The sequence below is a fragment of the Brevundimonas sp. DW-iso22 genome (assembly GCF_058725425.1).
In genome coordinates this window covers 169066-226736 of the sequence record NZ_JBZXEB010000002.1, presented here as the reverse complement: position 1 = coordinate 226736, position 57671 = coordinate 169066, and the positions used below count along the sequence as shown (strand labels likewise).

At 65.4% G+C, this 57671-nt stretch carries 46 protein-coding genes and 1 tRNA gene (2 of these 47 only partly in view); 24 read left to right on the top strand and 23 right to left on the bottom strand.

What is annotated here, in order from left to right; genetic code table 11:
• The 9 genes in view from gspE to AC4PRM_RS01005 are tightly spaced (at most 12 nt apart) and all read left to right on the top strand, a layout consistent with a single transcriptional unit that may run on beyond the window.
• On the top strand, positions 1 to 206 hold the 3' portion of the coding sequence (gene gspE, locus AC4PRM_RS01045) for a type II secretion system ATPase GspE (RefSeq protein ID WP_492038476.1). It extends 1312 nt beyond the left edge of the window; 206 of the gene's 1518 nt are visible here — the last part of the coding sequence; its start codon lies off the left edge, out of view; its stop codon occupies positions 204 to 206.
• Positions 206 to 1420: a type II secretion system inner membrane protein GspF gene (gene gspF, locus AC4PRM_RS01040; RefSeq protein ID WP_492038475.1), complete on the top strand. Its 1215-nt coding sequence runs from the start codon at positions 206 to 208 to the stop codon at positions 1418 to 1420. The genes gspE and gspF overlap by 1 nt, the downstream gene beginning before the upstream one ends.
• Positions 1421 to 1432: 12 nt before the next feature.
• Positions 1433 to 1876 (top strand): type II secretion system major pseudopilin GspG, encoded by a 444-nt coding sequence (gene gspG, locus AC4PRM_RS01035; RefSeq protein ID WP_487923162.1) that lies wholly within the window; start codon positions 1433 to 1435, stop codon positions 1874 to 1876.
• Positions 1848 to 2330 (top strand): GspH/FimT family pseudopilin, encoded by a 483-nt coding sequence (locus tag AC4PRM_RS01030; protein ID WP_492038816.1) that lies wholly within the window; start codon positions 1848 to 1850, stop codon positions 2328 to 2330. The genes gspG and AC4PRM_RS01030 overlap by 29 nt, the downstream gene beginning before the upstream one ends.
• On the top strand, positions 2323 to 2685 hold the full coding sequence (gene gspI, locus AC4PRM_RS01025; protein WP_487923160.1) for a type II secretion system minor pseudopilin GspI: 363 nt from the start codon (positions 2323 to 2325) through the stop codon (positions 2683 to 2685). Before AC4PRM_RS01030 ends, gspI begins: the two co-directional genes overlap by 8 nt.
• Positions 2682 to 3269, top strand: coding sequence for a type II secretion system minor pseudopilin GspJ (gene gspJ, locus AC4PRM_RS01020; protein ID WP_487923159.1), 588 nt, complete (start codon positions 2682 to 2684; stop codon positions 3267 to 3269). Before gspI ends, gspJ begins: the two co-directional genes overlap by 4 nt.
• The gene (gene gspK, locus AC4PRM_RS01015; RefSeq protein WP_492038474.1) at positions 3266 to 4255 is read left to right on the top strand and encodes a type II secretion system minor pseudopilin GspK; all 990 of its coding nucleotides are present in this window, start codon (positions 3266 to 3268) and stop codon (positions 4253 to 4255) included. The genes gspJ and gspK overlap by 4 nt, the downstream gene beginning before the upstream one ends.
• Positions 4252 to 5358, top strand: a complete 1107-nt coding sequence (gspL, locus tag AC4PRM_RS01010; RefSeq protein ID WP_373255669.1) for a type II secretion system protein GspL — start codon at positions 4252 to 4254, stop codon at positions 5356 to 5358. The genes gspK and gspL overlap by 4 nt, the downstream gene beginning before the upstream one ends.
• Entirely contained in the window at positions 5355 to 5834 is a 480-nt protein-coding gene (locus tag AC4PRM_RS01005; protein WP_492038473.1) for a type II secretion system protein M, read from the top strand. Before gspL ends, AC4PRM_RS01005 begins: the two co-directional genes overlap by 4 nt.
• Here AC4PRM_RS01005 and AC4PRM_RS01000 read toward each other — a convergent pair.
• Genes AC4PRM_RS01000 through AC4PRM_RS00990 form a run of 3 tightly spaced genes read right to left on the bottom strand, consistent with a single transcriptional unit; the run spans position 5828 to position 8497 of the window.
• Complete coding sequence (locus tag AC4PRM_RS01000; protein ID WP_492038472.1) at positions 5828 to 6349, bottom strand: lipocalin family protein; 522 nt, start codon at positions 6347 to 6349, stop codon at positions 5828 to 5830. The two genes, AC4PRM_RS01005 and AC4PRM_RS01000, sit on opposite strands and share 7 nt — an antisense overlap.
• Positions 6342 to 7145, bottom strand: a complete 804-nt coding sequence (locus tag AC4PRM_RS00995; protein ID WP_492038471.1) for a DUF1365 domain-containing protein — start codon at positions 7143 to 7145, stop codon at positions 6342 to 6344. The genes AC4PRM_RS01000 and AC4PRM_RS00995 overlap by 8 nt, the downstream gene beginning before the upstream one ends.
• The gene (locus AC4PRM_RS00990; RefSeq protein ID WP_492038470.1) at positions 7142 to 8497 is read right to left on the bottom strand and encodes an NAD(P)/FAD-dependent oxidoreductase; all 1356 of its coding nucleotides are present in this window, start codon (positions 8495 to 8497) and stop codon (positions 7142 to 7144) included. The genes AC4PRM_RS00995 and AC4PRM_RS00990 overlap by 4 nt, the downstream gene beginning before the upstream one ends.
• Before the next feature lie 140 nt (positions 8498 to 8637).
• On the opposite strand from AC4PRM_RS00990, the gene AC4PRM_RS00985 reads away from it, so the two are divergent.
• The 6 genes from AC4PRM_RS00985 (at position 8638) to AC4PRM_RS00960 (ending at position 13571) form a co-directional block, all read left to right on the top strand.
• Complete coding sequence (locus tag AC4PRM_RS00985; protein ID WP_492038469.1) at positions 8638 to 9444, top strand: DUF1295 domain-containing protein; 807 nt, start codon at positions 8638 to 8640, stop codon at positions 9442 to 9444.
• Between the two features lies 1 nt (position 9445).
• On the top strand, positions 9446 to 10468 hold the full coding sequence (locus tag AC4PRM_RS00980; protein ID WP_492038468.1) for an SAM-dependent methyltransferase: 1023 nt from the start codon (positions 9446 to 9448) through the stop codon (positions 10466 to 10468).
• A gap of 2 nt (positions 10469 to 10470) precedes the next feature.
• Positions 10471 to 10875 (top strand): DUF2177 family protein, encoded by a 405-nt coding sequence (locus AC4PRM_RS00975; RefSeq protein WP_373255662.1) that lies wholly within the window; start codon positions 10471 to 10473, stop codon positions 10873 to 10875.
• 59 nt (positions 10876 to 10934) lie between these two features.
• Positions 10935 to 11489: a sigma-70 family RNA polymerase sigma factor gene (locus tag AC4PRM_RS00970; protein WP_373255661.1), complete on the top strand. Its 555-nt coding sequence runs from the start codon at positions 10935 to 10937 to the stop codon at positions 11487 to 11489.
• On the top strand, positions 11486 to 12205 hold the full coding sequence (locus tag AC4PRM_RS00965) for an anti-sigma factor (protein ID WP_487923150.1): 720 nt from the start codon (positions 11486 to 11488) through the stop codon (positions 12203 to 12205). Before AC4PRM_RS00970 ends, AC4PRM_RS00965 begins: the two co-directional genes overlap by 4 nt.
• 145 nt (positions 12206 to 12350) lie before the next feature.
• Positions 12351 to 13571, top strand: a complete 1221-nt coding sequence (locus tag AC4PRM_RS00960) for a class I SAM-dependent methyltransferase (protein ID WP_487923149.1) — start codon at positions 12351 to 12353, stop codon at positions 13569 to 13571.
• Between the two features lie 119 nt (positions 13572 to 13690).
• Here AC4PRM_RS00960 and AC4PRM_RS00955 read toward each other — a convergent pair whose 3' ends face one another.
• Positions 13691 to 14800 (bottom strand): glycoside hydrolase family 5 protein, encoded by a 1110-nt coding sequence (locus AC4PRM_RS00955; protein WP_373255658.1) that lies wholly within the window; start codon positions 14798 to 14800, stop codon positions 13691 to 13693.
• A 93-nt stretch (positions 14801 to 14893) separates the two neighbouring features.
• On the bottom strand, positions 14894 to 16147 hold the full coding sequence (locus AC4PRM_RS00950) for an MFS transporter (protein WP_492038467.1): 1254 nt from the start codon (positions 16145 to 16147) through the stop codon (positions 14894 to 14896).
• A gap of 103 nt (positions 16148 to 16250) precedes the next feature.
• Here AC4PRM_RS00950 and AC4PRM_RS00945 point away from each other — a divergent pair, with 103 nt between their 5' ends.
• From AC4PRM_RS00945 to AC4PRM_RS00935, 3 genes are all read left to right on the top strand, one after another.
• Entirely contained in the window at positions 16251 to 17285 is a 1035-nt protein-coding gene (locus AC4PRM_RS00945) for a LacI family DNA-binding transcriptional regulator (protein ID WP_373255656.1), read from the top strand.
• A 118-nt stretch (positions 17286 to 17403) separates the two neighbouring features.
• Complete coding sequence (locus tag AC4PRM_RS00940) at positions 17404 to 20118, top strand: TonB-dependent receptor (protein WP_492038466.1); 2715 nt, start codon at positions 17404 to 17406, stop codon at positions 20116 to 20118.
• Positions 20119 to 20187: 69 nt separating this feature from the next.
• A complete protein-coding gene (locus AC4PRM_RS00935) occupies positions 20188 to 22695 on the top strand; it encodes a glycoside hydrolase family 3 protein (RefSeq protein ID WP_492038465.1) in 2508 nt (835 codons plus the stop codon).
• A gap of 192 nt (positions 22696 to 22887) precedes the next feature.
• Here the strand turns inward: AC4PRM_RS00935 and AC4PRM_RS00930 are convergent.
• Positions 22888 to 22963: transfer RNA gene (locus tag AC4PRM_RS00930), tRNA-Thr, on the bottom strand.
• A 61-nt stretch (positions 22964 to 23024) separates the two neighbouring features.
• Here AC4PRM_RS00930 and AC4PRM_RS00925 point away from each other — a divergent pair.
• Together AC4PRM_RS00925 and AC4PRM_RS00920 are read left to right on the top strand one after the other, a co-directional pair.
• On the top strand, positions 23025 to 23378 hold the full coding sequence (locus AC4PRM_RS00925) for a DMT family protein (protein ID WP_373255653.1): 354 nt from the start codon (positions 23025 to 23027) through the stop codon (positions 23376 to 23378).
• A 97-nt stretch (positions 23379 to 23475) separates the two neighbouring features.
• On the top strand, positions 23476 to 25296 hold the full coding sequence (locus AC4PRM_RS00920) for an AMP-binding protein (RefSeq protein ID WP_492038464.1): 1821 nt from the start codon (positions 23476 to 23478) through the stop codon (positions 25294 to 25296).
• 1 nt (position 25297) lies between these two features.
• On the opposite strand, the gene AC4PRM_RS00915 is transcribed toward AC4PRM_RS00920, so the two are convergent.
• From AC4PRM_RS00915 to AC4PRM_RS00880, 8 genes are all read right to left on the bottom strand, one after another.
• Positions 25298 to 25774, bottom strand: coding sequence for a PaaI family thioesterase (locus tag AC4PRM_RS00915; protein ID WP_492038463.1), 477 nt, complete (start codon positions 25772 to 25774; stop codon positions 25298 to 25300).
• The gene (locus AC4PRM_RS00910) at positions 25771 to 27486 is read right to left on the bottom strand and encodes a class I adenylate-forming enzyme family protein (RefSeq protein ID WP_492038462.1); all 1716 of its coding nucleotides are present in this window, start codon (positions 27484 to 27486) and stop codon (positions 25771 to 25773) included. Before AC4PRM_RS00910 ends, AC4PRM_RS00915 begins: the two co-directional genes overlap by 4 nt.
• On the bottom strand, positions 27483 to 29000 hold the full coding sequence (locus tag AC4PRM_RS00905; protein ID WP_492038461.1) for a class I adenylate-forming enzyme family protein: 1518 nt from the start codon (positions 28998 to 29000) through the stop codon (positions 27483 to 27485). The genes AC4PRM_RS00910 and AC4PRM_RS00905 overlap by 4 nt, the downstream gene beginning before the upstream one ends.
• Positions 28997 to 30223 carry a thiolase family protein gene (locus AC4PRM_RS00900; RefSeq protein ID WP_492038460.1) on the bottom strand — a complete coding sequence of 409 codons (1227 nt, stop codon included), beginning with the start codon at positions 30221 to 30223 and terminating at the stop codon, positions 28997 to 28999. The genes AC4PRM_RS00905 and AC4PRM_RS00900 overlap by 4 nt, the downstream gene beginning before the upstream one ends.
• Positions 30220 to 31845, bottom strand: coding sequence for an aldehyde dehydrogenase family protein (locus AC4PRM_RS00895; RefSeq protein ID WP_492038459.1), 1626 nt, complete (start codon positions 31843 to 31845; stop codon positions 30220 to 30222). Before AC4PRM_RS00895 ends, AC4PRM_RS00900 begins: the two co-directional genes overlap by 4 nt.
• A 62-nt stretch (positions 31846 to 31907) precedes the next feature.
• Positions 31908 to 33053 (bottom strand): acetyl-CoA C-acyltransferase, encoded by a 1146-nt coding sequence (locus AC4PRM_RS00890; protein ID WP_492038458.1) that lies wholly within the window; start codon positions 33051 to 33053, stop codon positions 31908 to 31910.
• A 15-nt stretch (positions 33054 to 33068) separates the two neighbouring features.
• Positions 33069 to 34535, bottom strand: a complete 1467-nt coding sequence (locus AC4PRM_RS00885) for a carotenoid oxygenase family protein (protein WP_492038457.1) — start codon at positions 34533 to 34535, stop codon at positions 33069 to 33071.
• Positions 34536 to 34596: 61 nt separating this feature from the next.
• On the bottom strand, positions 34597 to 35496 hold the full coding sequence (locus AC4PRM_RS00880; protein ID WP_492038456.1) for an SDR family NAD(P)-dependent oxidoreductase: 900 nt from the start codon (positions 35494 to 35496) through the stop codon (positions 34597 to 34599).
• Positions 35497 to 35638: 142 nt separating this feature from the next.
• Between AC4PRM_RS00880 and AC4PRM_RS00875 the strand changes: the two genes are divergently transcribed.
• Positions 35639 to 37840, top strand: coding sequence for a TonB-dependent receptor (locus AC4PRM_RS00875; RefSeq protein ID WP_492038455.1), 2202 nt, complete (start codon positions 35639 to 35641; stop codon positions 37838 to 37840).
• A gap of 42 nt (positions 37841 to 37882) precedes the next feature.
• Here AC4PRM_RS00875 and AC4PRM_RS00870 read toward each other — a convergent pair whose 3' ends face one another.
• The 4 genes from AC4PRM_RS00870 to AC4PRM_RS00855 form a co-directional block, all read right to left on the bottom strand.
• On the bottom strand, positions 37883 to 38827 hold the full coding sequence (locus AC4PRM_RS00870; RefSeq protein WP_492038454.1) for a winged helix-turn-helix transcriptional regulator: 945 nt from the start codon (positions 38825 to 38827) through the stop codon (positions 37883 to 37885).
• A 79-nt stretch (positions 38828 to 38906) separates the two neighbouring features.
• A complete protein-coding gene (locus AC4PRM_RS00865; protein ID WP_492038453.1) occupies positions 38907 to 39158 on the bottom strand; it encodes a hypothetical protein in 252 nt (83 codons plus the stop codon).
• 96 nt (positions 39159 to 39254) lie between these two features.
• A complete protein-coding gene (locus AC4PRM_RS00860) occupies positions 39255 to 41093 on the bottom strand; it encodes an LVIVD repeat-containing protein (RefSeq protein WP_492038452.1) in 1839 nt (612 codons plus the stop codon).
• A 26-nt stretch (positions 41094 to 41119) separates the two neighbouring features.
• Positions 41120 to 41785, bottom strand: coding sequence for a DUF305 domain-containing protein (locus AC4PRM_RS00855; RefSeq protein WP_492038451.1), 666 nt, complete (start codon positions 41783 to 41785; stop codon positions 41120 to 41122).
• 150 nt (positions 41786 to 41935) lie between these two features.
• On the opposite strand from AC4PRM_RS00855, the gene AC4PRM_RS00850 reads away from it, so the two are divergent.
• Positions 41936 to 45289: an amidohydrolase family protein gene (locus AC4PRM_RS00850; RefSeq protein WP_492038450.1), complete on the top strand. Its 3354-nt coding sequence runs from the start codon at positions 41936 to 41938 to the stop codon at positions 45287 to 45289.
• Positions 45290 to 45333: 44 nt separating this feature from the next.
• Here the strand turns inward: AC4PRM_RS00850 and AC4PRM_RS00845 are convergent, their stop codons facing one another.
• The 3 genes from AC4PRM_RS00845 to AC4PRM_RS00835 all read right to left on the bottom strand — a co-directional run bounded on the left by AC4PRM_RS00845 (position 45334) and on the right by AC4PRM_RS00835 (position 51515).
• Positions 45334 to 47760: a glucan 1,4-alpha-glucosidase gene (locus AC4PRM_RS00845; protein ID WP_492038449.1), complete on the bottom strand. Its 2427-nt coding sequence runs from the start codon at positions 47758 to 47760 to the stop codon at positions 45334 to 45336.
• Positions 47761 to 47800: 40 nt separating this feature from the next.
• Positions 47801 to 49354 carry an MFS transporter gene (locus AC4PRM_RS00840; protein ID WP_492038448.1) on the bottom strand — a complete coding sequence of 518 codons (1554 nt, stop codon included), beginning with the start codon at positions 49352 to 49354 and terminating at the stop codon, positions 47801 to 47803.
• A gap of 103 nt (positions 49355 to 49457) precedes the next feature.
• The gene (locus AC4PRM_RS00835; protein ID WP_492038447.1) at positions 49458 to 51515 is read right to left on the bottom strand and encodes a glycoside hydrolase family 97 protein; all 2058 of its coding nucleotides are present in this window, start codon (positions 51513 to 51515) and stop codon (positions 49458 to 49460) included.
• Between the two features lie 76 nt (positions 51516 to 51591).
• Between AC4PRM_RS00835 and AC4PRM_RS00830 the strand changes: the two genes are divergently transcribed.
• On the top strand, positions 51592 to 52638 hold the full coding sequence (locus tag AC4PRM_RS00830) for a LacI family DNA-binding transcriptional regulator (protein WP_492038446.1): 1047 nt from the start codon (positions 51592 to 51594) through the stop codon (positions 52636 to 52638).
• A 2-nt stretch (positions 52639 to 52640) separates the two neighbouring features.
• On the opposite strand, the gene AC4PRM_RS00825 is transcribed toward AC4PRM_RS00830, so the two are convergent.
• Positions 52641 to 54275 (bottom strand): alpha-amylase family glycosyl hydrolase, encoded by a 1635-nt coding sequence (locus AC4PRM_RS00825; RefSeq protein ID WP_492038445.1) that lies wholly within the window; start codon positions 54273 to 54275, stop codon positions 52641 to 52643.
• Positions 54276 to 54286: 11 nt separating this feature from the next.
• Positions 54287 to 56119, bottom strand: coding sequence for an alpha-amylase family glycosyl hydrolase (locus AC4PRM_RS00820; protein ID WP_492038444.1), 1833 nt, complete (start codon positions 56117 to 56119; stop codon positions 54287 to 54289).
• Between the two features lie 288 nt (positions 56120 to 56407).
• Between AC4PRM_RS00820 and AC4PRM_RS00815 the strand changes: the two genes are divergently transcribed.
• Positions 56408 to 57671, top strand: the 5' portion of a protein-coding gene (locus AC4PRM_RS00815) for a TonB-dependent receptor (protein ID WP_492038443.1). Its footprint extends 1637 nt past the window's final position; only the first 1264 of its 2901 coding nucleotides appear in the window; it begins with the start codon at positions 56408 to 56410; the stop codon falls past the right edge of the window.

The following is a 57671-nucleotide window of genomic DNA, read 5'->3' as shown; positions in this document are numbered from 1 at the left end:
ACCGCGTGCGGCGTCTGATCGCCGCCGAGGCCGAGGAAGAGGCGATCAATGCCGTGGCCTTCGACGCCTCTGGCACGCTGACCCGGCGGGCGCGAGCCTTGGTGCTGGACGGCACAACCTCGGTCGAGGAGGCGGTGCGGGTCACGCGTCAGGAGACGGCCGAGGCGCACGACGTCGTCGCACCGGTACGTGAGGCGGTCGGCTGATGGCGGCGTTCGACTATGTGGCCGTGGACGCGGCGGGCCGCACGGTCAGCGGAGCGCTTACCGCAGCGGACGAAGGGGCGGCGCGTCAGGCGCTGGACCGGCGTCGGCTGATGCCGCTGGAGATCACCCCGACCCGCCGCACGGTGCACAAGGCGGACGGCAAGGCGAAAGCCGGGGGGCGTCTGAACGCCAAGACCCTGGCCCTGACCACACGGCAACTGGCGACGCTCGTCTCCGTCGCGCCGATCGAGGAGGCGGTGCGGACCATCGCGCTCCAGGCCGATCGACCCGCCGTGCGGGCGGTGCTGGAAGGGGTGCATGCAGGGGTGCTGGAGGGGCATCGGTTGTCCGAGGCCATGGGCCGGCAGGGCAAGGCGTTTCCACCGCTGTATCGCGCCATGGTGTCGGCGGGCGAGAGTTCGGGGGCGCTGGAACCCATTCTGGAGCGGCTGGCCGACGGGCTGGAGCGGGACCAGGCGGTGCGCGGCAAGGTGATCACCGCCTTGGTCTATCCGGCTGTTCTGGCGGTCGTGGCGCTGGGCGTCATCGGGGCGCTGATGACCTTCGTGGTGCCCAAGGTGGTCGATCAGTTCGACAGTATGAACCAGACGCTTCCGCTGCTGACGCGGCTGGTGATCGGCCTGTCCGAGGCGATGCAGACCTGGGGCTGGCTGGCCATCCTGCTGATGGTCCTGGCGGGGGGCGGGGCAGCTGTGGCCTTGCGCAATCCGGCGACGCGGCTGAAGGCGGACACCCTGATGCTCAAGCTGCCGATTGTCGGACGGCTGAGCCGCGACCTGCACGGGGCGACCATGGCGCGGACGCTGTCGACCATGATCGCCTCGGGCCTGCCGGTGCTGGATGGGCTGACGATCACGGCGCGGACGGTGTCGAACCGCCGTTTGCGTCTGGCCACCGAGACCATGGCCGACGCCGTGCGCGAGGGTGGGGGGCTGAGTGCCGCCATGCGCCGCGCAGACGTCTTTCCGCCGATCCTCGTCTACATGACCGCCTCGGGCGAGAGCAGCGGGCGGCTGGAGCCGATGCTGGACCGTGCTGCCGACTATCTGGACCGCGAGTTCGCCACCTTCACCGCCGTGATGCTGAGCCTGCTGGAGCCGGCGATCATCGTGGTCATGGGCGGTGTGGTGGCGCTGATCGTGCTGTCGATTTTGCTGCCGATCCTACAGATCAATACCCTGGCGATGGGGTGAGGAGTGAGTGAGATGAGTAAGTTGAACAATGCCCGGAAGCGTCAGAAACGCCAGGGATTCACACTGGTTGAACTGATGGTGGTGATCGTGATCATCGGCCTGCTGGCGACTGTGGTGGCGATCAATGTCCTGCCCAGCCAGGACCGTGCCATGGTCGGCAAGGCCAGGGCGGACATCTCGGTGCTGGAACAGGCGATCGAGACCTATCGTCTGGACAATCTGACCTTCCCAGACGACCTGAATGCTCTCACGACTGCGCCCGCCAGTCTGGCCCAGCCGGAGCGCTATCGCCAGGGCGGCTATATCCGGCGCCTGCCCGAGGATCCGTGGGGTAACCCCTACCAGTACCGCCGCCAAAGCGCGCACGGCGGCCAGTTCGACGTCTACTCCCTGGGCGCGGACGGCAAAGAGGGGGGCGAGGGCAATGATGCAGACCTCGGCAACTGGCAGGGGTAGAGGCGCAGCCGCTGACCAGCAGTGTCGTTCCGGTTTCACTCTGGTCGAACTGCTGATGGTCGTTGCCATCCTGGGGCTGGCGGCGGGGGCCGTCGTGATGTCCGTGCCTGACCCGAGACCGCCTGTGGGGGCGGAGGCCGAACGGTTCGCCGCACGGCTGGTGCGGGCGCGCGAGGAGGCGGTGCTGACCAATCGATCCATCGCGGTGGAGGCGACGGCGCGCGGCTATGGCTTCAGCCAGTTCGACGGGGTCGAATGGACGGCCCTGGCAGACGGCCCGTTCGGCGAGGAGGTCTGGCAGGCGGAAACGTCGGCAGGCCTGCCCAGTGCCACTCTGCGTGTCGTATTCGATCCCACGGGGGCGAGCGAGGCTGCGACTGTCACCCTGTCGCGTGACGGCCAGTCCAGCACCGTGTCCGTCGATGGCGCAGGCGAGGTGTCGGTCGATGACTAGGACGTCGCGCCAGGGCTTCACCCTCATCGAACTGCTGGTCGCCCTGGCGGTGTTCAGCCTGGCGGCCATGGCCCTGCTCAATCTGGCAGGCGAAAACACACGGTCACAGGCTCGGGTCGAGGATCGCACCCTGGGCGGCATCGTGGCCGAGAACCTGGCGGTCCAGGCGGCCATCGCACCCGGCCTGGGGGAAGGCGAGACTTCTGGCCAAACCACCTTGGCTGGCCGTTCATGGCGATGGTCCCAAACCGTCTTTGCGACGGATGATCCGGAGATTCAGCGCATTCTGATCCGCGTCTCGACCGAGGAAGGCCAGGCCGCCGACCGCACTCTTTTCCGGGCAAGGGCGGCATGAGGCGAGCAGGATTTACACTCGTCGAGGTCCTCATCTCGCTGCTGATCTTCGCCTTGATCGCGGCGGCAGGAGCGGCGGTGCTGAGCCTGTCGATCGACAACAAGTTCGCCATCAAGGCGGCTTCCGATCGGACGGCGGACTTGCAGCGTACCCGCGCCCTGCTCAGGGCCGACATTGGACAGGCCACGGCGCGGCGTACACGCGGGCCGACGGGACGCCCGCAGCCACAGCCAATCACTGGGGCCATCCAGGCGGGCGATGCCTCCCTGACGCTGACCCGAGCGGGATGGGGCAATCCCGGCGAGCAGGCACGGCCGTCCCTGCAACGCGTGGAATACCGACTGGTCGAAGATCGGCTGGAACGGCGCGTGTCGGCCTATCTGGATGGAGCAAGGCCCGGTCCGCCGCAGGTCCTGTACGAAGGGGTTAGTGGCCTGACCGTGACCTTTCTGAAGGATGGCACCGAGGCACCGGCCTTTGGCAGTCGTCTCGACAGCCCGATGCCGGACGCCGTGCGGGTCGTGATGACGCTCGAGGGCTATGGGCCTGTCGATCAGCTCTTTCTCGTCGGTGGTGGCAGATGAGGCGAGGGGCCAAGACACGCCGCGAGGGTATGGCGCTGCTGACCGTCCTGCTGCTGGTGGCCGTCATGTCGGTGATCGCGGTGGCGGTGTTGGATGATGTGCGGTTCTCGGTACGCCGCGCGACCAATGCGGAAACCCAGACCCAGGCCCAGTGGTATGCCGACGGGGCTGAGGCGCTGGCCCGGCGCCAGGTGGCACGTCTGCTGACGCTCAGCCCGACGCGGACGCCGCTTGAGCCGGAGTGGAACGGGCGGGTGCTGTCGTTTCCTATTGAGGAAGGCACGATCACGGCCGTCGTCCGTGACGGCCAGGCCTGTTTCAACCTGAACAGCGTGGTCGAGGGTTATGGCGAGGATCTGATCGCGCGAACTCAAGGCATGGCGCAGTTCGTAGCCTTGGGTCGGGCGCTGGGCCTGGGTGAGAGCCGTATGCGCCCTGTAGCCGAGGCCTTGGCCGACTGGCTGGACGCGGATACGACCGCCCTGCCGCTGGGAGCCGAGGACGGAGCCTATGCGGGACGGGCCGAACCTTATCGGACCGGCGGGGTGTTTTTGGCCGAGGTCAGCGAGCTGAGGGCCATCAAGGGGGTGGATGCGGACCTGTATCGTCGCCTGCGCCCGCATGTCTGTGCCCTGCCGGTCAGCCGCCTGTCGCCGATCAATGTGAACACCCTGGGGCCGGAAGATGCCCCGCTGCTGGTTATGCTGACCGACGGCAAGCTGGGGATGGAGGCGGCGCGGGGCGTGATCGCCCGGCGACCCGCCGAGGGTTGGGCCGACACCACCGCCTTCTGGAGCCAACCCGCCCTGACCGGACTGGTCGTACCGCAGGAGGCGCGCGAGCAGGTGACCGTCCTGACCCGCTTTTTCGACCTGCGGGTCGATGTCGATTACGGCGGCACCCGCGCCGTCCGTACCGCCCTGATGCATGCGCCGCCCGAGGGCGGAGCCCGAACCGTGATCCAGCGCTGGACCCTTGAAGAATGAGCCGAACCCGACTGATCCTTATCCCGGCTCTGGCCACGGAGCCGGCTCCCTATCTGATCCTCGATGCGGGCGGGGCGGTTTTGCAGCGCGGGCGATTGGCGCTGGATGCGGGCGAGACGCCGCCGCCGATGCGCACCGTGGCCATTGCGCCGGGCGGGGACGTTTCGGTGCGCTGGCTGGACTTGCCGGTGGGTGGGGCGGCCCAGGTCAGGGCGGCGGCTTTGTGGACCTTGCGCGACGATCTGGCGGCGACGCCGGATCGGATCACGGTGTCGCTCGGGCGGGCGGTGCCAACAGGCGAACCGCGCATGGTGGTAGTGGCCAGCCGGGCGTTGGTCGAGGCGTGGGGCGACTATCTGGACGCGCTGGGGATCAAGGCCGATGTGATCCTGCCCGACATGCTGACTCTGGAGGCACCGGAGGCGGAGGAGGGCCTGTCCGCTGTCACCTTCGGCACCGGCCTGGCATTACGCGGGCACCGGTTTGCGGCCACGATCCAGCCCGACCTGCTGGATCTTATTGCGGGCGATCGCCCCATTCGTCCTGTCACGGATGAGAGTGAAGTCGAGCGGTTGATGGTTGCGGCAGCGCTGTCGCCCGAGGTCAATCTGCTGGAATCCGGTGCTCGCGAGAAGGCTGCCGACCGGCGCGGCTGGCGATTGGCGGCGGGTCTGGCGGTGGCGGTGCTGCTGTCGCCGTTGGTTCTGGCTGCGGCGCAGGCTGCGCGGGACACGGGTGCCGCGCGTCAGGCCGAGGCACGGACACTGGAACTGATCTCCCAGGCGTCGCCGGATGCGGCAGGTGCGCCCGACCCCGTGGCGGCCTTTCGCCAGAGCGCCTCCACGGCTCCTCCGCCCGGCGGCATCGTGTCAGCAGCGGCGATCCTATTTGCAGCCGTGGAACAGGTCGAGGGGGCGGAATTGGACATCTTCGTCTCGGACCCCGAAGGCGGTGTGAGGGCCACTGTCAGCTATCCGGCCTATCAGGACCTGGACGCTCTAAAGCAAGCTGTGGCGGCGGCCGGGCTGCGGCTGAGCGATACCAGCACACTTGATGACGCAGGGCGTGTCGTCAGCGATGTGACCATCGGAGCAGCGACATGAACGCGATCGTCAGTGAAGCACGGGCCTGGTTCGATGGCCGCACGGTACGCGAGCAGCGCATGCTGGGGGTGATGGTTCTGGTCATGGCGCTGTGTCTCGTCTGGCTGCTGATCATCCAGCCGCTGTGGGCGTACAAGGCCGATGCAGCGGAGCGGCGCGTGCAGGCCGAAACCGATCTGGCGTATGTGCAGCGGCAAGTGGGGGCGCTGCCCAAGCCGGCTGGGGCTGCTTCGCAGGGCCCGGCAATCGAACCGCTAGCCACGCAGGCCGCGCAGACGGCCGGGCTGACGATCGTGACAGGCATGGATGAGACGGGCACCTTCGGCTTCACCGCCGCCAATGTGTCGAGCGCGGCGCTGTTCGGCTGGCTGGCCGAGATGAAGACGCGTCACGGGATCGACGCGGTGCGGCTGGACGTGGTCGAGAATGCGGATGCGACCCTGACGGCCGAGGGGGCGCTGGCCCGCGTTCAGTGATCGACCACCTGCATGGTGTTCGTGCGCAGGCCGAGCTGGCGGGCGCGGCTCCGCAGGGTTTCCAGGCGTGAGGCGCTGACGTTGGGGTCACGGGTCAGGATCGAGACGAACTGGCCGTCGGCGGTGCTGGCGATCATCCAGTCGTAATTGTCGGCCCGGTCGATGACCCAGTACTGGCGCTTGATGATGCCGCCGAAGAAGCTGGCCTCGAATTTGGCGTTGGTGCGGGGGTCTGTGATGCGGGCGCGCGAGCGCGTGGTGCTCAGCCGTCCGCCAGGCCGGTCGCGGTGGCAGTACAGGGCGATGTCGAAGGTACCATCGGCTCGCCGGGCCCAGGTCTGATTGGCCCCGTGACAGTTGCGCTGGGCATCGTTTGGGGTGCGTACGATCTCGTACCAACGGCCCATGAAGCGGTCGATGTCGATGGACTGGCGCGGCTGAGGGGCCTGGGCGCTGGCGGTCGAGGCGACGGCGGTCAGGAACAGGGCGGCGAAGACGGACAGGGCTTTACGCATGGGAGGCTCCTTCGCGGGAGGACTTCAGTACAGTGCCGATGGTGACAGGCTCTGCGGGCAGGGGTGGCTTGCCATGGAAGCGGAAGCCCTTGGCGACGATCATTACTGCCTCCCAATGAATGCCCGCCATGACCTTGAGCGTCAGCAGGGGATGGGTGATCCAGGCATGGAACAGAATGCTGTCGCTCAGCTCGCGCCGCTGGCCCGCGAAGGCGGCGGTCAGAACCGGGCCTGTGTCGTCGCGGACCTGGATGGTAATCCTGACGTCCTCGCCCGGCGGCGCGACGTCGAAGACGTAGGTCAGGTCCATGTCCATGAAGGGCGAAACGTAGAACCGCTTGGGCGCAGTCTGCTGGACAGAGTCTGGGCCAGCCTCGGGTGTCGCGATCAGATAGCTGTGGCGTTGGCCGAAGGTGTTGCGAACCTCGTACAGGATAGCCGTCAGTCGCTCGTCGGCGTCGTGACAGAAGTAGACGCTGAGCGGGTTGAAGCCATAGCCCAGCATGCGCGGCATGCAGAGCAGGCGGATTGGCCCGCCACTCGCCACGCCGGCCTCCGACAGGCGAGCGGCGACATAGGTTTTCAGATCGTCATGCGCCTTGTCGCCATGGTCGCGGGCACGGAAGGACATCAGGCCGAAGCGACCGGGACGCAGTAGCTTCAGCCTGCTGAACAGGCCGGGAAGCTCGTCCAGGTCGAGCAGCAGCATGAAGACGCGATAGCGGAGCGCATGCGCCTTCGGCCTGAACCGGCGGTGCGTCACCGGGCCGACGTAGAGGGCGGACGCGCCGGTCATGCCACCTGTCGGACGTGATCGGCTGCGTGTGAAATCTGGATGCGCCCGCTTTCATCCTCGACGGTCCAAGGGCGGCGCACGCCACCCAGTTGCTCGGCCACCGCCAGCCCCGATTGCAAACCGTCCTCGTGGAAACCCGCACCGAAATAGGCCCCGCAGAACCAGACCCCGCCCTGGCCCTGCAGCGACCACAGCTCCGACTGAGCTTTCAAAGCCCCTGCATCGAAGTGGGGGTGCTCGTAGTGGTCGGTGGCGTAGGTGAGCTCAGCCGCGGGCGGCGTATGCGGGTTCAGGGTCACGAAGAGGTCGGGTGCGTTCTTCAGGCTCTGCAGATGGTTCATCCAATAGCTGACCCCGCCCGAGCCGGGCTCGGCGCGATGGCCCATGTGGTTCCAGCTGGCCCAGGCGCGCTTACGCTTCGGCATCAGGCGGCGGTCGCCGTGCAGCACGGCGGTGTTGGGCGTATAACGGAAGGCACCCAGGACGCGCTGTTCCTGGGCTGTCGTGTCGCCCAGCAGGGCCAGCGTCGTCGGGGCGTGGGTGGCGAAGACGACCTGATCGAATGTCTGGTGCGAGCCGTCGCGGTGGTCGACGCGGACCTGACCGTCGGTCCGGGTCACGGCGGCAATGTCGGCGTTCAGATGCACAGTGCCGGCGAAGTCGGCGGAGATGGCCTCGACATAGGACCGGCTTCCGCCATCGACGGTGCGCCAGGTCCGGCGCCCGATGAATTTCATCAGGTCGTGGTTCTGGAAAAAGCGGATGAAGGCGGCGGCGGGGTGGTCGCCGATCCCCTCGACCGAGGCCGACCAGATGGCGGCGGCCATGGGCAGCAGATGATCTTCGCTGAGCGCCACCCCATACCGATGGGTGCGCAGATACTCCGACAGCGACACCACCGGATCCAACGTCGCCAAGTGACCAGGGGCTGTCCTGTAGAAGCGGTTCAGGTCGGCCAGCATGGACCAGAAGCGCGGCCTGAGCAGGGCCTCGGGCTGGGCGAAGATGGAGGCCAGGCTACGGCTGCCATACTCCAGATCGCCGTCGTCCAGCGAGACCGCCAGTGACATGTCGGCGTGTTTGGTTGGCACGTTCAGATGCGCGAACAGGGCAGTCAGATTGGGGTAGTTGACCTCGTTATAGACGATGAAGCCGGTGTCCACCGCCACGCCGTTACAGTCCACCGTATTGGCATGGCCACCCAGGCGACCCGCCGCCTCAAACAACGTGACATCGTGCGTTTTGCCCATCAGCCAGGCGCAGGACAGGCCTGAAATCCCCGCACCGATCACGGCCACGCGCAGTCGTTTTGTCGTGGGTTGAGGCGGTGAGGGCGGCAGGCTTTCGAACATCAAGCAGGCTCCGGCGAGTGGTATGCGCGAATGCGCGAGGGTGTTCGATATACGGCGCTGCAATCCTGCGGGATGCGATGCATCCTTGCCCGACTTTGCGCGTAACTGTGACGCTCAAACTTCTCAAGGACCAGACTGTCTTGCTGATCGCCCTCGCACTGGCCTTTGCCTTCATGGCCCTCACGATGACGGTGGCGTGGTGGACGGTGCTGAAGACCCGGAACGGCGGATGGACCGATGTCTTCTGGACCTTTGGCACGGGCATGGCAGGCGTTCTGGTCAGTCTGACGCCGTGGATGGGCATGCCGGGGCCGCGCCAGTGGCTGGTCGCGGCGCTGGTGGCTGTGTGGTCGATCCGGCTGGGCATTTATATCGCCGGACGTGTGGCTGGCGGTCACGCCGACCCGCGCTACGTCGCCCTGACCGAAGAGTGGGGCTCCAACTTCTCTCGCAATCTCTATGGACTGGCCATCGTCCAGGCTCCGGCGACGACTTTGCTGTGTGTCTCGATCGCGGCCGCCGCCCTCAGACCCGGCGACACCCTGATGCTGACCGACTATCTGGGTGCGCTCATTCTGCTGATCGGTATCGGGGGAGAGGCCGTCGCCGATGAACAGATGCGTCGGTTCCGGGCCAATCCGTCGAACAAGGGCAAGGTCATGGACCGCGGTCTTTGGGGCCTGTCGCGCCATCCCAACTATTTCTTCGAATGGGTCGTCTGGCTGGCCTATCCGGTCATCGCGATCGATCTGAGCGGCGGTTGGGTCGCAGGCTGGGCCGCGCTGGTCGCGCCGGTCGTGATGTATGTAATCCTTCGCTACATGACCGGCGTGCCACCGCTGGAGAAGGTCATGCTGAAGTCGCGCGGTGATGCCTATCGCGACTATCAATCCCGCGTCGGGGCCCTGCTGCCCCGTCTAAATGTGTTTTCCAAGGACCGCGCCTGACATGAGTCTGCTTGATCGGCTGAACAGCTTGCAGGACGCGCCTGCGCCCGACTTCGTAACTCGCCCGGCCATTGCGGCCTTCGTCGCCAATGCCCGCAAGCAGATGGCGGTGGTCCGACCTGGTGCCGAGAAGGCCTTCGCCGAGGAGATGGCGGCGCGTCCGGTGGCGGAATACACCGAAGCGGCCAATGCCCAGCACTACGAACTGCCTGCCCGTTTCTTCGAACTGGCCTTGGGGCCCAACCGCAAATATTCCAGCGCCTTCTACGACCATCCATCCTCGACCTTGGCCGAGGCCGAGGTCAGCGCCCTGCGACAGACCTGCCAGCATGCGGACTTGCAGGATGGCCAGAACGTACTGGAACTGGGCTGCGGCTGGGGGTCGCTTTCGCTGTGGATGGCGCGGCACTATCCGGCCTCGACGATCACGGCGGTGTCGAACTCGCGCAGTCAGAAGGCGGCCATCGATGCAGAGGCCGCGCGGCTGGGCCTGACCAATCTGACGGTCGTCACCGCAGACATGAATGTGTTCCAGACGGAGCAGCGCTTCGACCGCATCGTCTCGGTGGAGATGTTCGAGCATATGGCCAACTGGCGCGAACTTCTGGGCCGTGTGCGGGCCTGGCTAAAGCCTGACGGTCGGGTCTTCATCCATGTGTTCAGCCATGTCACGACACCCTACCGCTTCGAGGTGTCCGACAAGGCCGACTTCATCGCCCAGCATTTCTTCACCGGCGGCATCATGCCCAGCCACGGCCTGATGCGTCAGTACCCTGACTTGTTCGAGGTCGAGCAGGACTGGCGCTGGAGCGGCACCCACTACCAGCGCACAGCGAATCACTGGCTCGAGAATTTTGATCGGCACGAGACGGAAATTCGCGGCTTGATGAAGGAGGTCTATGGTGCGGACTACGCGCTGTGGATGCGGCGCTGGCGGCGATTCTTCATGGCCACGGCCGGTCTGTTCGGCGACAGTGACGGCCAGGCCTGGGGCGTGAGCCATTATCGACTGAAGGGGGTCTGAGCATGTTGAAGTATCTGGCAGCCTATGGCGGCTCGGCTGTCGCCTTTCTGGTGCTGGACATCATCTGGCTGACCCTGATGGGGAACCGGCTGTACAAGCCCGTACTGGGGCCGATCATGGCCCCCAAGGTCAATATGGTCGCGGCGGTGGCCTTCTATCTGATCTACATCTTCGGCATCACGGCCCTGGCGACGGCCCCGGCGCTGAAGGAGGCGTCGATCCAGAAGGCGCTGATCAACGGCGCGCTGCTCGGCTTCGTGGCCTATGCGACCTATGACCTGACCAATCAGGCGACGCTGAAGACCTGGAGTACGACGATCACCCTGGCCGATCTGGCCTGGGGCACCTTCGTGACCACGGCGGCGGCATTGGCCGGCTATTATGCCTCGCGGGCCGTCTCAAGCTGACTTGCCCGTCGCGCCGGGCCGTGTAAGCCATAGGGTCAAGCCACGGACGAACGCCACGCATGGACGCTGACCAGAACCGACAGGCGCTCGTCGCCAATCTTCAGCGCGTGGCGTCCGGGGATCGCGCCGCCCTGAAGGATGTCTATGACGCCACCTCGGCGAAACTATTCGGGGTGTGCCTGCGTATCTTGGGCAACCGAAGCGAGGCCGAGGACGTGCTGCAGGAAGTCTATATCACCGTCTGGAGCAAGGCAGACCGGTTCGACGCGGACCGCGCCAGCCCGATCACATGGCTGGCCGCCCTGGCTCGAAATCGCGCCATCGATCGCCAGCGCCAGATCGGTCGACGCAGCTTCAAGCCGATCGACGATGCGCATGATGTGGCGGACGGTGCCGAATCCAGCCTGGCCTCCCTGGTTCGGAGCGAGGACGTGCGCCAGCTTCAGGGCTGCATGTCGGAACTGGACGCTACCCATCAGGCCGCCCTGCGCAGCGCCTTCTTCGAGGGGCTGACCTATCAGGACGTGGCTGAGCGCCACAATGTCCCGACCGGAACGATGAAGAGCTGGATCCGTCGCTCCCTGCTCAAGCTGAAGGCTTGCCTCGCCCGATGACCGATCACGAACTGAGCCCCGACGAGCAACTGGCGGCAGAATATGTCGTCGGTGTCCTGACGTCGGAAGAGCGGGCGCAGGCCGAGCGCCGTATCGCCGCCGAGCCCGGTTTCGCAGCCGAGGTCGCCGACTGGCAGGAACGGCTGATGCCGCTGCTGGCCGAGATCGAGCCGGAGACACCGCCGCGTGTCGTGTGGATGCGCGTTGCCGCTCAACTGGGCGTGTCGGCGACCAGACCTGCGGGGGTCTGGAACAGTGTCGCCGTCTGGCGCGGCGTTGCGGCGGTCGCCAGCGTTGCTGCCGCCGTCGCCGTCGCTGCCCTGGTCCTGACGCCGCCGCGGGTGGTTATCGAGCCGGGCGCGGCACCCGCCGCTGCGCCGGTTCTGACCTCTATCGCGTTGTTGAAGGAGGAGGCGGGGCCGACGTCGTTCGTGGTCACCCTGGACAAGGCCCATGACCGGCTGATCGTCGCGACCGTGGCGGGCCAGGCTCAGGCTGACCGCTCGTTCGAGCTGTGGGTCCTGCCTGAGGGACAGGCCCCGGTCTCACTGGGTGTGCTCAACGGGCGCGAGGCGCTGGTGCTGGATACGGCGAAGCTGCTGGGCCCGGACGGCGAGACGGCCAGTCTGGCGATCACTCTGGAGCCCCTGGGCGGATCGCCTTCGGGTGACCCAACCGGACCGATAGTGGCCAGTGGAGCGCTGTCGCCGGTTTAGCATACGGCCCGCATCTGATCGGCGGTTGCGACCGTAGCTTTCCCGACACTAGACAGGCAGGTTGCGTCGGGACCATTTCTCCCCCACGTCGCTGTTTCGACGGGATTTTCGCATCATGGACGGCTCAGCTTCACACCTTGGCAGGATGACGGGCGCGTCGCGCAGCGACGTATCCGATGCACCCGCGTTCGCGCGGCCTTTCCTGCGTCGCCTGAGTAGCCTGTGGCGCTACGGTACCATGGCCGTCACCCTGCCGGACGGCACGCAGATGACGATCGGCGGCGATGACGGCGCGATAGGCGAGGGGCCCCAAGCCGTGTGGACCCTGACCCGCTGGAGGGCCTTCCTCAGACTGCTGACGCGCGGCGACATCGGCTTCGCAGAGGGCTACATGGCGGGCGAGTGGGATACGCCGGACCTGACGGCCCTGCTGACGGCCTTTGCCCTGAACTATGACGCCCTCGATCAGATCATGTCGGGCGTGCCGATGTTGAGAGGCGTCAACGCCATTGTGCATGCCTTGCAACGCAACAGCCGGACCGGCTCGCGCCGCAACATCATGTCCCACTACGACCTGGGCAATGATTTCTATGCCCAGTGGCTGGATCCGAGCATGACCTATTCGGCAGCGCTGTTCGATCCACCGACGTTGTCGCTGCCAGAGGCGCAGACCCGCAAGTATGAGGCACTGGCTCGTTCGATCAGTATCGAGCGCGATCATGAGGTGCTGGAGATCGGCTGCGGCTGGGGCGGTTTCTCGGCCTATGCGGCGGGCACGCTGGGAGCCAGGGTGACAGCCATCACCTTGTCGCCGTCCCAGGCGGAGGTCGCGCGAAAACGCATCTTTGAACAGGGATTGTCCGAGCGGGTGGATGTCCAGTTGATCGACTATCGCGACGTCCAGGGTTGCTACGATCGCATTGCCTCCATCGAGATGTTCGAGGCTGTGGGCGAGGCCTACTGGCCGACCTATTTCGACCGTGTGCATGACCTTCTGAAACCCGACGGCCGGGCGGGGCTACAGATCATCACCATCGACGACGCCCTGTTCGACAGCTACCGCAAGCGCCCGGATTTCATCCAGCTGCACGTCTTTCCCGGCGGCATGTTGCCCAGCGAACCAGCCCTGTGGGCCACGATCGGCAAGGCTGGACTGACCGGAGAAGTCACCCAGCGTTTCGGTCAGGACTACGGCCGGACGTTGGGGCTATGGCTTCGAGCCTTTGACGATGCATGGCCACGCATTGAGCCGCTAGGCTATGATGCACGTTTCCGGCGCCTGTGGCGCTACTATCTGGCCTATTGCGAGGCCGGATTCGGGACGGGACGCACGGACGTGGTTCAGTTGGCCCTTTCGAAAGTCTGATGGCTGGTCAATCTGAGGCTAGATGATGCGACTTATCCGGCCAAAAGCGGTCGGCGGCACGACGTTGTGAAAGACCTTCCGCAAGGGGCGTCTTAATGATTGGGCTGAATCCATCGAGACTAGGTACAATCCGTCCCGAAGCGCCCACCGGTCCAGAGGCAAGTGCCGTCGATACAGTCGATGAGGTTGTTGGGAAAACTGCCGGTTTCGTGAGCATACACCTGGAACCAGCCACCATCGTCCCATACGGCAGTCGGCATGCCAAATCGCCTGGCGTGGACCGCGTCAAAGCGCGCGTACCATTGGCGAATGTTGTTGCAATCCATCGTCTGGTAGCGGCTCTTCCAGCCGACGCCCCATTCGCCGATGAAGACGGGCATGCCGCCGCCCGTCGTCGATGCCCAGTCGGCCATGACCTGCATGGGTGAGGCGATGTCCTCGTCCGTCCAGGGATCGGCATAGTCGCCCTGATTGTCGCCGCTGAATTCCCAGGGGCTGTAATGGTGAAAGGTCGCCATGACATGGGGGTCGTGGCCGCCACCGACGGCATCCAGGTTGGGCCAGGTCAGGGCCATCTCATGAGCACCGAACCACTGGTTGCCGCCGATGATGACGATGCGGCCGGGATCGTCCTTCCGGATGGCGGCATAGGCACGCCCTGTCATCTCCCGCACTGTTGCTGGCAGCATAGCCTCCTTGCTGGTGAGGTGCGGCTCGTTCAGTATTTCGAACATCAGACGACCGTCCCGGTCGCCCAGCAGGTCGCTGATGTCGGCCCACAGTCTGGCCAGCACTTCGGCGTCGCCTGAATCCTTCAGCCGACTCTCGTGATGGGTATTGATGACGACGTAGAGCCCGGGCTGGTCCAATGCATAATCGACCACGGCCACCAGTTCCGCCAGGCGTGCAGACCTTCGATCAACCTGGCCTGTTTCTGGGTTGGCAAGCGTGGTGCCGCCGACATTTTCTGTCCATGTCACTGGAATGCGAACCGTTCGAAACCCGCGGGAATAGTAGGCGTCGATCTTGGGCCGGGCGACGTCCAGCGTCGCTGGATGCTGGGTGTTGTCGAACATCTGGCCCAGGTTGAAGCCCTTGCCCATGGCCTCGGCAGCCTGCCTTGCCGTGGGTCGTTCGAAGGCTGATGCGGTGGTACCGGGCGCAATCCAAAGCGCCGTGATCCAGAACAGAACGCCCAAGCCGCGCCACCGCTTCATTTTACTAGACATGAGCGCCTCTCCAGACCCGACAGCGCAGCAGAGCAACAGGATGACAGCGCTGTCGTCAATCGCTCGCGGCCTGCCGGGAGAACACGTCTGGTATCAGCGGACGCGCCGCACCCCTAGAACCGCAAGGCCGCCCAGCACGGCCAGGACTGCGGACGTCGCCATCAACTGAGGCCAGGATTGACGCTCGGGGCCCAGGGCGATCAACGCCATGACCGGGGCCAGAACCGCCGGAAGGGTGTTGGTCAAGTTCATGATCCCGAGATCGCGGGCCGTGTCCTGCCTGGACGGAAGCACCTGCGCGACGAGGGCAGCGTCGACGGTCGTATAGAGGCCGAAGCCGATACCATAAAACGCATAGCCGATCAGAGGGCCGGGCCAGGCTGGCCAGACAGCGAAGATCAACAGACCGCAGGCCATCAGCCCGGCAGCCAGAAGGATGAAGGCCTTGCGCCGGTTCAGTCGGTCCGATGCCAAGCCTCCCAGAAAGCCGGACACCAGGATCAGGACCGTGGACAGGGTGATCAACCGGGCCAGTCCGCTTTCGACCGTGGTCCCTGGAAACTGCTCGGCATAGCGCGCGTGGTCGGCCAGATAGAACAGCATATAGGCGTTCACGACGCTGGCCGCGATTTGCAGGCAGAAACGCGATAGCCAGGCGAACCCGAAGTCGGGCGAAAGTCGCAGTCGTCTAGCCGCCCGACGGTTTTCCGCGCGCAGATGCGGCAGATCCCGATAGCTCAAAAGGAAAGGCAGCAGGCAGACGCACACCAGCAGACCCATCACAGCCATCCGGCTTCCCGTATCGCCAAATGGCGGGCTGGTGATCAGAACGCCACTGGCCGCGCCAAGCGGCGCACCCAGGCCCAGGAAGGCGGCGACACGCCCTTTCTGTCTATCTGGGACGCGGTCTGCGAGGACAGCCGTCAGCGGGGCGAACAACATGTTGAAGGCCATCTGGAACACGATGATGCCCGCTACCAGTGCTGCAGGCCCTGTGGCTGTGGCGATCAACCCATAGGCCACCATCACGCCGATCAGTCCTCCCGCGATCCACGGACGGCGGCGCCCCAGTCGATGCCGCGTTCGGTCGCTGGCCCAGCCGACAGCCAGATTGGTCACGCTGGCCACCACTGCCCCCAGCAAGGTGACGAGGCTCAGCAGTCCGATCTTGTTCATTGGGGCCAGGGCCTGGGCCTGCAAGGGCACCAGCAGGCTGAGCAGGGGCACGAAGGCGATGAAGGCCCCGACATAGGCCAGTGTCAGGGTGGCGATGAAGCCCGCGCCGACAGGCGGCAAGGGTTCGGCTGCAAGGTCGGGAACAGCCTTCATGACGATGACTTTGGCCAAACTCGATTTCAGGTGCGAGCGAAATCTTGCGCGACCTGCGCCAATCGCCGCATACAAAGATGAACGGCGGTCCGGTGGCCCGTCAGGGGAGGCGACCGCCACGATGACCGCGACGATCTATGATGTCGCCGCCCTTGCCGGCGTGTCGATCAAGTCCGTATCCCGCGTCCTGAACGGCGGGCCCAACGTCAGCCCTGCGCTGGAAGCCAAGGTTCGAGCGGCGGTCGAAACCCTGGACTATCGACCCAGCCTGTCGGCGCGAACCTTGGCCGGTGCGTCATCCTATCTGATAGCGGCCTTCGTGGACGCGGAACTGACGCTGGAGCACTGGCGCAGTGGGCGGGGCAACGACTACCTCAGCCGACTGGAATATGGCGCCTTGGTCGAATGCCGCCGGGCTGGGTACCACCTGCTGGTCGAGCTGGTGGACTATGGCTCGCTGAGCCTTGAGGCCAATCTGCTGTCTCTACTGCGGTCGCTGCGGCCGGACGGCGTGCTGCTGACACCGCCCAACTCGGACGATCCCAGGGTGCTGGATGTGCTGGAGCGCAACGGGACGCCATTTGTGCGTCTGGGGGCTGAGGCCCATCTGGATCGCGGCATGCGGGTCTTTATGGACGACCGTCAGGCGGCCTTCGACATGACGGCACATCTGATCGCGGGGGGGCATCGCAGGATCGGCTTCATCTCCGGCCCCGGCAGCTATGCCGCCAGCCGCGCCCGGCGCGACGGCTTTCAGGCGGCGATGATCGAACACGGGCTTCCCGTCGATAAGGCCCTGGTGGCCGAGGGCGACTTCACCTTCGAGGCGGGGCGACAGGCGGGAGCCACTCTGCTGAGTGCGAAGGATCGACCCACTGCCATCTTTGCGTCCAACGACGACATGGCTCTGGGCGTGCTGAACTCGGCGGCGGCGTCTGGCTTGATCGTTCCGGACGATGTGGCGGTGTGCGGTTTCGACGACACCCCCAGCACCATGCTGAGTACGCCCCCGCTGACCACCATCCGCCAGCCCGTCACTGAGATGGCGGCGGCGGCGACGCGCCTGCTTCTTCCCGCGACCCGGGGTCAGCCCGGCCAAGCTGAAAAGGTGGACTACACCCTGATCGAGCGACTTTCGACGCAGTCTTCGGGCTGAACAGACGTCGGTTGACAGCGCTGTCAAATGAAGACAGTTTGATGTCGGGAAACAGGCGCACGCCATGTGCGTCGTCACGACGGCACTCTGGGAAACAGGGGCCACGGGGAGGAAGACCATGATCCAGTTCAAACGTTCGCTTCTGCTCGGCTGCGCCGCACTGGCGATGACGGCCGGCATGACGCATGCCCAGACGGCACCGGCCGCCCCCGTACCTGCAGAGCAGGATCCCACCGAGCTGGACGAAATCGTCGTCACGACCGAGCGCCGCGAGCAGAGCCTGCAGGACTATGCCGGCGTGGTTCAGTCCATTACGGGTGAGGACCTGCGTGCGGTGGGTATCGACCAGATCGAGGATCTCCAGTCCGCCATTCCTGGCCTGTCGATCTCCAATCAGGAAGGCAACGTCCAGATCTATATCCGTGGCGTAGGCACTGCAAACAACACCGAATTGGGGGATCCGTCGGCTGCAACGCATCTGAACGGTGTCTACCTGCCACGTCCGCGCGGTTTGGGCGGCCTGTTCTTCGACCTGGCACGGGTGGAAGTCGCCAAGGGACCGCAAGGTACATTGCGCGGACGGAATGCCGTTGCCGGCACGCTGAACATCATCCCCAACATGCCACGCCTCGGTGTGAGCGAAGGCTTCATCCAGGGTGAAGTCGGTACGCTCGAAACCTTCGGCTATGAGGGTGCCGTCAACATCCCGATGGGCGACGATCAGGCATTGCGTCTGGCCGTCTATGGCGTTGATCGCGGCACGGCCTACAAGAACGTCGGCAACGATGAGAGCCTGGACCCCACTGGCGAGCAGCAGTTGTTCTCGGCGCGGGCCACCTATCTTTATCAGCCGAACGACCGCTTTCGCCTGAGCCTGATGGGCGATTTCGAGTCCGAGCGGGGCACCGGTTATCCGGCCACCAATGTGCGCAATGGCCTGGTCGGTGGCGGGACGCCCGATGGCCTGGAACTGCGTGACGTCCTGTTCCGGGGTCCGCAGGGACTGGTCGAGAACGACAACTGGGGCCTGGCGCTGAATGCGTCGTATGACTTCGGTGGTGCGGTGCTGGAGTATACGGCCAGCCGTCGCAGCGTGGATTATTACCAGGTCAATGCGGCCAACGAGGGTGTCGTGCGCCCCGGCTATGGTGCTGCTGACGTCGACTACGACAACTTTGGCACCCAATACTGGCTGACGCTTTCGGAATCCGACATCCATGAACTGCGGCTGACCTCGGCGCCCGGCGCAGAGTTCGTCTGGTCCACGGGCCTGTTCTATTTCAAGGAAAGCCAGCAGGTCGGCTTCCTGTCCGTGGTCGACAAGGGCCAGTTCTATTCCGGCACCGAGTTCACCTTCCCGGACGTGCAGTCCGACTCATTCGCGGCCTATGCCGACGTCACCTATCCGCTCACCGATCAGCTGCGGCTGAAGGGCGGCTTGCGATACACCGAGGAGAACAAGTCTCGCCGGGGCATCGGTGGCAACTGGTCGCTGGGGCTGGGGTCTGAAGGGTTCAACTGCTGCTTCGTCACTCGTCTGGGGACCGAAGGTTTCCGGCCCAACTTCACGGGCCGCGACAGCTATGCGCCGCCGACACCAGGCGACAATGCGGCGGCTGCCCGGTACTTTGCCAGTGCGTTCACACCCGGTGCCCGCGACACATTCCTGGACCAGATCGCAGGTGTTGCAGACGGCTCGCGGCCAAACGGCACCTGCGTCAATCGTCCGGACACCCAGCCAGGCGGCAACCCCCAGACCTGCCCTGCCAACGGTCAGCACAGCTTCTTTCAGATTTCCGCACCGGGGGAGCAGGTCGGCTCTTATGAGGACTCGTTCAGCGACTATCGCGTCGGCTTTGAATACGACCTGAGCGCGGACAACCTGTTCTACGGAGCCGTTTCGACGGGGCACAAGTCGGGCGGTTTCAATGACACCGTGATCGTGAACGGCGTTTCCACGGCTCCGACGTTCGCGCCGGAATCGGTGACCCTGTTCGAACTGGGTACCAAGAATACCTTCCGTCCCGCCATCGGCCGGATCGACGTCAATGCCAACGTCTTTTACTATGACTACTCCGATCAGGTATTCCAGACCCTGGTGTCGCTGGGCACTGGCCCGGGTGGAGCCAGCGCGGGCTTCTCTCAGCAGAACATCAATGTAGCGCAGTCGACCATCCAGGGCTTCGAGGTCGAGACCCGGTTCAGCCTGCCCTATGGCATGCGGCTGGACATCATCGGCTCCTACATCGACGCTCAGGCGGACGAAGGGGTGCTGACCGATACGCGTGGTACCGACTACGGCGACGGCACGCCCAACTTCAACGTTGACATCGGCGGCAACGACCTGCCCAACGTGTCCAAGATCAACCTGAATGCCCATCTGCAGCAGACGGTCGATCTCTTCGGCGGTCGGGCTGACTTCCACCTGCTGGCCAACTACAGGTCGTCCTACTACCTCAACATCTACAACGAACTGCCGGTCATCCAGTTTACGGCACGTCCGACCGATCCCGCACAGCAGGCCGCCTATGATGCGTTCAAGGCTTCGCTGGCAGGCACCACGATCAATCCTACCGCCCCACTGACCAGTCCATTCCTGCGCAGCACGGATGCCCGCGAAGGCGGCTTCTGGGCCCGTCAGGAAGGTTATGTGACCGTCAACCTGGGTGCCGGCTGGGAGCCGTCGAGTGGCCGCTATCGCATCGAAGGCTATGTCAACAACGTCTTCGACGAGACGGTCGTCGAGAAGCAGCTGGTGTCCGACCAGGTCGTCAATGTCCTGTTCCTGAATCAGCCCCGCACCATGGGTGTGCGCCTGCGCGCCAACTTCTAGTCTCCCTGACCCTTGGCGGCGCGGCCCTCCAGCTGTGCCGCCACTTCTTTTTCAGTATCGAGGCCGATCATGACCGCGTCCCGCCCAGCGCTTCTCTGTGCCGCAGCCCTGGCCGTGCTCATGATGGGGAGTGTGTCGACGGCGCAGACCGCCGAAGCCAGCGATCCGCAGACGGCCGTGGCCGACCCGTCCGCTTGGCCTGTCGCTGCCAGCCCGACAGCGATCACCGATGCCCGTACCGAGGCCGCTATCACTGAACTGATGGAGCGCATGACGCTGGAGGAGAAGGTTGGCCAACTGATCCAGGCCGACATCGGCGCCATCACCCCCGCCGATCTGGCCCGCTACCCCATCGGCTCCATCCTGGCGGGCGGCAACTCGGCCCCGGCGGCGAACGAGCGGGCACCGCTGGCCGACTGGGTCGCCTTGTCTGTGGCCTTCCGCGAAGCTGCCGCCAGCCGTCCCGGCGCTGCGGTGCCTCTGATGTTCGGCATCGACGCCGTGCACGGCCACAACAACATCGTCGGTGCGACGCTGTTTCCGCATAACATCGGCCTGGGGGCCGCCCGCGATCCGGACCTGATCGAGCGGATCGGTGCCGCCACGGCCCGGGAGGTTGCGGCCTCGGGCGCGGACTGGACCTTCGGACCGACATTGGCCGTGCCCCGCAATGACCGCTGGGGCCGGGCGTATGAAGGCTATGGCGAACATCCCGAGATCGTCACCAGCTATGCCGGACCGATGACCCTCGGCCTACAAGGAGCCCTGGTGGAGGGCAGACCTCTCGCCGCCGATCGCATCGCCGGCTCAGCCAAGCATTTCCTGGCTGACGGCGGCACGGCCAACGGTGTGGATCAGGGCGATGCTGTGATCTCCGAAGCCGAGCTGATCGCCATCCACGCCCAGGGCTATGTGCCCGCCATCGATGAGGGCGTGCTGACGGTCATGGCGTCGTTCTCCAGCTGGAACGGGGTCAAGATCACCGGCAACCGGTCGCTGCTGACCGATGTGCTGAAGGAGCGGATGGGGTTCGAGGGCTTCGTCGTCGGTGACTGGAACGCCCACGGTCAGATCCCCGGTTGCAGCAACGAAAGCTGTGCCGAGGCCATCAATGCCGGGCTGGATATGTTCATGGCCCCCGACAGTTGGCGCGGGCTCTACACCAACACCCTGGCCCAAGCGCAGTCTGGGGAAATCCCTGCCGCCAGGATCGACGACGCCGTGCGCCGCATCCTTCGGGTCAAGTTCAAGCTGGGCGTCTTCGACCGCGACCGCTCGCTGGAAGGCCGGACCGATATTCTGGGTTCCGCCGATCATCGCGCCCTGGCCCGCGAGGCGGTACGCAAGTCGCTGGTACTGCTGAAGAACGAAGGCGTGCTGCCCATCCGTCCGGGCGCACGCGTTCTGGTAGCCGGAGAGGCGGCGGACTCGATCGGGCAAGCGTCCGGCGGCTGGACCGTCAGCTGGCAGGGCACCGACACCACCAATGCCGACTTCCCCGGCGGCACCTCTATCTGGGCCGGTCTGGAAACAGCGGTGACCCAGGCGGGCGGGACGGCTGAACTCAGCGCCGATGGATCGTTCCAGACCCGCCCGGACGTCGCGATCGTGGTCTTCGGCGAGACGCCCTATGCCGAGTTCCAGGGCGATGTCGAAACCCTGGATTTTTCGCCGGAAGAGCCGCTGGAGCTGCTGCGTCGATACAAGGCCGCGGGCATTCCGACCGTCTCGGTGTTCCTCAGCGGACGCCCCCTCTGGACCAATCCCGAGATCAACGCCTCCGACGCCTTCGTCGCCGCCTGGCTGCCGGGAACCGAGGGCGCTGGCGTGGCCGATGTGCTCGTGGCTGGTCGCGACGGGCGTGCCTCGTATGACTTTACGGGCCGCCTTTCATTCTCTTGGCCTCGAAATGCCGGCCAGGACATGCTGAACGTGGGTGGGCCGGGCTATGCTCCCCAGTTCGCCTATGGCGATGGGCTGAGCTATGTGGCCCCAGCCAGAGTGGAGACGCTGCCTGAAGATCCGGGGGTGACCCTGGCGCGCGCCAACCTGGACGGCTATTTTGCTGACGGTCGTATCCAGGCACCGTGGTCGTTGATGCTGCGTGACGAGGGGGGAGACAGCCGTGTCGGCACGGTGCTCACCGGCGCCAGTCCGCGCGGAGCTGTGACGGTTCGTCCAACTGACGGGACAGCGCAGGAAAGCGCGATGGCGCTGAAATTCACAGGTCCAGCCGAAGCGCTCGTGACGGGGCCGCCCGTCGATCTGTCGCGTCAGCGCAATGGTGACATGGTGCTGGCATTCTCGATACGTGTGGATGCCGCACCCTCCGGGCCCATTGAGGTCGGCTTCGGGCGACAGCGGGTTGATATAGGATCGGTTCTGGACGGAGCGGTACCGGGGACATGGCAAGCCGTCCGCTTGCGGCTGGCCTGTTTCGATGGTGAACGCTCGAATGTGGCGGCCGTCGATACGCCCTTCGCCCTTACATCGACCAGTCCTGCACAAGTCTCTCTGGCTGACATCAGGCTGACCAGCAACGACAGCAGCAGCAGTTGCCTGGTTCCGGCTGATTGAAGCCGCCTCGAGCCTGCTCCTCCCGCATCAGCGGGACCTTGCCTGCCGACAGGCCCGTTCGTGATGCAACCCGGAGTCCGAAAGTGCGGGAAAGCGAGCGCGCCGCAAGGCGAAGACGGATGACGGCGGCTGGATTCCATCACAGCAGAATGTCTGGCACTGAAAACGTTTGCAGACTCAGGCACTGAAAAATGGTGCCGGCTGCAGGAATCGAACCCGCGACATCCAGTTTACAAAACTGGCGCTCTACCAACTGAGCTAAGCCGGCGTCCGCTTGACGCGGCGGCCCTTATGATGGCGCAACGGCTTTGACGCAAGCCGGGGATTTCATGCCGATCTCATTTGCCCACATCGCCCCTGTCCTGATGCTGATCGCGTCGAACGTCTTCATGACGCTCGCCTGGTACGGCCATCTGAAGTTCGGCTCAAAGCCGCTCTGGCTGGTGGTGATCGTCAGCTGGGGCATTGCCCTGTTCGAATACTGTCTGGCGGTACCGGCCAATCGGATCGGTCATGCGGTCTATTCGACGGCAGAGCTGAAGACGATGCAGGAGGTGATTACCCTGATCGTGTTCGCCGTCTTCTCGGTCAGCTTTCTGGGCGAGAAGCTGACGATGAACCATGCGGTGGGGTTTGTCCTGATCATCGCCGGGGCCTGGTTCATCTTTCGCGGGCCGCTGTGAGCCATCGGTGCGATTTGGTCCGTCAACGCAATTGACCTGAGGGGCCGATGCCGTGAAGCTGTCGCCAGACATCGCAGAGTGTCACGGGAGAGAGTTCATGGACGGATCGACGGCACCTTGGCGTGAGGCGGAACTGCTGCCTGTCGATCTGGATGTGCAGGTTCAGGATGGCATCTATCGCATCGCCTCGCGCACTGCGCTGAAGGACCATGATTTCAACATGCCGCGTGCCTTTGCAGAGGTGGCGGCACGTCAGCCGCAAGCCCCGGCCCTGCATCGGCGCGAAGGCGGCACGGGCGACTGGCAGACGGTCTCCTATGGCGCTCTGAAGCGTCAGTGCGATGGCGTAACCCAGTGGATGATCGATCGGGGCGTGACAGGGCCGGTGCTGATGATGGGATCCAATTCCCCGGCCATGGCGGCGTTTCTGTTCGGGACGCTGGCGTCGCCCGCCATCAGCGCGCCGGTCAGCCCCTTGCTGGCGCTGGTGGGTGGTGATCTGGGGCGGTTGCGACATGTGCTGTCTCTGGTCCGGCCCGCGGTGGTCTTCATCGAGGATGCGCGGGCGGTAGCGGCGGCGATCGACGGGCTGGACCTGGGCGACGCCATCGTGATCACCGGCACGCCGGAGGTGCTGAGCCGCGAGACGGTGACCCTGAAAAGTGTGCTTGAGACCGAGCCGACCGAGGCTGTCGGAGCCAGTATCGAGGCGCTGAAGCCGGAGAAGATCGTCCAATATATGCTGACGTCCGGTTCCACAGGCCTGCCCAAGGCCGTGGCGGCCAGCCTGTCGAACCTCGCGGCCAATACGGCGTCGGGCGGACAGCTGACGCGGCTGAACTGGACGGACAAGGTGCTGAACTGGATGCCGTGGCACCATGTGGCGGGAGCGGCGGTCTTGCGGGCGACGCTGCTGTCGGGCGGCGAGTTCTACATCGATGACGGCAAGCCGATGCCGGGTCTGTTCGACCTGTCGATCCGCAATCTGAAGGAACAGCCGGTCCGCTACTACGTCAATGTACCGCTGGGCTATGCCTTGCTGGCCGATGCGCTGGAGGCGGATGCGGACCTGCGCCGGATGTTCTTTTCCGAACTCAGGATCATGCTGTTCGGCGGTGCCGCCCTGGCCCAGCCGGTGATGGATCGCATCCAGGCCATGGCCGTGGCCGAGACGGGACACCGCATTCTGATGCCCTCGGCTTACGGCGCGACCGAGACCACGTCCGGCATTATGGCGGGCTATGAGTATACCGACCGGGTCAGCTTGGGGCTGCCACTGCCGGGGACCACAATCAAGCTGGTGCCGCACGATCATCGGTATGAACTACGCATCGCGGGGCCCAGCGTCACAGCAGGCTATCTGGACGACCCGGTGCGCAATGCACAGGTCTTTGATGAGGAGGGCTTCTACCGCACCGGCGATCTGGTCACTTTCGTCGATTCCGCAGACCCGACACGTGGTGTGGCCTTCGCCGGGCGGGCGGCCGAGGAGTTCAAACTGGACTCCGGCGTATGGGTCTCTGGTGGAGCCGTTCGGGATGCGGCGCTGAAGGCGCTGTCGCCGTTGATCGCCGAGGTGGCGGTGTGCGACGACAACCGGCCGTATCTGGGCCTGCTGGCCTGGCCGTCGTCGGACGGGGTGGCACGGGAGCTGGGCGTGCCAGTGGCCGAAGCCTTGCAGTCCGGGGCGCTGCCCCAGGCTTTGAAGAGCCGTCTGACCCGCCACAATGCGGGCCAGAAAGGCAGCAGCAGCCGGATTGCCCGGCTTGGTCTGCTGCTGACGCCGCCGAATCCCAATGCGCATGAGCTGTCGGACAAGGGCACGGTCAATCGCCGGGCGGTGCTGGACAATCGGCCGGGTGATCTGGAAGCGCTGTACGCCGATTCGCCCGGTCCGCTGGTGGTGGTCGCGGACTAGATCAGGCGCGCGGCCGGCGGATCGAGACGCCGACCGTGCCGTGGGCGATCAGCAGGTCCTCGGGTGTGGTGACCGTGACATCAACGACGACCTTGCGCGCGTCCTGATGCACGGCCCGGCCTTCCGCGATCAGGGCATTGCCGCTGATCGGGGCGGCGTTGATGAAGCGCAGGGTCAGGTCGGTGGACAGGAGAGTCTCGCCCGGTTTCAGCAGGGTCATGGCCGCCCCGCCGCCTGCCATGTCGACCAGAGACGCCGTCACCCCGCCGTGGACCAGGCCTACGAAGTTGGCGTGGCCCGGATCGAGGCTGCATTCCAGCCGGATGTACCCCCGCTCCAGTGCGATCGGGCGAGAACGCAGCCGTTCGGGAAAGCCGCCGGCATAGCCAGCCGCCATCCAGCGCCGCGCAAGCGTCAGCCCGTCCTCTGACGGGTCTAGATGGAAGGTGGCCTCGGCCTGATCGGTCCCCTGGTTCACGCAGACACGCCGCTGCCGAGCTGGTCCCGCAGCTCTCGCTTCAGAACCTTGCCGACGGGATTGCGGGGCAGGGCGGCGATGGTTTCCAGTCGCTCGATCTGCTTGTAGACGGCAATCTGCTTGTCCTGGGTCAGGAAGCGGTTGATCTCCTCCAGGCTCGCCGTCCGGTCCGGCTTGAAGACGACGAAGGCGGCCAGTCGCTCGCCCAGATTGGGGTCTGGCGCACCGACGACGGCGGCTTCGGCCACGGCCGGGTGACCGGCCAGGTGGCCCTCGATTTCCTCGGACGAGATGTTCATGCCGCCGCGGATGATCACGTCCTTCAGTCGGCCGACGAAGCGAATGAACTGCAGTTCGTCACCCGCCAGCTCGAACAGGTCACCGGTGCGGAACCAGCCGTCGGCATCGAAGGCACGGGCGTTGATGTCGGGTGCCTGCCAGTAGCCCGAGAACACGGTCGCACCCTTGACGCGCAGCTCGCCGGGTTTGCCGCCCTCGGTGATCTCCTGCTCGGTTTCGGGATCGACCAGGCGGGTGAAGATGCGGTCGTGCAGTTTCGCCTTCCATTTTCGGCCTTCACCCAGTCGAGGGAAGAAGACGGCGCGGTCGGAGGGGGAGGGGACGTCTTGCCAGGCGCTGGGGAAGGAGGCCCCCTCGTTGGAGCCGAAATAGTTGACGATCTGGACGCCGTACTTCTCGTGGAACGTCCGAACCATCCATTCCGACAGAGGGGCGGAGCCGGAGCCGATGGATTTCAACCGCCCGAAGTCGATGCCTTCCAGCAACGCCTCATTCTGAAGCAGCAGGTTCAGAATAGCGGGCGGGGCGACGGTGTAGTCGATCTTCTCGTCACGGATCTGCTGCAGGAAGACGGGCAGGTCGAACGGCTGGTGCTGGACCAGGGTCGCGCCCAGCAACAGCCAGCTGACGAAGCTGGTCGAGATACCGGCCATGTTGACCATGGGAAACGGGTTCAACAGCCGCATGCCCGGCGTCAGGTCGGCGGCATCGACCACGCCCTCGCCCATGATGATCCACTCATTGTGGCTGCGCGGGACACCCTTGGGCTGGGCCTCGGTGCCCGAGGTCCAGCAGATGGTGACGATGTCGTCGGCGGTGATGCGGGCAGTCTTGGAGGCCCTCTGGGCCGCGCGATGCTGTTTGCCATCAACCGCGTCCAGCAGGGGTTCCAGATCGATGGCCCCGGCCGGGCAGGTCTCGCCCAGGACGAAGACGTGGCGCAGGGTCGGGGCCCTGGTCTTGACCGCCATCAGCATGTCGCCGTGCTGATGCTTGCCGATGCGGTCGGCGGTGATGGCCGCGACGGCCTCCGTCTTTTCGATGATATAGCCCAGCTCGTGCTCGCGATATTGAACCGGGGCCGGGCTGATGATCGCACCCAGGCGGATCAGGGCCAGATAGGCGATCCCCAGCTCGATGATGTTGGGCAGCTGAATGACCACCACATCGTCCTTGCCGATGCCATGGGCGTGCAGGACCGCCGCCATCCGGTCCACGGCGATGCCCGTCTCGCGCCAGGTCAGCCGGTCGCCGACCCCGCCGACGATGGCGGCGGCATTGACCGGATCGACGCAGGCCTCGTCGTCAGGTCGCTCGCGGACATGCTTCAGGAACAGATCGTCCAGGGTGGTGTCGCCCCACCAGCCCCTGGCCTTGAAGTCTTGAATGCGTTCCTGAGGGACCACGATCATGGTGCTGTCTCCAGTATTTCCGTCCTGAGGCCTGCCGGTCTTGTCGCCGGGTGAACCAGTTGTATCACGTCCGCACGCACGACCTTGCCCACCGGATTTCGTGGCAGCGCGTCCAGGCAATGCAGGGTCTTGGGGGTACGGACCGGCCCGATGCGGTCGCGCACGAAGGCCGTCAGGTCTGCGAGGTCGCCGGACGGATCGTGCAGGGCCACCGCCGCCTCCAGCCGCTCGCCCCAGGTCGCGTCCTCGACGCCGAAGGCGCAGGCCTCGCGCACATTGGGATGAGCCGCCAGGGCGGTTTCCACTTCGGCAGGATAGATGTTGTAGCCGCCGGATATGATCATCTCCTTCGACCGGCCGAGCAGGAACAGGTGGCCGTCGGCATCCAGCCGCCCGATGTCGCCGGTCTTCAGCCAGTCTCCATGACGGGCCTGAGCGGTCTGGGTGGCATCGTCCAGATAGGTGGTCGAGGCCAGGTCGCCCTTGACCACGACCTCGCCCTCGGCACTGGCGGTGCGGACCTGACCATCGTCGCACAGGACACCCATCGGTGTGCTCTCGAAGGCCTGGCCGACCGAGGCGTGCAGTGTCGGGTTCTGCATCTGCGCTGGCGTCAGGGCCGCGATGGTCATGGGGGCCTCGGTCTGGCCGTAGAGGGTGCCAAGCACCGGCCCGAAGCGGGCGATGGCCTGTGCGATGCGGGCGGGCGGCATGGGTGCGGCGGAATAGGTCAGGTGACGCAATCGGGGCAGGTCATGCGGCTCGAACGCCGCCTCGGCCATCAGCAGATAGATCAGGGTGGGCGGCATGAAGACGATGCTGACGCGCGTTTTCAGTTCGTTGAGGATGGCCTCCCGCGATGGCTCGCCCAGCAGCACGTGAGCCCCGCCCGCCGCCAGGACCGGCAGGATGTAGTGCGAGGCTCCATGCGTCAGCGGTGCCACGGCCAGGTTCACGTCGTTGGCACGAAAATCGTAAAGCGTGTTCAGCGACGCCATGGCGCAGGAGGCGCTGGCCTGGCTCTGGACGACGCCCTTGGGCGTGCCGGTCGAGCCGCCGGTGAATTTGATGGCGAAGGTGGCATACCGGTCGTCGAGGATCGGGGGCAGGGCGGGGGTGTTTGTCGGTAAGGGCGCTTCGATCCAGTCGTCGATATTCAGTGCGGTCGTCGTCTGGCCCGCCGCCACGACGGAGGCCGTGTCGTGCAGCGTCATGGCCAGTCCGGCGCGCGCCTGCAGATCGGTATTCAGGCCCGCACCATTGCGAGGATTAAGCGGCACCCAGACGGCATTGGCACGCAGGATGGCCAAATAGCCGACGACGTGTCGCCAGCTGTTTGTGGCGCACAGACCCACACGGTGACCCGGCGCGATGCCGCGGTGGATCAGGTCGCTGGCCGCTTGCTCGACATGGGCGATCAGGTCGGCGTGTGTGAGGCAGAAGTCGCCGTCATGGATGGCGGGGCGTTCGGCCTTGGAGGGCAGATTGTCATAGAGCGCATGAACCGGGTTCATGCCGAGCGCTCCAGTATGGTCACGACGGTAGCCGCCTCCTCGACGCCCAGAAAACCGCCCCCATTTTCAGCGATGGCGATACGGGCGCTTGCGACCTGACGCGACCCGGCCTCGCCACGGAGCTGGGTGACGAGTTCGTACAACTGTCCGATGCCAGTCGCGCCGACCGGGTGCCCCTTGGCGACCAGACCGCCGGAGACATTTACAGGCGAGCGGCCACCCAGTGCAAAGTCACCGGCAATCAGGCTCGCGCCGACGCTCCCGGGCTCGGCCAGGCCCAAGTTTTCGATCTGCTGCAACTCGGCATAGCTGGTGGCGTCATGGACCTCCGCGAGGTCGATGTCCCCGGGGCCCAGGCCCGCCTCCTCATAGGCGGCCAGGGCGGCTCGACGGCCGATGTGATGGGCGAAATCGTCCGGCGCGCGATCAGTGGCGCTAACCAGGGCGCAGGCGCGGATGCGCACGGAGCGTGACTGGGCCGATAGTCGCGCCAGGCCCGCCTCGGAGCAGACGATCATGGCCGCTGCCCCGTCACTGACGGGGGCGCACATGGCGCGGGTGAAAGGATAGACGATGGGCTTGTCGGCCAGAACCTGATCCACCGTCATCGGCGTGCGGTATTGAGATTTGGGGTTGAGGACAGCGACCGTGTGGTTCTTGGCAGCGACCCTCGCCAGGTCGATCTGGGTCGAGCCAAATCGGTCCATGTGGGCGCGGGCCTGAGCGGCATACAGGTCCATGAACAGGCTGCGGCCTTCTCCCGGCACCTCGCCGCCCATTGTCTGGATGTAGGCGAGCACACCCTCGCGGTCGTGGATGTCGGTGCCGCCCGCGAAGGCGGCGGCGACGCAGTCGGGGCGGTCGGGAAAGACCATCTTTTCGGCCCCGACCACCAGGGCGATGTCGCCAGCCCCTGCGCGAATCCAGTGCAGCGCCTGAAGCAGCGCGGTCGAGCCGGAGGCGCAGGCGTTCTCGACATTGACGATGGGGATGCCGGTGATGCCCAGGCCGCGCAGGGCGATCTGGCCGCGTACCGTGTTCTGTCCCTCCAGCATGGGCTGACGCGTGTTCGAGAACCAGGCCGCCTGGATGTCACCGGTGCTGGCACCTGCATCCTTCAAAGCCGCCGTCACAGCCTCGGCGGTCAAGGTTTTGACGCTGTCGTCCGGGCGCTTGCCCAGCGCGGTCATGGAGATGCCGGCAATAAACGCAGTTCGGCTCATGCGGTGGCTGGCCGTCGTCGCTGGACGATGCGGAAGCGCGAGGCGACGAAGGCCGCGTCAGCCAGACAGGCATTACCCGCCGGGTTCAGCCCCGTGACGTGATAGTCGCTATAGGCTGCGGCAAAGTTGATCCACATCGCCCCGGTCAAGTTGATCGACAGATTGGCCCCGGCCGCTTCGTAGAGCGGCGTCGCCCGGTCGATGAACGCCTCGTCGGTCGAATAGAGATAGGTCGAGATGGCTCCGTGGGTTCGGGCCAGATCGGTGGCCTCACGCACGGCCGCTTCGCCGTTCATCGACACCACGAACAGCACCGGTCCGAAATGCTCCTCGGCGTAAAGGTCGGGGGCCGAGCCTGCGACCGCGACGACGAGGGGTGTCAGTGTGCGGGCGTTCGGAAACTGCGGGTGGGCGTAAGGCTCCGCCTCACGCAGGATGCGGACGTCATCGCGCGTCTCGACGGCGGCCCGCACGTCGGCGACGGCCTTCAGACTGACGTCGCCCTGAATAGACCCCATGATACCGGCGGCCTGGGCCGGGTCGGCAGCGATGGCGTCGATCTGTTCGACCAGGGCCTGACCAAAGCGATCAGCCAGGGCAGGCGCGACGTAGAGCACCTGCGGGCTGGTGCACATCTGGGCCGAGAACAGGCTGGAAGATCGGGCGATGGCGCTGGCGACGGCGTCGAGGTCGGCGACCGAATCGATCACGACCGAGTTGACGCCCGCCGTCTCAGTGAACAGCAGCTTGCCTGTCACCGTCCGTTCCAGATGGCTGCCGTAGCGGGGGCTGCCGGTGAAGTCGACGATCTGGATGGCGGGGTGGTCGACTAGGATCTGGGCAACCGGCTCGGCCAGGGTATCGACGGCCAGGGTGACCAGGTTGGGGTCGAAGCCGTGATCGGCCAGCACGCGGCGACACTCGCGCACCACGATGGCCATGGGCAGAACGGCGATGGGATGCGGTTTGACGATGATGGGGTTGCCGGTCGCCAGGCTGGCGAACATGGCCGGATAGGCGTTCCAGGTCGGAAAGCTGGCACAGCAGATGACCAGTCCGATGCCCCGCGGAACCAAGACATAGGTCTTGTCGAGCGCCACCGCCTCGCCGGCGAAGTCGCGGTGCCAGGTGGCGTGGGGCGTGACGGCGCGCATGGCCTTGGCGGCAAAGGCCAGCGCCTCGATGCCGCGGTCGAGCGCGTTGGGCCCCGAACCGCTGAAGGCCTGGGTATAGCTCTGACCCGCGACGTGCATGACGGCATGGGCCATCTCGAAATTGGTCTCATAAAGCCGCTGAGCTATCTCGGCGCACAGGGCGATACGCAGTTCGGGATCCGCGGTGCGCCAGTCGGGCCAGGCGGCGTGGGCGGCGTCGATCAGGGCTTGCGGATCGCTGACCGGGTAGGTGATGCCCAGCGGGGTCTGGGTGTAGGGCGACACTTCTTCACCCGCACGTCCCCTGATGCCTGGCTGATCGAGGTCAAAGGGCCGGTTCAGCTGGGCATCGAAGGCTGCCTTGCCCGCCACCGGCTTGTCCGGGCCGTGGATCTTCGTGGACGGCGAATCCTTGAACGGCGACCAGGCCTGCCGTGTCTCTACGGCCGCGATGGCAGCGTCGATCATGGGGGCGTGTCTGGCAATGAGCGCCGCACGGCGATCGGTTACGGGCATGGAGCCGTCCATGGTCAGGACATCCGCTCCACCACCATGGCCGAACCGACGCCCTGGGCCCCCGCCGCCACGACCAGCCCATAGCGCCCGTCACAGGCATCCAGCGCATCCAGCAGGGAGGACACCAGGATGGCCCCGGTCGCCCCCATGGGATGGCCCTTGGCGAGATGCCCACCGCCAACATTGACCTTGTCCGCATCGACCTCACGCTCGCGCATGAATTTGACGATGGTGACGGCAAAGGCCTCCATGAACTCGATCCGGTCCATGTCCGCCAGGGTCAGATTGGCCCGCTCCAGAGCCCTGTCCATCGCCGTAAAGCCGGCGGTCAGGGAGGCGACGGGGTCGCCGCCAGATTCGGCCCAGGAGACGATGCGTGCGCGTGCGCCTTCGGCTTTGCCTGTGACCAGTGCCAGGCCCGCCCCGTCGCACATGGGCGGAGCGTGGGCGACGGTGTGACGGTGGTCGAGGGTTCGGCCGCCCAAGGCCTCGACATACTGCTCACCCAAAGGCGCAAAGGCTGCAGGCATGGCCGCCAGGCTTTCGGCTGTGGTCGTGGCACGCGCTGCTTCTTCGCGGTCCAGGCCGTTCACGACGATCCGTGATGCGACGAGAGGTGTGCCTTCGGCTGCGGCGGTGCGCTGCTGGGAGCTCAGGGCGGCGGCGTCCATCTCTGCGCGACTGACGCCGATGTCCTCGGCCAACCGGTCGGCGGCGACGACCACGGGGATGTAGCGGGTGCGGGTCGGGAAGCTGGAATCCTCATAATAATCCGCCTTGTCAGCCATGAAGCCCACACGGGACATCATCTCGACCCCGCCCGCCAGGACGCTGTCAGCCTGACCCGTCTCAACGACACCCGCCGCCTGACCGATCGCCGTCAGGCCCGAGACGCAGTAGTTGTTCAGGCTGTAGGCCGGACTGTCGTCAGGCAGGCCGGCATGCAGTTTGGTCACCAGTGCGACATTGGCTCCCTGCGCTCCGACCTGACCGACACAGCCCAGGATCAGGGCATTGGCATTGCGGGCAGGGTGACCTCGGGCCTCCAGCGCGTCGATCAGGCCACCGACCAGCTCATGCGGCTTTAGGCTGGCCAGACCCCCATCGGGCCGGGCCTTGCCACGGGCGGTACGAACGGCGTCGTGGATATAAGCGGTCATGGATGCTCTCTGGACTCAGGCTGCTATCTGATCGCCGCGCGCCCAGGTGCCGTGGAAACCGGCGGGAACGCGGGCCGGCAGCATGACACGGGCGACGGGGCCGGCCTCGAAATGCTGGGCGTCGATCACCTGGACCTCGGACTTGCCGGTGTTCTCGTCGGTGACGAAGGCGATGACATAGCCGTCGTCCTCGCTCTTCGCGCCGATGCGGGGGGCAAATGCGGGTTCTGAGCCGAACATCGACGGCTCGTACAGATGGGTTTTCGCCTCGCCGGTGACGAGGTCGTACTTGTAGAGACCCGCAAACCGCTGAAGCTCCATCTTCGACATGGCCACGTGATAGGACCAGCGGGTCTTGCGTGAAGCATAGTCCTGATTGATCGCCGGAAACTCGCCGATGCGGTCGTCCAGCTGGCGCTTCTTCACCTGGCCGGTCTTCATGTTCATGCGCCATTCGACGGGCACGGCATTGAGGGCCAGCACATTCACCATGGGGGCATAGGGGCCATAGGCGGGGTTGGGCGGATAGCCGTTCGGCACCATCATGCAGGCGGTCATGACCACCTCATCGCCATCCTCCCAGGCATTGACGACGTGATAGATGTAGCAGCTGTCGGTCTCGAACCAGCGGATCTGGTCACCGCGGCCCGTGCGCGGGACGACGCCGAAACGGGCGGGCTGATCGGCGAAATGGATCTGCCACATCGACCGCTTCAGCCCACCCTCGCTAAAGACCACGGGCAGGTCGTGCAGGATGACGAAGTTTTCCGTCAGCCCCATGTCGTGGGGCAGGCGGGGGCCAGGCAGGTCGACCTTCTGGAAATGGGTTAGCCGGTTGTCGGCACTGACCGTCCCGAACGTCATCCAGGGTTCGTAGAGCGAATAGTCGAAAAAGACGAACTCGCCCGTCACCGGATCGACCTTGGAATGGGCCGAGACGTGGCGGGGCAAGGCTCCGCCGAAGTTCTCCACGCCGATGGTTTCAAGGGTGCGGGCGTCGACGCGGACCGGCTGGCCCGAGATGTACCACAGCCCCATCAGGCTGCCGTTGTGCAGGACGACGTCCGTATTGGCGGTGTCCTTGTAGACCCGGTCACCCCGTGTGGAGGTCGGGTCGGCGCGGGTCGAGGGGTAGAGGACGCCGCCCGCCCCACAGCCGCCGTTGAGGTCTGCGACGTGGTCGGGCGACTTGATGAATCGGTTGCGGTACCCCGCCTTGCCGTTCTCGAACCAGATGGCGTGAAGCATGCCGTCGCCATCGAACCAGTGATGCAGGCCTTGCGGCGCGGCGGCCGGGTTGGGGCCGTTACGATAGAAGGCCCCGTAGAGATCGAGCGGAATTTCGCCGATCACCGGCAGGTCATCGGCGGTCGTTTCCCGCGCGACAGGCTCGTAAGCACCCTGAACATAAGGGTTCAACAGGTTGAGATCGGACAGGTTTCCGGTCTCGATACGGCGTGCGATCGACGCGTCGTCGGCCATGGGAGAACTCCTGACAGTGTGGTGCGATAGGACTATGAGCAGTTCGGTCGCTTAACGCAAGTCAACCAGGTTTGATCCGGGGCAGGTCGGCGGCCATCAGGTGATCGAACCCTGCCTGACCTTCATCGAAGGTCGCCCAGCCGTCGAGTGACAGCAGGGCGTCGACATGGGCGGCAAGGTCGTCGGGGCCATAACCGGGCAGCAATTCGAGACCGCGCCCTTCGATCCGGGCCGCACGACGCACGCGACCCGCGCCTGCCGTCAGGGTCTCACCGTTGAGCGGGCAGTCGGGCGACATCAGCCAGCTGGCCACGGGCGCGACCCGCTCGGGTGCCATGCGTGCGGCCATATCGGCATCCAGATAGTCGCCGGTCATGCCGGTGGCGGCAAACGGCGCGATGGCGTTGCAGCGTACGCCGCGCGAAGCCCCCTCCAGCGCGATGACCCGCATCAGGCCGATCAGGGCCGCCTTGGATGCCGAATAGGCTGCCATGCCGTGCACACCGTGCAGTCCGGCCGTGGAGGTCGACATCAGGATGCGTCCCGAGCCCTGCTCACGCATGTGCCGATAGATCGGCAGGGTAGGGGTCAGGCTGCCGAAAAAGTTGATCTCGAAATTCTGGCGGAACTGTTCAGTGCTCTGTTTGTGCAGGGTTCTGGCCTCGGGGGCTCCGGCATTGTTCAGTAGGCCGTCGATGCGACCAAAGGCGGAAAGGGCAGCGTCCAGCAGTCGATCTCCGGAATCAGGCTCTTCCACCGAAAGGGGAGCGGCCTCCGCTATACCGCCGGCCTGACGGATATCCTCGACCACTGACTTTGCCGAGCCGGGCTGGCCCGCTGGACGATCCCGGGTGTTGACCAGGACGAAGGCTCCCCGGGCGGCCAGATCGAGCGCATAGGCTCGCCCCAGTCCTCGTCCTGCGCCCGTTACGACGACGACCTGACCCTGAAGTGTGCTCATGTCGACCTCCGATATGTGAATTCGTATTCTGGCGCGGACGCTTTCGTAAAAGGACTTGCAAATCTGGTCCGTTAGCGCAAGCTACCTCGACGTCAGGGGAGCCACCGATCAACGGGGCCAGGACCGACGAGGGAGGCGACCAGTGAGAAAGACCGCATATTTCGCGTCGGCAGCCGTGATGGCCATCGCCGCAGGCCTGGCCCAACCGGCCCTGGCCCAGGACGCATCGACAGCACAGGAAGCGACATCTCTGGAAGAGATCGTCGTCACGGCCCAGCGCCGCGAACAGGGTCTGCAGGAGGTACCGATCGCGGTTACCGCCTTCAGCGCCGAGACGCTGGAGCGCACCAGTGCCACCGGCCTGTCCGACATCGCCGGCAAGGCACCGGGCGTGACCCTGACCCAGTTCAATATCGGCGAGCCTCAGATTTACATCCGCGGGGTGGGTACGACGAACGATTCAGCGGCCAGCGATCCCTCCATCGGCGTATCCATCGACGAGGTCCCGATCGGTCGGGCAGGGGCCAGTTCTCTGGCGTTTCTGGATCTGGAGCGGGTCGAAATCCTGCGTGGACCGCAAGGCACCCTGTACGGCCGCAATGCCTCGGGCGGGGCGATCAACGTCTATACCAAGGCCCCGGCCTTCGAACAGTTGACGCAGCTGACGGCGCGCGTGGGCAGTTTTGACGAATACGGTGTCGAGGGCTTCTTCAATACGCAACTGAGCGACAACTCAGCCGGGCGACTGGCCTTCCGGTACAATACCAACGACGGATATGCCGAAAATGTCCCGACAGGGCGTGGACTTCAGGGCGGCTCTACCTTCGGGCTGCGTGGCCAGTATCTGCATCAGTTCGACAAGGTCCGCGTCCTGCTGGGGGCTGATTACTCCAAGGACGATCAGGATGGACACGCCCGTATTCCGGTGACGACCTCGGCCACCGCGCCTGCCTTTGTCGCCCTGATCAACAGCCTGCGAGCGGGCCTGGATGTGCGCCAGAGCTTCTCTTCGGCAGATAATTATCAGAACCGCGAGAACTGGGGCCTGACCAGCCGGATCGAGTATGAGGCCGGGGCCTTCGACTTCATCTCCCTGACCTCCTATCGGCACAACGACTATGGCTGGCGGGACAATCTGGGCGGGCTAACCTTTCCGGCCTTCCCGCTGTTCGTCGATGATCGGGCGGACGAGACGGCCTCCCAGTTCAGCCAGGAGTTCCGGCTGACATCCAATGACAGTTCGCCGTTCCAGTGGGTGGCGGGCCTGTTCTACTTCAACGAACAGATCGACCGCTCGGAGACCTTCATCACCCAGACTGCCCTGCCGATCGCCCCGCCGAGCTTTGGCGGCGACGTCACCTTCCTGCAGGACGCGACCAACAGCAGCTATGCCGCCTTCGGCCAGGCCACATTCGAGTTTGCGGACATCTGGGAACTGACGGTCGGAGCGCGCTGGACCCACGACAAGCGCGAGGTGCGCCAGATTGCCCTGAACAACGACACGACCGGTGCACCGCCGCCGGGAATTCCGCTGGGCCCGACGGGTGGACCTTACGCGGTCAGCGCGGAAGAGACATTCGAGGAGCCTACCTGGCGTCTGGCCCTGGCGGTCGAGCCGGTCGAGGACGTGCGCTTCTATGTCAGCTACGATCGCGGCTACAAGGCAGGGGCCTTCCCCAGTGCGGCGCAAAACGCGGCCCAGGCAGCGACGCCCATACGGTCCGAAATCCTGGACAACTACGAAATCGGGGCCAAGACCACCTTCTGGGACAACCGTATCCGCTTCAATGCTGCAGCCTTCATGCTGGACTACAGCGACTTGCAGGTGAATGAGCTGCTAGGCCTGACGTTGGTCGCGTCAAACGCGGCGGCCGAGGTGTCTGGCTTCGAGATCGAGACGGCCCTGGCCCTGACCTACAACATCACTGTTGGCGGTTCCTACACCAGCCTGGACGCCGAGTTCACGTCCGATGCGACGGCGGGAGCTCTGACATTACCCTACAACGGCAATGTCCTTCCGCGCTCGCCCGAGAGCCAGTTCACCCTCTATGCAGATGGCGAATGGGATGTCTGGGGCGGGGCGTTGGCCACCCGGATCGACTATCAGTGGACAGACGACTTCTACTTCGATCCGTCGAACAACCCCGAGGTCCTGGTGCCGTCCTACGGCCTGCTTAGCGCCTTTGCATCCTGGGAATCAGAGGGGGGGCTGAAGCTGTCGGTCTATGGCAAGAACCTGACGGACGAAGAGTATCAGGTCCACATCATCAAGAACGTCGGCATCGGCTTCAGCGTCTTCGGCGCGCCCCGTTCGTTCGGTGTCGCCCTGTCCCAAACGTTCTGATCTGGCGGATCAGACCCCGTAGCGCACCCCGTCTGACACAGGTCAGGCGGGGTTCGTCGCTTCGACTTCCCAGCGCAGATTGCGGGGATCCAGCGGGGTGCCGGTCGCCGCATCGCAGACGACGGGGTGCAGAGCCTCTCCGGTTCGACTGTCGACCAGGGTCAGAGGCGATTCACCCGGAGGGCACAGCCACCGCTCGCTCCAGCCGTGCATCGCCAGGATCATGGGGTATAGCGCCAGGCCCGCCTCTGTCAGGCGGTATTCAAAGCGCGGCGGGGCTGTCTGATACAGCTTCTTCTCCAGCACCCCGTGCAGGACCATGCGTGCCAACCGGTCAGCCAGAATGTTGGTGGCCAGGCCAATCGCATCGTGCATCTCGTCGAACCGGCGCAGGCGGAAGAAGGCGGCGGCCAGCACGGCCCAGCTCCAGTAGTCGCCCATGATGTCGCTGGACCGGTCGATGATCGGTCTGTCCGTCTCGATCGGCTGGGTTCGGCGTCTCCGCGAGGTGGGAGCGGGGATGGCCTTCAGGCCGGGACCGGGAACGCTGGTGACATGGCGAACGTCGATAGGTTGGCCGTGAGGGGACCCCAGGATGACAGGCGTCTGTCTCGCGCCGGTCTGCCGATCAAAGAAGGCGATGGCATAGCGTTCCTGCAGCGGCGACTGCGCCCAGATTCGCTCCCACTGCCCCTGCATGACGGCGACGCCGAACATGTCCAGGCCCATGGGGGTCAAGCGGTACTCGAGGCGGGTCCCACCTGTAGCCTCGCGTTGTTCCAGAAGGCCGGCCTGCGACAGGCGTTGCAGGCGATCCGTCAGCACGCTGCGTGGAATGCCCAGCCGTTCGCGCCAGACACTGAAGCGCCGCACGCCATAAAAGGCCTCGCGCAGGATCAGTTGCGACCATGCATCGCCCGTGATCGCAAAGGCGCGGGCCACGGGGTTGCCCATGATCAGGTCGGAAGTGGAAGGCGATGCGGTCAATTCGTGGCCCTGAACGACGGGTTTTGGCCCGGTTCCATCATCGTCGTTAGGGCAGGCACGCAGTCAATTCCAGCCCTGTTCAGGCGGCAGTGGCCAGCGCGGCTTCCAGTTCCGCATCGACCACGCTCTCGAGAGCCAGTCCCATGCGAGGGTTGCCGAGCACCGCGACAGCCCGTTCCCCCTGATACAGGCAGATGGTTTCGTATCCCGGCCATTTGTCCGCCAAAGTCGTCATCTCGACCCGGGCCGAGATGTCGTCACGAGCCGCCAGGACGCTGATTTCGCTGTCTGGCTTGCCGGGGGTATTGACGATGCAGAAGTAGGAAAACACGCGCACTGAACTCCGAAATCAGGCGCTGAGAACGGGCGCTGAAACCGTCGGTTCCAGCGCCTCGAACGCAATCGCGTCATCCGGTCGTGAGCAGGCTCAAGCGCGGCGTTGCAGAAGTTCTGCCAGAGCCTTCATACGCGCCGCATCCGGTGCCGCAGCCTTCTCGGCGGCGGCATTCAGAGCCGCAATCAGTTCGGCCGACGAGGCGGCCGACCCACCCGTCGCCCACTGATCGACCGCTGTGCGGGCCTGCGTGAGCAGGGCTGCATCGACGGCGGCAGAGCGCGACAACTGGTCCAGATAGACCTGCGCAACCTCGGGGCTGTCAGACCAGGAGATGCGCCGCTGGGTCTGGGGGTTGATCTCCTCGGCCATAACGGCTTCGGCGACGGCGATCTCGGCGGCGGACAACTGATCGCTCGGCACCAGTTTCAGCACGTCCAGACCGCGGGCGATCTCGCTGGAATAGATGCGGCCGTTGAACCAGTAGGCCGACCATGAACCGCCGACGACCAGACGCTCGGGATTGATCGGACCGCGGTCGAAATAGGCGATCTCGACGGGGCGGGCCGCGTCGGTGAAGTCCATGATCGAGATCCCGCCCTGGTACCAGGCCTGAACCATCAGGTCGCGCCCGGGCACCGGAATGATGGAGCCGTTATGGGCCACGCAGTTCTCGGTTCGACCCTGGGCGGACGGAAGTTTGTGGAAGCTCTGTCCCTCCAGTTGGCGGTCCTTCAGATTGGCGACCAGATTGGCTCCCCAGTTGGCCGGGTCCTCGGCGCGGCAACGGGCGCTGGTCCCGCCGCCCCACTCATCGGTGAAGACGATCTTGTCGCCCGCATTGTTGAAGGTGGCCGAGTGCCAGTAGGCCATATCGGCATCGAAGATGTCGTCGATGCGGGCCGGATTCTGGGGATCGGAGATATCCAGGAGAATGCCGTTACCGCTGCATGCGCCCGCAGCCAGGCTCAGTTCCGGATAGACGGTGATATCGTGGCAATGGTTGGTCTGGGCGGTGCGCTGGCCCGACACACCGGCCTTGCCGCCCTGCCACAGGCCTGCGATCTGACCGGTCTCCCGATCCGCGAAGATACGAGGCCGGTTGACGATGGCGGCGGTTTCGGGGGCATCCAACGGGACCTTGATCACGTCGATGGAATACAGGGCCGTTTCCGCGTTGGCGTCCGGCTGGCCGTCCGAGCAGATGCCCAGTTCGTCAGTTTTGCGCACGCCCGATGTGGCCGAGTTGTAGATGTACAGCACATTGGCGTCGCGGGGATCCGGCACCAGGGTATGGGTGTGCGACCCGCGGCAGGTCTGGACCGCCGCGATCTGACGCGGGGCGTTCAGGTCGCTGATGTCAAAGATGCGGACGCCGCGAAACCGTTCCGCATTGACCTCGCCAGTGGCCTCGGTCGTACCGCAGTCCAGACGGGCGCGGTTCTGCTCGACCGACATGAACAGCAGATTGCCATGCACGGAGACGTCGCCCTGACCACCCGGGCAGACGACGGACATGACCAGCTTCGGCTCGCCCGAGCTGATATCATAGGCATTGAAGCCGTTGAAATTGCCGACGAACAGTTTGCCGTCCGACACAGCCATGTCGCTGTTGGCCAGGGCGAGCAGACCATAGCGCGGGGGATTGTCGCGCATGCGGGCGGCAAAGGCGCGGGCCTCTTCTTCGTTGCCAGGCAGAGGGATCAGGGCCTCAGGATCGAAGAAGCCGGGGGGCGGTGCCAAGGCGTGTTCCAGTGCCAGGCCGGAGGATGATTCGCCCGCATCTCGCAGGCCGCCGGTCAGGGCCGAACGCGCGTCGGCCTGAATGGTCTGGGGCGAGGCCGCAACCGGGGCCTGGGCAGCGGCGACGCCGGCCCCCATCAACAAACACAGGGCGGCGGCAGACGAGAGCAATGGGCGGCGGATGGTCATGTTGGCGGCGCTTTCGAAAGAGGGCTCTAGAGATCGGACAATAAGGACTGCATCCGCAGAATTTCCGCCGACTGGTCGGCCACCACAGAAGAGGCGAAGTCGGACAGCATCGGGTCTTGCGCGGCATCGGGCTGGGCCAACAGGTCGTCGACCATGTCGAGCGCGCCTTGATGATGCTGGATCATGCCTTGCAGAAACAGCCGGTCGAAATCCGTACCGCTCGCGGCTGCCAGGGTCTGCATCTGGGCGGGCGACAGCATGCCGGGCATGATCGGCGTGTCTGAGGCGGGCATGGAATGTCCCGCATGGCCGGCATGGCTCATGCCTGCGTGGTTCGCATGAATGTCCATGGTCTGCGCCTGGCCTCGATCCGCCAGCCAGTTGCGCATCAGCTCGATCTCGGCCTCCTGGCTCAGGGCGATGCGTTCGCCCATCAGCTTGACCTTGGGTTCCGCACCCTTGGCCCGCAGCAGTTCTACCATCTCGACCGCCTGACCGTGGTGGACGACCATATGCTGCATGAACTGCACATCGCCGAGGGTGAAGGTCGTTCGGCTGAGCGCGACGGCCTCTGCGGCGCTGATGACGCGCGATGGTGCGCCCGGAGCGCCGGGATTGAAGATAGGGGGAGACTGCGCCCATGCCGGGGCCGCGATCAAACCGGCCAGCAGGACACCCAGACAGGACTTCACGCGCGAACGACTCCGCTAAAAGCTAAGGCGGCGCGACTTAGGCATTCCGCGACGCCGGGAGCAAGCCCCGATCAGCTCGCCATCATCATCCGTGTTCCGACTGGACTCCGTTCCGGCAAGAATGCTCTTTTGCGGGTCAAGGCACACGGCGTGTTCACTCAGCCGATGCGCAACGACATGGGGATGATCGATATGAAGCGTCTGTTGCTGGCCGGTGTGGCCTCGCTGGTGTTCGCCGGGCCGTCGTGGAGCCAGGCTCCGCAACCCGCGCCGACGCCGGAGCCGACGCCGGACCCGGCTACAGCCGCCTCGACCGAAGCCAAGGATGACAATGCACCCAAATGGGACGTCCAGGCCCCGCCCGGACCCTCACGCGACATTCTCATCGACGTGACGCGCGGCACCTGGATGTCGCTGGACGTCAGTCCGGACGGCCAGACCGTGGTCTTCGACCTGCTGGGCGACATCTATGTGATGCCGATCGGGGGCGGGGAGGCGCGGGCCATCGCCAGCGGCATCGCCTGGGACATGCAGCCGAAATGGTCGCCGGACGGGCGCTATATCGCCTTCACCTCTGACCGGGCGGGCGGCGACAACATCTGGATCATGGACGCCGACGGATCGAACCCGACCCAGGTGTCCAAGGAGACCTTCCGCCTGCTGAACCAGCCGGAGTGGTCGCCGGACGGCGAGTTCGTGATCGGGCGCAAACACTTCACCTCGGCCCGGTCGCTGGGGGCCGGCGAGCTGTGGATGTATCACCGCTCGGGCGGTGGCGGGGTGCAGATGACCGAGCGCCGCACGCCCCAGAAGGACACGGGCGAGCCTGCCTTCTCGCCTGACGGCCGCTATGTCTATTTCAGCGACGACGCCACACCGGGCAACACGTTCGAATACTCCAAGGACGTCAACGGCCAGATCTACATCATCCGCCGACTGGACCGCGAGACCGGCGAGATCGAGCCCTATGTGACCGGCCCCGGCGGGTCGATCCGCCCGACGCCGTCGCCGGACGGCCGCTCGCTGGCCTTCATCCGGCGGGTCCGGTACCAGTCGGTCCTGTATGTGATGGACATCGAGTCCGGGCGCGAAACGCCGGTCTTCTCGGGCCTGGATCGCGATCTTCAGGAAACCTGGGCCATTCACGGCGTCTATCCGGCGATCAGCTGGACGCCCGACAACCGCTCAATCGTCTTCTGGGCCGACGGCCGGATCCAGCGGGTCGAGGTCGCCTCGGGCGCAGTCACCGATATCCCCTTTCATGTGGCCGACACGCGCCGCATCCAGGAACCGGTGCGCACCGTCGTCGATGTGGCTCCCGACCAGTTCGACGTGAAGATGATCCGCTGGGCCAAGCCGTCGCCGGATGGCTCGCGCGTGGTGTTCGAGGCGCTGGGCAATCTGTGGATCCGCGACCTGCCGACCGGCACACCGCGTCGCCTGACGCGCCAGTCCGACCATTTCGAGCTTTATCCCTCGTGGTCCCGCGACGGGCGGTCGGTTGTCTACACAACCTGGGACGACCAGGACCTGGGCACGGTGCGGGTGGTGTCGGCCAATGGCGGCGAGGGTCGCGTTGTCACGCAGAACCCGGGCCATTATGTCGAGCCGACCTTCTCTCCGGATGGACGGACCATCGTCTATCGCACAGTCGATGGCGGCGGTTTGACCAGCGCGCTGTGGAGCCGCAATCCCGGCATCTATCGCGTCGCGACCTCGGGCGGGGAGGCCGTGCGCATCACCGACGAGGGCGTCGGCCCGCAGTTCGGGGCGGACGGCGAGCGCCTGTTCCTGACCGGGCGCGACGGCGACAAGCGGACGCTGATCTCAGTCAACCTGGACGGTGCCGACCAGCGGACCCACCTGACCTCGGAATGGGCCAATGAGTTCGCCATCTCGCCGGATGGCCGCTGGATTGGCTGGACGGAGCGGTTCAATGCCTATGTCGCGCCCTTCGTGGCGGCGGGGCGGCCGATCACGGTCAGCACCGACGGCAAGGCACTGCCCCAGGCGCGGGTCACGCGCGATTCCGGCGAGTGGCTGAGCTGGTCCGGCGATTCACAGCGGCTGCAATGGTCGCTGGGGCCGGAGCTGTTCACCCGCGACCTGAACCAGGCCTTCACCTTCGTCGAAGGCGCTCCGGATGAGTTGCCCAAGCCGGACGAGCGCGGCATCGACATCGGCTTCACCGCAGACGCCGACAAGCCGCAGGGTCGGATGGCCCTGACCGGGGCGCAGCTGATCACCATGAACGGCACCGAGGTCATCGAGAACGGGGTCGTCATCGTCGACGGCAACCGGATCGAGGCCATCGGACCCGCGGCCTCGACCCCTGTCCCAGCGGGCGTTCCGGTCATGGACATGGCTGGCAAGACCATCATGCCCGGCATCATCGATGGCCACTGGCACGGGGCGATGGGCTCGGACGAGATCATCCCGGAGCAGAGCTGGGTCAACTATGCGTCGCTGGCCTTCGGGGTGACGACGATCCACAACCCCTCGGCCGACACCAGCGAGATCTTTGCCCACAGCGAGCTGGCCCGGGCCGGGCGCGTGGTGGCCCCGCGTATCTTCTCGACCGGCACCATCCTGTACGGCGCGACCAGCGGGGCGACGGCCAAGATCGACAGCCTGGACGACGCCCTGTCCACTCTGCGCCGCATGCAGGCGGCCGGGGCCTGGAGCGTCAAGAGCTACAACCAGCCGCGCCGCGACCAGCGTCAGCAGGTTATCGAGGCGGCGCGCCAGCTGAACATGTCCGTCGTGCCGGAAGGTGGCTCGCTGTATCAGCACAATATGTCGATGATCATCGACGGCCACACGACGATCGAGCATTCGATCCCGCTGGCCCGGCTATATGACGACGTGCACCAGCTGTGGCGCCAGACGAATGTCTCCTACAACCCGACCATCGTTGTGGCCTATGGCGGCAGCTATGGCGAAAACTACTGGTATCAGGAAAGCCAGGTCTGGAACGATCCGATCCTGACCCAGTATGTCCCCCGTCGTCAGCTGGACGCCCGGGCGCGTCGCCCTGTGACTGCCCCGGACAATGAGTGGAACCACATCTCCGTGGCGCGCGAGGCGACCCGCCTGGCCAATGAGGGCGTCAACGTCCAGATCGGGGCCCATGGCCAGCGCGAAGGCCTGGCCGCGCACTGGGAGATGTGGAGCCTGGCCCAGGGCGGCATGGCCCCGCTGGAGGTCATCCGCGCCGGCACGCTGAACGGGGCCAGGGGTCTGGGTCTGGACCGCGACCTGGGCTCGCTGGAGGTCGGCAAGCTGGCCGACATGGTGGTGCTGAACTCCAATCCGCTGGACAACATCCGGAACACCACGGCCATCGCCTACACCATCGCCAACGGCCGCGTGTACGACAGCGGCATGAACGAAGTCGCCCCGCGCCAGCGGCCCCGTCAGCCGTTCTGGTTCTCGGGCGCGGACGGCGAGGCGGTGTCGACGACGGCGACCGAGAGCGACACCCACGGCCACGACAGTCACTGAAGCAGTATTCTCCCTCCCCTCATGGGGAGGGAGAAGAGTTCGATCTATCGGCTGTAGCGCTCGGCCACCGGATCGTAGCGGTCCCAGACCTTGCGGTCGGCGAGCGAGCGCAGCAGCTTGATGTACTCCGCGTGGGTCCAGGCCAGCGGCGTGGCCGAGTTGGTGCCCTGGCCGGGCTGGTAGTCATAGGCCGTAGGATTGCCGACGCCGTCCCAGACCTGTTCCGGCAGCAGCAGGCCGCCGTTGGCGAAGGATTCCATGCCGCGGACATACAGCAGGCGGATGCCGTTCAGGCTGGATTCGCGCCAGCCCTCGTTGCCGGAGGTGTCGGCCAGGACGGCGGCCAGGTCATAGTGGCCGCGCTCGCCGGTGAAGAAGGGCCAGACCCGGCCGCGCTGGCCGGGGGTCATGCCGCCGACGCCATAGCCGTTGCCGGTCTCGACATTCTCGCCATAGCCGTCGTTGCCATAGCGACGCCAGGCCGGGACACCGTTCAGGTCATAGCGGACCCGCAGCCGATCCTCGCGCGTCTGGTCGTCATATTCGGGCAGGGTGGCGACGATGGAAGAGGCATAGGGCGGGCGAACGCCATAGCGGACCAATTCCAGAAAGCCGCCGTCGACGATCTGATCCTCCGGCAGGCCCTGCTGGGCATTGGCCTCACCGATGGGCGCGCGGTCGTTGGGGTCCTCGTTGCGGGTGATACGCACGAAATATTTGCCGTCGCCCAGCGAGCCTTCGGTCGTGAACATGCGGCTCTCGATCTTGCCCGCATAGTCGTCGGCGGTGGCGAGGTAGCGTTCGGCGGATGCGGTGTCGCCGGACGCCCGCGCGATCTCGGCGGCTGTGACCAGACCCGCGACCACGGCGGCGGTGGTGGAGGGGGAGTAGCCTTCCTGCTCCTCCCACCGCTCCTGCTGGGTCCAGGGCGGGGTGACGGTGCGGTCGTTCCAGTTCAGCCCCAGCTTGCCCCCCTCGACGAGGAAGTCGGCGGCGGGCTTGATCATGCGGGTGTACATGCCGGCCATTTCGGCGTCGGAGACCAGACCGGCCTTCCAGAGCTTGTAACCCAGCATGATGGGCATGGCGGTCTGGTCCAGCTGGACCGCGACCCATTCAATGGTGCCGTCGACCCAGGTCTTCTGCAGGAACCAGCCGGTGGCCCCGGTATTTCCGGGCGTGTCGGCGCGGACCTGCACCTGCGGCAGGTAGCGGAAGGCGGCCAGCGGCGTCTCGGTGTCGCCCAGCGCCAGCATGGCCATGGCCACCTGATAGAAGTCCCGCGGCCAGACCGCCTTGTAGCCTGTCGAGGGATTGGTCGCATCGACCGTGTCGCCCCATGGGTTGGACAGGCTGGCGATCAGGGCCCCGGCATGGGTGCGATCCTCCTGCACCTTCAGCATCAGGGCCGAGGCATAGGCCAGCTTGCCGCCGTCGGTGGACTGTTCGGCGATGCGGGGCAGATCGGTGAGGGAGGCGATGTAGTCCTCCCAGCCGACGGCGGATCCTTCGCCGTTGAAGTTGGCCAGGACGGTGTCGAGGCCGGTGCGGAAGGTGTTGTGGGCAGCGTCTGTGGCTGCGCGCCCGTTGGGTCCGAAGCCGATGACGAAGTCGCGGCCTTCGCTTTCACCGGCCGAAAGTCTTCGCATTTGCCCCGTCAGCATGATGTTACCTGCCGCGTCGCCGGTCGTAGTGTAGCGTTGGTCCAATTGACCGTCAGCGAGGTCGCGTAGGCCATCGGATGTGCCTACGAACCCAACGCTGCTCGCGTGAAAAGGAGCGTCAGCCAAAAGGACAAGGTTGGTGTTACCCTCGAAAGCGTGAAAAGCCCCGCGCAGGGGGGCATCTTCGCCAACTTGAGTTTGTGGATCGAAGCCGATTCCGTCCACCGAGCCCCTATCGCCGACGCCCGTGTTGGCGATGTGCGGCTCAAGCAGGAGGTAGGGCGTGATCTCGCCGCTCATCGCCTTGATCGTTGTCCGCACGACCAGCGATTGCTGGTCCGGGTCGGTATAGATGCGCTTTTCGATCTCGTAGCGGCCCTGGTTGTCCGTGGTGATGACTCGGTAAGCAGGCGAGAGCGGACGACCGTTCGCATCGGTGTGCAGATACTCCGTTCGGCTTGTGGTGTCCGTCCCTTCGACCGACAGGCCGGTTCCGGTCACGACGGCAAAGCGTAGCTGCTTGATCTGGGCCTCGTGAATCAGGCCGTACATGGTTTCGGTCAGGACCCCGTCGGCGAGGGAGAACCAGACGCGGCTGACGTCACCGGTCGGGCCGCCGTCGGCGTAGCGACCATCGACATAGGCCTCATAGGACGCGCCCGCTCCGGTCTTGGCCGCATTGACCCAGGTCGGGGCCTCGCCGGGCGCGCCGGGGGCTATGCGGGCCTGGTCCTGAGCCAGAGCGGGAGCGGCGCACAGGGCCAGGGTGGCGGCGGAGGCCAGGATCAGGGACTTGGTCATGGGCATGCTCACAGGGTCGGCGAAATGAGGAGGGGCGTGGAACAGTTCATGGGCGGGCCTCGCGCACCCGAAGCGCAAAGGCCGCGGCAATGAAGAAGCTGATGCCGCCGACGACCAGCGCCCAGATGGCTTGGGACTGGAACAGGGCGTTCAGCATCAGGCCCAGCAGGGTCGCGGCGACCAGTTGCGGCACCACGATGAAGATGTTGAAGACGCCCATATAGACGCCCATTTTCCGGCCCGGCACGACGCTGGACAGGATGGCGTAGGGCATCGACACGATCGAGGCCCAGGCGATGCCGACGCCGATCATCGGCAGCCAAAGCATCTGCGGGTCGCGGATCAGGAAGATGCCGATCAGGCCGAGGCCGCCCATGGTGAGGGCCACCGCATGGGCCCCGCGCTTGCCGACCCGTCGGGCCAGCACCGGCAGGGCGAAAGCGACCAGGGCGGCGACACCGTTGTAGATGCCAAACAGGACGCCGACCCAGTCCGCGCCCTCGTTATATGCCACCGAGGTCGTGTCGCTGGAGCCGAAATGGCCGGCGGTGACGGCGGCGGTGGTGTAGATCCACATGGCGAACAGGGCGAACCAGCTGAAGAACTGGACCACGGCCAGGCCGCGCATGGTCTCGGGCATGCCGAACATGTCGTCCAGGATCTCGGTCAGGCCGTTGGATTTCGCGGCACGGCGGAAGGCGGCGACGACCAGTTGCAGCGTGCCGAAACCCGCGACGAAGCCAGCCAGGACATACAGCTCCTTGCCGACGGCCTTGCGCCAGTCGTCGACGTCGGCGGGCAGGGCCGCGGCCTGGTCGCGCACGAACCAGACGGCAAGGAAGGCGAGCGCGCCGACGGCCAGCCAGATCAAGCCACCATTCAGATAGCGGGCGGCGGGGCGAAGTTCGTGATCAGCCAGAGGCGACGGGCGGGCGCCTTCGAAAGCGTCGATCTGTTCGGGACTGTATTCCTTTGTCGAGAAGACGGTCCAGAGGACGGCCACCAGCATGGCGGCCGCGCCGACGTAGAAGCTGATCCGCACGCTATCGGGGACGATGCCCTCGGGTGCGGTATTGGCGACACCGCCCTGGGTCAGCAGCCACGGCAGGCAGGAAGCGAAGACGGCGCCGGTGCCGATGAAGAAGCTCTGCATCGCATAGCCGGTGGCGCGCTGCTCCTCCGGCAGATTGTCGCCGACGAAGGCGCGGAACGGCTCCATGGTGACATTGATCGCCGCGTCCATGATCCACAGCGTCGCCGCCGCCATCCAGAGGACGGGGGCGTTGGGCATGAAGACCAGGGCGATGGTCGTGGCGATGGCCCCGAACAGGAAATAGGGCCGGCGACGGCCCAGCCGGCCCCACGTCTTGTCGCTGAAGTGGCCGATGATCGGCTGGACGATGAGGCCGGTCAGGGGCGCGGCGATCCACAGGATGGCCAAGCTGTCGACCTCGGCCCCCAGGGTCTGGAAGATGCGGCTGGTGTTGGCGTTCTGCAGGCCGAAGCCGATCTGGATGCCGAAAAAGCCGACGCACATGTTCCAGATCGCCAGCCGCGTCAGGCGGGGGCGGGCACTCGGGAAGGTCGCCGACAGAGTCATGCGAGGGCTTCCCGACCGGTGCCGGCGAGAGGAGAATTCGACGACGCCCCGTAGGACGATTTCGGCGACAACGACGACGGATCGTGAGACTTCGGCGACAGCATCACCGGCCTCTGCCCAGCGGCACGAACCGGATCGCCTGGCCGCCGCCGGGGGCGAGGTTCAGGGGCAGGGTGTCCGCCGACGTCACGGTCTTCTGCTCAATGACGATGTCGGTACGGCTGCGGCCGTTCCCGTCGCGCCAGTCGGCATTGGGGCCGTCGCGATAGATCTCGGCGCGATAGCGGACGCCGGGTTCCAGGAAGCTGAGCGAGGCCTGAAGCGAACGGGGGTTCTCGTCGGTGATGGAGCCCAGGAACCACTCGCGGGTGCCGCGTTCCTTGCGCGCGATGGTGACGAAGTCGCCGATCTCGCCATTCAGGACATGGGTTTCGTCCCAGTCGACGGCCACGTCCTTGATGAACTGGAACGGGGCAGGGTTGGCCTCGTAGTTTTCCAGGACATCGGCCGCCATCTGGATCGGGCTGTAGATGGTCACGTACAGCGCCAGCTGCTTGGCCCAGGTCGTGGCGATGCCGTCGGGGCTACGCGTCTCCATGCCGAAGATGCCCGGCGTGTAGTCCATAGGCCCGGCCAGCAGGCGGGTGAAGATCAGGTTCAGCTCATGCTCGGGCGGATTGCCGGGCTGGCCCCAGGCGCTGAACTCCATGCCTCGCGCGCCCTCGCGGCTGATCATGTTCGGATAGGTGCGGCGCAGGCCCGTGTCCTTCATCGGCTCATGGGCGTTGACGGCGATGCGGTGGCGGGCGGCGGTCTCGACGACGTTCAGCTCGTGGCGGCTGATCGCCTGGCTCTCGTGCCAGGCGAGGGTCGGCTGACCGTCCGGGCCGGCGACGCGAGCCTGGCCAGCGTCGGCGACATAGCCGGTCTTGATCGCCCCGATGCCCAGCTGTTCGTACAGGGCGAAGGCGTCGTCGATCTGGCGCTCATAGTGATAGGCGTTTCCGCCCGTCTCATTGTGGCCGATGATCATCACGCCCTTCTCGCGAGCGTAGTCAGTAACCTCTTTCAGGTCGTAGTCGGGATAGGCCTCGGTGAAGCTGTAGTCCCAGCCGTTACCGAACCAGTTGCCGTCCCAACCGACGTTCCAGCCTTCGACCAGCACCCCACCGAAGCCGTGCTCGGCGGCGAAATCGATGTGGCGCTTGGTGTACTCGGTGGTCGCGCCGTGCTTCGGACCGGAGTTCCAGCTGCGGGTCTCCAGGTGCATGTCCCACCAGATGCCGACGTATTTCATCGGCTTGAACCAGCTGACGTCGCCCAGCTTGTTGGGCTCATTGAGGTTCAGTATCAGGCTGGATTCGATCAGTTCGCCCGCCGTGTCGGTGATCTGGAGCGTGCGCCACGGGGTGTTGAACGGGGCGGCGCGTTCGACGGCGGCATTGGTGAAGCCGGGCGTCAGTTGGGCGGCGAACCGCTGACCCTCGGCCCGGCGCAGGTTCATGCCCGCATAGTCGGTCAGGGCGGCCTCGTGGATGGAAACGTGCAGCCCGTTGTCCGTCCGAACCGTCATCGGGGTCTGGGCGGAGCCTACGCCGTCGATCGGCGTGCGGTGGTAGAGATATTCCTCCCGGTTCCATTCCCAGGCCGGAATCCACCAGGCCTCGCCGGGGTCAACAAGATTGAACTCGGTCAGTTCGGAGGCGATCTTCAGCGTAGACAGGCTGGCCTGTTCGGGGAACTCGTAACGGAAGCCCAGACCGTCGTCGTAGAGGCGGAAAACCACGTCGAAGCGGCGATTGGGCTCGGCACGTTCGGTGAAGGTGACGCGCATCTCGTTATAGCGGTTGCGGATTTCGCGGCGCTCACCCCAGGGCTGCTCCCAGGTCTCGTCAAAGCTGGTCGGGGCCGAGGCTGTCGGCACCAGGCCGCGTTCCAGCTTGGGCTGATCGGTCAGGATGAAGCCGAGCCGCGAGGCCGCTACGACCGGGCGGCCCAGCCGGCTGACGGCATAGGTCGGGCGGCCGTCATTGTCGGTCGCGACCTCGACGGTCAGCACGCCCTCTGGGGAGGAGACGCGCACCGCATCGGCCGCCTGGGCGCGCGCCAGCGACGGGATCGCCATGGCGATGATCGCCAGGGTGAGCAGTGAAATCCGCATGGGTGAACGCTCCTTACAGCTGTGAGGCGAGGCCTCTTGCCAAGCTTGCGCGAAGTAGCGCAGATGGCGAAATGACGTGGTTTGCAGCAAAATTTGCAGGGGTTGTCCGGTGACCAAGCGATCGACCCGCCTGGAAGACCTGGCGCGCCTGGCCGGGGTCTCGATCTCGACGGCGTCGCGGGCGCTGAATGATAGCCCGGCGGTCAATGACCGCACCAAACAGCTGATCTGGAAACTGGCGCGCGAGCACGACTATCCGTTCCGCCGCTACATGCCCGCCGGTCCGATCGGGGCGTCTGGCACGATCGCTATCGTGACCCCGCGACCCCAGGGGCGGGAAGGGCGGTTGAGCGATCCCTTCTTCCTCGAACTGCTGGCCGGGGTCGGCGAGGCGGCACGGGAGCGAGACTGCGACCTGGTCATGAGCCATGTCGCGCCACAGTCGTTCGAGGACCTGTCGGCGGCCATGACCACCAGCCGGGCAGATGGGGTGATCTTCCTGGGTCAGAGCACCTTGCATTCCGCCTTCAACCGGATGGCGGAGACGGACGGTCGATTCGTGGTGTGGGGTGCGGAGTTGCCGGACCAGACCTATTGCTCGGTAGGGTCGGACAATATCGCGGGCGGACGGCGGGCGACCCTGCATCTGGCGCGGTTGGGGCGCGAGCGGATCGTGTTCCTGGGCGATCTGGACCCGCCCGAGGCCATGCAGCGCCAGCGTGGGTATGTGGAGGCTCTGACCAGCGCGGGACTGGGCGTCGACCCGGACCTGATCGTGGATGCCCATTTCGAGGTCGAATCGGCCGAGGCCTCGGTCGACAGCCTCATCCGGCGCGGCGTGGCCTTCGACGGCATCGTCTGCGCCTCGGACCTGATCGCGCTGGGAGCCGTGCGGGCGCTGTTGCACGCCGGCAAGTCGGTGCCCGGCGACGTCAGCGTTATCGGCTTCGATAATGTGCCCTTCAGTCGCTACAGCCGCCCGGCGCTGTCGACCATCGCCCAGGACACCGCCAAGGCGGGGCGTCTGATGGTGTCCAAACTGCTGGACGGCACCGGAGATCGCGCGGGCCGGTCGGAACGGATTCCGACGGACCTTATCGTTCGCGAGACCTGCGGCGGCTGAGGTCATCCGGCCACCTGGGCCAGCAGCAGGCCGGCCAGTGGGGGCAGGGTGCCGGCGGCGGGATCGGGCGCATTGACCGCTTCGACGACCTGCCAGCCCATCGGCGGCGACCATTCGATCGGATCGTGGCCGAGGTTGAAGACGCAGAGCAGACCCTCGGAGCCCTCGCCGCGCCAGAAGACCAGCAGGCCGTCCTTGGCCGTGACCATCGACATCGATCCGGTGCGCAGAACCAGGAAGCGTCTGCGCAGCCCGATCAGGCGGCGGCTGTGGTGCAGGGTCGATCCGGCGTCAGCCTCCTGAACATCAACCGACAGGTCTGTGTGGCGCGGATCGACGGGTAGCCAGGGCTCGACGCTCGAGAACCCGGCCTGGGGCGCGTCGTGCCGCCACGGGATCGGGGTTCGGGCCCCGTCGCGGCCCAGGGTCTCGGGCCAGTTGGCGATGGCCTCGGGATCGACCAGCCGGTCGAAGGGGACATGAGCCTGGGGCAGGCCCAACTCCTCGCCCTGATAGACGAAGACGTTGCCGCGCAGACAGACCAGCAGCAGCATGGCCATCTCGGCGAAGGCCTTTTCGTCACGGCCCTGGGCCCAGCGGCTGATGGCGCGTGGGGCATCGTGGTTGGAAAAGGTCCAGCTGGGCCAGCCCTCGCCCTCGGTGCCGGGCCACATGGCCGGGCCGCGATCGACCAGTTCCGACGTCAACTGGTCGGCATACAGGTACAGAAAGCCATAGGCCGAATGCAGCCGGTCGCCGCCTTCGGTATACTGCTTCATCTCTTCATTGGCGCGATCGCCGCCGACCTCGGCCACCAGGAAGCGGTCGCGGCCCGTACGTGCACCGTAAGCGTCGGCAAGCTTGCGCAGGCGGGTCAGGAAGGCGGGGATCTCCGGCTGGGACTGGTTGTTGACCTTGTCCTGGAAGTCGAAGGGCCGGGTGCGTTTGCCGTTGTCGCTGAGCGGCGGATTGTCCGTCAGCCGGGGGTCGTGCATGGCGAAATTCAGCGCATCCAGCCGGAACCCGTCCACGCCCCGGTCCAGCCAGAACCGCATCGCGTCCATCAGCGCGGCCTGGACCTCCGGGTTCCTGACGTTCAGCTGCGGCTGCTCCTTAAGGAAATTATGCATGTAGTACTGGCGGCGGCGCGCATCCCAGGTCCAGGCCGGACCGCCGAACACCGACTGCCAGTTGGACGGGGGCGAGCCGTCGGCCTTGGCGTCGGCCCAGACGTACCAGTCGGCCTTGGCGTTGGTCCGGCTGGACCGGCTCTCGACGAACCAGTCGTGTTCGTCCGACGTGTGGGAATAGACCTGGTCGATGATGACCTTCAGGTCCAGGGCATGCGCCCGCGCGATCAGGGCGTCGAAGTCGGCGAGGGAGCCGAAGATCGGATCGACGTCCAGATAGTCCGAGACGTCATAGCCGAAGTCCTTCATCGGCGACTTGAAGAAAGGCGAGAGCCAGATCCCGTCCACACCCAGGGACGCGATATGCTCCAGATGCGCCGTGATGCCCGGCAGGTCGCCGATACCGTCGTCGTTCGAGTCGGCGAAGCTGCGCGGATAGACCTGATACAGCACCGCGCCGCGCCACCATTCGGTCTGACCGGCGGCGTCGACGACGGGGGATGTCATGACCTGGATATTCAACGCGCACCTTCCGAACGGCAGATCATGTAGTCCAGGGCCGGCACGATCACGCCCAGACTGGCGGGCGCCGAAGCGGCGGATGCGCAGGCCCCGCGCACGGCGCTCCAGGCGGCCGAGCTCGGCTCGACCTCGACCTGGGCGGTGACCGGCGTGGTACTGGTGTTGAACACGATCAGGGTCTCGCCGTCACCCTGTTCGTCGAAGCGCGACACGGCGAACAGGCCGGGGCCGTCGCCTGCGAACCGGACCAGCTGACGGCCGCGCCGCAGGGTTGGGTGCTGGGCCCGCAGAGCAGCCATCTCCGAAATGGCCTTGTACAGCGGTGCCTCGGTGTCGAACGGGTCGCTGCGACCGCCGATGATCCGGTCGTCGGCGTAGTCGGCGACCTGGGTGGCGAACATGTCCTGGCGCGCGCCGCCATAGCCGCCGTCGCCGGCGAAACCCTGTTCGTCGCCGTAATAGAGGGTGGGCACACCACGCGTGAACATCATCACGGCATGGGCCAAACTCGAGCGGGCTAGAAGTTCCTGATCCGAAATGTCGGGGTTGGCGACCTGGATGAAGTTGCCGATCCGGCCCATGTCATGGTTGCCTAGGAAGGTCGGCAATTGCATCGCCGTCTCAGTCCCGCCCTCATAGTTGACGTCGGCGTCGTACAGCTTGGCCAACATTTCGGTCGGCTTGCCGCGCCCTACCACGTCCGTGACGACGCTCTGGAAGGCGAAATCCAGCACGGCCGGGAAGCCGTCGACGCGGGTGAAGCGCGACAGCACGGCGGGATCGTGGTCATAGACCTCGCCGAAGATGTGGAAGTTCGGGATGCCCCGCGCCTCGGCCCGCTCCAGCATGGCGGGAACAAACGCCTGCCAGAACTCGGGATTCACGTGGCGTGCCGTGTCGATCCGGAAGCCGTCGATGCCGTATTTGTCGATCCAGCCGCCGAAGATTTCGATCATGCCGGCCACGACCCGAGGATGTTCGGTCATCAGTCCGTCGAGCCCGGCGAAATCCCCGTCCAGTGAACTCTCGCCCCGGAAGGTCGAGTCGCCGCGGTTGTGATAGTAGATCGGGTCGTTCAGCCAGGCCGGAACCTTGACCGTCTCCTCACCGGCCGGGACGTAGGGCGTATAGGCATAGTCCGGGCGGGTCAGCCGCGCGAAATCCTCGGCGATCCCGTCGTTCAGGAAACCGTCGTTGATCGGTTCGCCTTCGATGCCCCCGCGACGGGTGAACGGATAGTCGGCACGGCTGCGATAGGCGCAATCGTTCGCCGGGCATTCCCGGTACCGGATCACATCGGCGGTGTGGTTGGTGACGATGTCCAGATAGACCTTCATACCGCGCGCGTGAGCGGCCTCGACAAGAGCCTTCATCGTCGCCTCATCGCCGAAATGCGGGTCCACGGCGGTGAAGTCGGTGATCCAGTAGCCGTGATTGCCGGCGTACTCGCGGCCCGGCTCCCCCTGAACCGGCTTGTTCTTGAAGATGGGGGCGAACCAGATCGCCGTCGCGCCCAGGCCCTGAATGTAGTCGAGCCGCTGCATCACCCCGGCCAGATCGCCGCCGTGGTAGAAGCCCTCGTGCGTCGGATCGAACCCGTGGTCCAGCCGCCCGCCGGCGATGCCGCCGGTGTCATTGGACGGGTCGCCGTTCGCGAACCGGTCCGGCAGCATGAAATAGATGATCTCATCCTGGGCGGGGCGTTGGCGTAGCGCTTCGAGCGCCGGGCTCTGCGTCCAGGCAGGTGCCGCCACACACGCAAGAGCGGCTGCCAATGCGGTGCTGACGCCGAATCGATTGTTGCAGCGGTGTCGCGCCCGTCTGGCCATGTCGTTCCCTCACTGTCCGTGAACGACGTGGTCCAGCGGATCATTTTGCAATATTTTGCAGTGGATTTGACGCCTGTCAATCCATTGAGGCTGCAGGGCGAGATTGCGACGACGGATGAGTTTATCCCTGTTGCGCTGCAATAATCGCGCCTGACCTGTCGTATTTCAGTCACGATTAGTGGGGGCTGGACGATTACAGGCTTGCAACGTTCCCACAAGTTTGCATAACTTTGCGATCAGAGCCCGGACGCTTCATCAGAAATGCGACGGCCTGAGGGAGAGAGAGTTATGAGAACCCACGCCACGCGTCGTGCCCGTCTGCTCGCCAGTGCCGCAATCGGTGCTGCCGGATTGCTGGCTGTCGTCGGAACCGCTGCTGCTCAAGACGTCCCAGCACAGCCCGATCCCGATGAAGCGACCGAGATTGATGAGATCGTTGTCACCGGCATTCGCGCGTCCATCCAGAACTCGATCGCGGCCAAGGCCCGCAACACCTCCATCGTCGAGGTCATTTCCGCCGAGGACATCGGCAAGTTGCCGGATGTGTCCATCGCCGAATCTCTTGCTCGTCTGCCCGGCCTGACGGCGCAGCGCCTGGACGGGCGCAGCCAGGCCATCTCCATCCGAGGGCTCGGTCCCGACTTTACGACGGCTCTGCTGAACGGGCGTGAACAGGTCACGACTGGCGACAACCGGGGCGTGGAGTTCGATCAGTATCCTTCGGAATTGCTCAGTGGCGTAACGGTCTACAAGACCCCGGACTCGGCTCTGATCGGTCAGGGTCTGGGTGGCACTGTTGACCTTCAGACGATCCGGCCCCTGGCCTATGGTCGCCAGGCCATCGCCGTGAACGCGCGCTATGAGTGGAACGACATCGGGGCGCTGAACTCCGGCACGACCGATCATGGCAGTCGCTACTCTATCTCTTACATCGACCAGTTTGCGGACGACACAATCGGCCTGGCCCTCGGCTATGCCCACATCGAGAGTCCCTACCAGTCCGAGCGGTTCAATGCCTGGGGTTATCCGACGGTGGATATTGGCAACGATCTCTACGGAGAGACGCTGATTCCAGATGGCCCACGTACAGTGCGGCCCGGTTATGAGGAGGAAGTCGGGCAGCTGGTCATCGGCGGAATGAAGCCCTACGTCATGTCCAGCGAACTGGAGCGTGACGGCTTCATGGGCGTGCTGGAGTTCCGGCCGAACGACCGGTTCACCTCGACTATCGACGCTTTTTATTCCGAGTTCACCAACACCCAGATTCTGCGCGGCATCGAGTTTCCGTTGTACTGGGGCGGATTGGCGGAAAATCCCGAGCGGAGTTCAACCGTTCTGGGCGGTTGTCAGATCAGCAACAATACTCAAACAGCGGGCTGTCGCCCCGCACCCGTTCTGCGGCCTGGCGCAACAGTCGAAAACGGCCTGATCACAGCCGGTACCTTCGATAACGTCAAGGGCGTGATCCGGAACGACGTCAACACCCGCGACAGCACGATCACGTCTCTGGGCTGGAATACGCAGTTCCAGGCCAGCGACAACTGGAGACTGG

What these genes read in the sequence shown, in the direction of transcription:
- gspF (WP_492038475.1), top strand. Translation starts at nt 206, where the DNA reads ATGGCGGCGTTCGACTATGTGGCCGTGGACGCGGCGGGCCGCACGGTC.
- gspG (WP_487923162.1), top strand. Translation starts at nt 1,433, where the DNA reads ATGAGTAAGTTGAACAATGCCCGGAAGCGTCAGAAACGCCAGGGATTC.
- AC4PRM_RS01030 (WP_492038816.1), top strand. Translation starts at nt 1,848, where the DNA reads ATGCAGACCTCGGCAACTGGCAGGGGTAGAGGCGCAGCCGCTGACCAG.
- gspI (WP_487923160.1), top strand. Translation starts at nt 2,323, where the DNA reads ATGACTAGGACGTCGCGCCAGGGCTTCACCCTCATCGAACTGCTGGTC.
- gspJ (WP_487923159.1), top strand. Translation starts at nt 2,682, where the DNA reads ATGAGGCGAGCAGGATTTACACTCGTCGAGGTCCTCATCTCGCTGCTG.
- gspK (WP_492038474.1), top strand. Translation starts at nt 3,266, where the DNA reads ATGAGGCGAGGGGCCAAGACACGCCGCGAGGGTATGGCGCTGCTGACC.
- gspL (WP_373255669.1), top strand. Translation starts at nt 4,252, where the DNA reads ATGAGCCGAACCCGACTGATCCTTATCCCGGCTCTGGCCACGGAGCCG.
- AC4PRM_RS01005 (WP_492038473.1), top strand. Translation starts at nt 5,355, where the DNA reads ATGAACGCGATCGTCAGTGAAGCACGGGCCTGGTTCGATGGCCGCACG.
- AC4PRM_RS01000 (WP_492038472.1), bottom strand. Translation starts at nt 6,349, where the DNA reads ATGCGTAAAGCCCTGTCCGTCTTCGCCGCCCTGTTCCTGACCGCCGTC.
- AC4PRM_RS00995 (WP_492038471.1), bottom strand. Translation starts at nt 7,145, where the DNA reads ATGACCGGCGCGTCCGCCCTCTACGTCGGCCCGGTGACGCACCGCCGG.
- AC4PRM_RS00990 (WP_492038470.1), bottom strand. Translation starts at nt 8,497, where the DNA reads ATGTTCGAAAGCCTGCCGCCCTCACCGCCTCAACCCACGACAAAACGA.
- AC4PRM_RS00980 (WP_492038468.1), top strand. Translation starts at nt 9,446, where the DNA reads ATGAGTCTGCTTGATCGGCTGAACAGCTTGCAGGACGCGCCTGCGCCC.
- AC4PRM_RS00975 (WP_373255662.1), top strand. Translation starts at nt 10,471, where the DNA reads ATGTTGAAGTATCTGGCAGCCTATGGCGGCTCGGCTGTCGCCTTTCTG.
- AC4PRM_RS00970 (WP_373255661.1), top strand. Translation starts at nt 10,935, where the DNA reads ATGGACGCTGACCAGAACCGACAGGCGCTCGTCGCCAATCTTCAGCGC.
- AC4PRM_RS00965 (WP_487923150.1), top strand. Translation starts at nt 11,486, where the DNA reads ATGACCGATCACGAACTGAGCCCCGACGAGCAACTGGCGGCAGAATAT.
- AC4PRM_RS00960 (WP_487923149.1), top strand. Translation starts at nt 12,351, where the DNA reads ATGACGGGCGCGTCGCGCAGCGACGTATCCGATGCACCCGCGTTCGCG.
- AC4PRM_RS00955 (WP_373255658.1), bottom strand. Translation starts at nt 14,800, where the DNA reads ATGTCTAGTAAAATGAAGCGGTGGCGCGGCTTGGGCGTTCTGTTCTGG.
- AC4PRM_RS00945 (WP_373255656.1), top strand. Translation starts at nt 16,251, where the DNA reads ATGACCGCGACGATCTATGATGTCGCCGCCCTTGCCGGCGTGTCGATC.
- AC4PRM_RS00940 (WP_492038466.1), top strand. Translation starts at nt 17,404, where the DNA reads ATGATCCAGTTCAAACGTTCGCTTCTGCTCGGCTGCGCCGCACTGGCG.
- AC4PRM_RS00935 (WP_492038465.1), top strand. Translation starts at nt 20,188, where the DNA reads ATGACCGCGTCCCGCCCAGCGCTTCTCTGTGCCGCAGCCCTGGCCGTG.
- AC4PRM_RS00925 (WP_373255653.1), top strand. Translation starts at nt 23,025, where the DNA reads ATGCCGATCTCATTTGCCCACATCGCCCCTGTCCTGATGCTGATCGCG.
- AC4PRM_RS00920 (WP_492038464.1), top strand. Translation starts at nt 23,476, where the DNA reads ATGGACGGATCGACGGCACCTTGGCGTGAGGCGGAACTGCTGCCTGTC.
- AC4PRM_RS00910 (WP_492038462.1), bottom strand. Translation starts at nt 27,486, where the DNA reads ATGATCGTGGTCCCTCAGGAACGCATTCAAGACTTCAAGGCCAGGGGC.
- AC4PRM_RS00905 (WP_492038461.1), bottom strand. Translation starts at nt 29,000, where the DNA reads ATGAACCCGGTTCATGCGCTCTATGACAATCTGCCCTCCAAGGCCGAA.
- AC4PRM_RS00900 (WP_492038460.1), bottom strand. Translation starts at nt 30,223, where the DNA reads ATGAGCCGAACTGCGTTTATTGCCGGCATCTCCATGACCGCGCTGGGC.
- AC4PRM_RS00895 (WP_492038459.1), bottom strand. Translation starts at nt 31,845, where the DNA reads ATGATCGACGCTGCCATCGCGGCCGTAGAGACACGGCAGGCCTGGTCG.
- AC4PRM_RS00890 (WP_492038458.1), bottom strand. Translation starts at nt 33,053, where the DNA reads ATGACCGCTTATATCCACGACGCCGTTCGTACCGCCCGTGGCAAGGCC.
- AC4PRM_RS00885 (WP_492038457.1), bottom strand. Translation starts at nt 34,535, where the DNA reads ATGGCCGACGACGCGTCGATCGCACGCCGTATCGAGACCGGAAACCTG.
- AC4PRM_RS00880 (WP_492038456.1), bottom strand. Translation starts at nt 35,496, where the DNA reads ATGAGCACACTTCAGGGTCAGGTCGTCGTCGTAACGGGCGCAGGACGA.
- AC4PRM_RS00860 (WP_492038452.1), bottom strand. Translation starts at nt 41,093, where the DNA reads ATGACCATCCGCCGCCCATTGCTCTCGTCTGCCGCCGCCCTGTGTTTG.
- AC4PRM_RS00845 (WP_492038449.1), bottom strand. Translation starts at nt 47,760, where the DNA reads ATGCCCATGACCAAGTCCCTGATCCTGGCCTCCGCCGCCACCCTGGCC.
- AC4PRM_RS00840 (WP_492038448.1), bottom strand. Translation starts at nt 49,354, where the DNA reads ATGACTCTGTCGGCGACCTTCCCGAGTGCCCGCCCCCGCCTGACGCGG.
- AC4PRM_RS00835 (WP_492038447.1), bottom strand. Translation starts at nt 51,515, where the DNA reads ATGCGGATTTCACTGCTCACCCTGGCGATCATCGCCATGGCGATCCCG.
- AC4PRM_RS00825 (WP_492038445.1), bottom strand. Translation starts at nt 54,275, where the DNA reads ATGACATCCCCCGTCGTCGACGCCGCCGGTCAGACCGAATGGTGGCGC.
- AC4PRM_RS00820 (WP_492038444.1), bottom strand. Translation starts at nt 56,119, where the DNA reads ATGGCCAGACGGGCGCGACACCGCTGCAACAATCGATTCGGCGTCAGC.